A 57671-nucleotide genomic window follows, 5' to 3' on the forward strand; every position below is an offset into this window, starting at 1 on the left:
ACTCTCAAAAGGTAGTGATGGATTGACAGCGCTGCTCAGTCGCTTACGGGCCAACCCTAAAATACCTTTATTAATAGCGGCCGCGGCAGCCATTGCCATTATTACCGCACTGGCCCTGTGGGCGAAGAGTCCGGACTATCGGGTGTTGTACAGCAATCTGAACGATCGCGATGGCGGAGCCATTGTACAACAGTTGACTCAGATGAATATCCCCTACCGCTTCGCTGAAGGTGGCGGGGCATTATTAATTCCGGCCGATAAGGTGCATGAAACCCGCTTGCGTCTGGCACAATCGGGGTTACCCAAAGGCGGCGCGGTTGGATTCGAATTGCTCGATCAGGAAAAATTCGGCATCAGCCAGTTTAGCGAGCAGATTAACTACCAGCGGGCGCTGGAAGGTGAATTATCCCGTACCATTGAAACCCTGGGACCGGTGCAAAATGCCCGGGTCCATCTGGCCATGCCGAAACCTTCGCTGTTCGTGCGCGAGCAAAAGGCGCCCTCCGCATCCGTTACTCTGAATCTGTATCCGGGACGGGCGCTGGATGAGGGGCAAATCAATGCCATCGCCTATATGGTATCCGGCAGCGTGGCCGGCCTTCCGCCCGATAACGTCACCGTGGTGGACCAGAACGGCCGTTTGCTGACGCAATCCGACGGCACTGGCCGCGATCTGAACGCCGCGCAGTTGAAATACACCAATGAAGTGGAAAGCCGCTATCAGCGCCGTATTGAAGCCATCCTGTCGCCGATGGTCGGGACCGGCAACGTTCATGCACAGGTAACGGCTCAGTTGGATTTCGCCAGCCGGGAACAGACCGACGAGCAGTATCAGCCTAATCAGGCGCCGGAAAAAGCCGCGATTCGCTCGCAGCAACTCAGCCAAAGTGAACAACGCGGCGGGGCAAATTCTGGCGGCGTGCCCGGGGCGCTGTCCAACCAGCCCTCCCCCGCACCTGTCGCTCCGATTACCACGCCTGCGGCCAATGCAAACAATAATGCCGCTAATCAGGCCGGGCAACAAAATAACGCAACAACCGCCCAAACCGCTGCCACTAGCCTGCCCGGCAATACCCGCCGCGACGAAACCACCAACTATGAGGTAGATCGCACCATCCGCCACACCAAGCAGAGTGCCGGAACGGTACAGCGTCTATCCGTAGCGGTGGTGGTCAACTATCTGCCGGCAGGTGAAGAGGGTCAACCCGCCGCCCTAACCGACGCGCAGTTGAAACAGATCGAAGATCTGACCCGCGAAGCCATGGGGTTCAGCAGCGAACGCGGCGATTCAATCAACGTGGTCAATACGCCCTTTACCCAGTCAACCGAGGGCGGCAGCGAGCTTCCATTCTGGCAGCAGCAGGCCTTCTTCGATCTGCTGATTAATGCCGGCCGCTGGCTGCTGGTGCTGATTGTCGCCTGGATATTATGGCGCAAGCTGGTGCGTCCGCAGTTGCAGAAGAAAACGCAGCAACAAGAGGCGGCGCTGGCTGCCGCCACTATGGGTAAAGGCGGAAAAGATGATGTGGTCGTGAACCTGAGCACATCGGAAGTAGAACTGCAAAGAAAATCGCAACAGCGTGTCAGCGCCGAATTGCAAAGCCAGCGCATCCGCGATCTGGCCGAAAATGACCCGCGCGTTGTCGCCTTGGTAATACGTCAATGGATGGGTAGTGAACTATGAGTCTGACTGGAACGGAAAAAAGCGCCATCTTATTGATGACGATCGGCGAAGATCGTGCGGCGGATGTGTTTACTCACCTCTCTACGCGTGAAGTCCAGCATCTGAGCGCATCCATGGCCAATATGCGTCAGGTTTCCCATCAGCAACTGACAGAAGTGCTGAAAGAGTTCGAAGTGGATGCCGAACAGTACGCCGCGCTGAGCGTCAATGCGGGCGATTATCTGCGTTCCGTGCTGGTCAAGGCGTTAGGTGAAGAGCGCGCCTCCAGCCTGTTGGAAGACATACTGGAGAGCCGTGAAACCACCTCGGGTATGGAAACCCTTAACTTTATGGAACCGCAAAGCGCCGCCGATCTGATTCGTGATGAGCATCCGCAGATTATCGCCACCATTCTGGTGCATCTGAAGCGCGCGCAGGCCGCCGATATTCTGGCGTTGTTCGATGAGCGCCTGCGCAACGACGTTATGCTGCGTATCGCCACCTTTGGCGGGGTGCAGCCTGCCGCACTGGCCGAACTGACCGAAGTGCTGAACGGTTTGCTTGACGGGCAAAACCTCAAGCGCAGCAAGATGGGCGGTGTGCGCACCGCCGCTGAGATTATCAACCTGATGAAAGCGCAGCAGGAAGAAGCGGTTATTGAAGCGGTACGCGAATTCGACGGCGAGCTGGCACAAAAAATTATCGACGAAATGTTCCTGTTCGAGAATCTGGTCGACGTGGACGACCGCAGTATTCAGCGGCTATTGCAGGAAGTGGAATCCGAATCGCTGCTGTTGGCGCTGAAAGGCGCAGACGAACCGCTGCGCGAAAAATTCCTGCGCAATATGTCGCAACGGGCGGCCGAAATTTTGCGCGACGACCTAACCACCCGCGGGCCGGTGCGGATGTCGCAGGTGGAAACCGAACAGAAAGCCATTCTGCTTATCGTTCGCCGTCTGGCCGACAGCGGCGAGATAATTATCGGCGGCGGCGAGGATACCTATGTCTGATGCCCTGAACGATCAACCATGGCAACGCTGGACACTGGACGACTTCGCCGCGCCGCCAGTCTCGCCAGCGCCGGAATCGCCATCCAGCGACGCGGATGAGCGAACGGAGGCGGCGGACGCGGTTGTTCAACCCGTTGACGAACTGCAAATATTGCGTGACCGTGTTCAGCAGGAAGCTTATCAGACGGGTTTTAGTCAGGGACAAAAACAGGGGTACGATGCCGGTTATCAGGCTGGATTGACAGCCGGTCAACAACAGGGGTTACAGGATGCTCACCAGCAGCAACAGCCGCTGACCGAGCAGTTGCAGCAGATGGTCACCGAATTCCAGCAAACGCTTGACGCGCTGGACAGCGTTATTCCCGCCCGGCTGATGCAGTTGGCGCTGACGGCCGCCAAACAAATTCTGGGACAGCCTCCGGTCTGCGACGGCACCGCCCTGCTCAATCAGATTCAGCAGTTGATTCAGCAGGAACCCATGTTAAGCGGCAAGCCTCAGCTACGCGTGCACCCGGCCGATCTCGAACGTATCGAGCAGGCTCTCGGCCCAACGCTAAGCCTGCACGGTTGGCGTCTGCTGGCGGATAATCAGCTTCACCCCGGCGGATGCAAAGTCAGTGCCGAAGAGGGCGATCTCGACGCCAGCCTGGCGACCCGCTGGCAGGAGCTGTGCCACCTTGCGGCACCGGGAGAGCTATGATGACGCAACGCCTCGCTCGCTGGATCTCGTCGCTGGATGTGCTTGAAAAGCGCATTGCCGCTACGCCGTCCGTACGTCGCTACGGCCGCCTGACGCGAGCGACCGGGTTAGTCCTTGAAGCCACGGGGCTGCATCTGCCGTTGGGCGCGACCTGTTTTATCGAGCGGCAAAACGGTCATCAGACCGAAGAGGTTGAAAGCGAAGTAGTCGGCTTTAAAGGGCAGAGTCTGTTTCTGATGCCGCTGGAAGAAGTTGAAGGCATTACGCCAGGCGCGCGAGTCTATGCCCGGCAAAGCCTTGAGGGCACCCCACAGGGGAAACAATTGCCGTTGGGACCCGAACTGCTCGGCAGAGTGCTGGACGGCAGCGCTAAACCGCTGGACGGTTTTCCTGCCCCGGAAACAGGTTATCGCGCGCCGTTGCTTACCGCACCATTCAATCCCTTGCAGCGTACCGCGATTGAACATGTTCTGGACGTTGGAGTACGCGCCATCAACGCGTTGTTGACCGTCGGCCGCGGCCAGCGTATGGGGCTATTTGCCGGCTCCGGCGTGGGTAAGAGCGTGCTGTTGGGGATGATGGCCCGTTACACCCAGGCGGATGTTATCGTGGTGGGGCTTATCGGCGAACGCGGTCGGGAAGTGAAGGATTTTATTGAAAATATTCTCGGCAGCGAAGGGCTGGCTCGTTCAGTGGTCATTGCCGCGCCGGCGGATGTGTCTCCCCTGCTGCGCATGCAGGGCGCGGCCTATGCCACGCGCATTGCCGAAGATTTCCGCGATCGGGGCCAGCACGTCTTGTTGATTATGGACTCCCTGACCCGCTATGCCATGGCCCAGCGCGAAATCGCCTTGGCGATTGGCGAACCACCGGCGACCAAAGGCTATCCGCCCTCCGTTTTTGCCAAGCTCCCGGCGCTGGTGGAACGCGCGGGTAACGGTATACATGGCGGCGGCTCCATCACCGCATTTTATACTGTGCTGACCGAAGGGGACGACCAGCAGGATCCGATAGCCGATTCCGCTCGCGCCATTCTTGACGGACACATTGTTCTGTCTCGTCAGTTGGCAGAGTCCGGCCATTATCCGGCCATCGATATCGAAGCGTCGATCAGCCGCGCCATGACGTCGCTGATCGACGAGCGCCACTACGCCACGGTACGTCAGTTTAAGCAATTGTTATCCAGCTATCAGCGCAATCGCGACCTTATCAGCGTGGGAGCCTATGCCAGCGGCAGCGATCCGATGTTGGATCGGGCGATTCAACTGTATCCGCAGTTGGAGGCTTTTTTGCAGCAGGGCATGTTTGAACGCTGCGACTATGAAACGGCGCGGCAGAATCTGGATATGCTTTTCCAGACAGATAGGGGCGCATGATGAAAAGTGAATCGCCGATGGAAACATTACGCGATCTGGCGCAAAAAGATGCGGACGAAGCAGCCGTACTACTGGGTAAAGTTCGCCAGTCGCATCTTCAAGCGCAAAAACAGCTCGACATGTTGCTGCAATATGAGGACGATTATAGGCAGCAATTGCAAAATAATCTGGGAAGCGGCATCGCCTCTAGCAATTGGCATAATTATCAACAATTTATACAAACGCTTGAAAAAGCGATCGAGCAACATCGGCAACAGTTGACGCTATGGAATCAGCGCTTGCAGCAGGCGATTCAAGCCTGGCAGGCAAAACAGCAACGTCTGAACGCTTTTGTCACATTGCAGGAACGAGCCACGCAGAAGCTGGTGCGGCAGGAAAACCGTCGCGAACAAAAACTGATGGATGAGTTTGCACAACGTACCTCGTTGAGGAAATAATTTATGAATCTGTCCACTGTCACCATGATTACTACAAATGACAATCAACGTGTTGACCAAAACGTTGTGAATAGTGGTATTCCCGATTTTTCTGCACCAGAGCAAAGTTTCGATCGGGTTCTTGCGTCTACGCTGAACAATAGTCAGAAAACCGCGGTGAAGGAAGAAAAAACGTCGGATAAAAATCAGGCGGATAGCGCCGAGCCGCAGGGCGCGGAGGTTGCTCAGGCCAGCGGCAGCGCCGAACAGGCATTGACGGAAGTCGCCGCGGAAAATGTATCTTTCCATAAGAGCAAAAAATCAACGCAGGATGAGAACGTCGATGCCGCCAGCGCGGATGTCGCGCTTTCTTTCGTTGCTGCCGGTATGCAGAGTGAGAGTAAAATAGCTTTACCCACCGCTGACGGCTCTACGGCGGTAGCGGTCGGGCAGAGTCCGGCGACGGCGGATGAAGCGACCCAATTGCTGGTTTCGATGATCCAGGCTAGCCAGACGCCGGCGAGTACGTCGGTTCCGGCGGCCAGCGTCGCCGCGGAAGGTACTGAGCAGGCGGCAACCGCAGCGATACTGGCGCCCGTAACGCAGGCGAAAGCATCAGCCACGGCAGTGGATAACAGCGCCTTTCTGGCGGAAGATAATGCGCCCGATACGCTGCCATCGGCCACCACGGCCTCGCAATCCAAATCTTCGCTCTCCGGCCGTAGTCTATCCGAACATAACGAAGCCATCGCCGATGTAAAGAGCCGCACACAGGCTCTACAGCAAGAAACCTCGCTCAGAGCCGGGTCTGACGCCGCATCATTTACTTCGGCCGGTCAGCACGACGCGCAGCCCGCCGGCAATCAGTCGTTATCCACCGCGACCGTTGCCGTACAGCAACCGGTATCCGTAAGTGCGCAAGCACCGGCAATTCAGACCAGCGCATCAATAGCGCCAACGATAACCGCGCAGATCAACGCGCAGTTGGGCAGCGACGAATGGCAACAGGCCGTCAGCCAGCAGGTGATTATGTTTACCCGCAACGGTCAGCAAAATGCGGAACTGCGACTGCACCCGCAGGAACTGGGGGCATTGCAAATCAGTCTCAAGTTGGATGACAACCAGGCCCATCTGCATCTGGTATCGGCAAACAGCCAGGTAAGAGCGGCGATGGAGGCAGCCCTCCCCCATCTGCGCACCTCAATGGCGGAAAGCGGCATCAACTTAGGGCAAGCCAGTGTGGGCAGTGATGCCTCGCCAGGGTGGCAGCAGCAGGAACAGCAGCAATTCCAGAGTGGAAGCGCCGAGCAAAGCCTATTGAATGAAGGCATTGGGGCGCAGACAGTCGTTCAAACAGCATCGGTCGCCGATGTGGCCGCCCTCTCTGGCAGAGTAGATATTTTTGCCTGACCTGTGTGAGTAAACGCACAAGTTAACGCGATTTTCTTGGTCTATTCCCGCTATTGATGGCCGGAATTGACGGGATAATCATTGATATTACGCATTAATTCAGAGCGCTGCTATTCTGCACTGGATATCAATAGTCACAGGAATTATCTTTAGCTATGTCTGAAAATGCACTCCCGTCAGGACGTAAACGCTCTGTTTGGCTTATCGTTTTGCTTATTATCCTCTTTGCCGGCGGCACCGCGGCGGGCGTAAGCTGGTGGTTTTTACATCAGCAAAAATCTGCCGCCGCCGAGCAGGTAGCGCCTCCGCCGCCAGAGCCGGTTTTTATGCCGTTGGATACGTTTACGGTTAATCTGGTCAACCCAGACAACGACCCTGACCGGGTACTGTATGTCGGTTTTACCCTGCGTTTGCCGGATGAGGCGACGCGCAGTCAGTTAAATAACTATTTGCCCGAAGTACGCAGCAGACTACTGTTGCTGCTTTCCCGCCAGAATGCGATCGAGCTGGCTCAAGAGCAGGGGAAACAGAAACTGGTGGAGGACATTAAACAGGTTCTAAGTACACCACTGGTTCCTGGTCAACCGAATCTGATCGTTACTGATGTTCTGTTCACTGCTTTTATACTGCGATAAATATTATGGGCGATAGCATTCTTTCTCAGGCAGAAATTGACGCACTACTGAACGGTGACAGCGATGGCGGCGAAAAACCGGATGTCGCCTCCGGAACCGATGGGGATGTCAGGCCCTACGATCCCAATACGCAACGCCGCGTCGTGCGGGAACGTTTACAGGCGTTGGAAATTATTAACGAGCGTTTTGCCCGCCAGTTTCGCATGGGGTTGTTCAACCTGTTAAGACGAAGCCCGGATATTACCGTCGGGGCGATAAAGATCCAGCCTTATCATGAGTTTGCCCGTAACCTTCCGGTGCCGACCAACCTGAACCTGATTCACCTCAAGCCGCTGCGCGGTACGGCTCTATTTGTTTTTTCGCCAAGCCTGGTGTTTATCGCCGTCGATAACCTATTTGGCGGCGACGGCCGATTCCCTACCAAGGTCGAAGGTCGTGAATTTACCCATACGGAACAGCGTGTTGTGAAGCGTATGCTACGTCTGGCGCTGGAGGCTTATAGCGATGCCTGGAACGCCATCTATAAACTCGATATAGAGTACGTTCGCTCCGAAATGCAGGTAAAGTTCACCAATATCACCACCTCCCCTAACGATATTGTAGTAACCACGCCTTTTCACGTTGAAATTGGTTCGCTGACCGGCGAATTTAACATCTGTATTCCTTTCGCGATGATTGAGCCGCTGCGTGAATTGCTGGTGAATCCGCCGTTGGAAAACTCGCAGCGGGAAGACCAAAGCTGGCGGGAAACCCTGACCAAACAGGTACAACATTCAGAGCTGGAACTGATAGCCAATTTTGTCGATATTCCTTTACGCCTGTCGCGGGTACTCAAATTGCAGCCCGGCGACGTACTGCCGATTGATAAACCGGAAAGATTAATTGCCCACGTTGACGGCGTTCCAGTGCTGACCGGGCAATACGGCACGCTGAACGGGCAATATGCCTTGCGTGTGGAACATTTAATTAACCCCATATTGAATTCTCTGAATGATGAGGAACAGCCCCATGAGTGACAACAAGAACCCGTCCGAAGAAAAGGATTCAGTGGACGATCTGTGGGCTGATGCGTTTAACGAGCAACAAGCCGCAGAAAAAACCACCGCCAGTACCGACGGCGTTTTCAACGCACTGGATGTGCAGGACGGTATCGGTTCGCTGCATGACATCGATCTTATCCTGGATATTCCGGTCAAACTTACGGTCGAACTGGGCCGCACCAAGATGACGATTAAGGAGCTCCTGCGTTTATCCCAGGGGTCGGTCGTCGCCCTGGACGGATTGGCCGGCGAACCGCTGGACATCCTGATTAACGGATATCTGATCGCCCAGGGGGAAGTGGTGGTTGTAGCGGATAAATATGGCGTCCGTATTACGGATATCATTACTCCGACCGAACGTATGCGTCGCTTGAGCCGCTAATGCTGAACTCGCTTCCATCATCTTCCCAGACTGCACTGTCGACCGTCCCGGCCGAAGCTCCCTTGACCGGTGGTATGCTGCTGACGCAGGTCGGCGGCGTACTTGGCGGGATCCTGCTGTTCATTCTTTTGATTGCCTGGCTAATGCGTAAACTGGGTTTTGCCCCGCAGACCAAGTCCAATAAATTGCTCAAGGTGGTTTCGGCATGTCAGGTCGGTCAGCGGGAAAGAGTGGTGATTGTTGAAGTGGATGACAGTTGGCTGGTGTTAGGCGTGACCACGCAAAACGTTACCCTGCTGCACACGCTGCCCGCCCGGCCGCAGGATAGCGTCGAATCCGCTCAGGCAAAGCCAATGGAGTTTGCCCGGTTGTTGCAAAAAGTATTAAAGCGTCCGGAAAAGCCGGAATGAATATGATCCAACGTCTATCATCCCGTTTATTGAAAGCGTCCCGCGGGTTGGCCTACCCGGTCGCCGGCAGTTTACTGCTGCTGTCTCCCGCCGTTTTTGCCCAGTTGCCGGGATTAGTGAGCCAGCCGCTGCCGAATGGAGGGCAAAGCTGGACGTTACCGGTTCAGACTCTGGTTCTACTGACGTCGCTGACGTTTATTCCGGCTGCGCTGCTGATGATGACCAGCTTTACCCGTATCATCATAGTGCTCAGCCTGTTGCGTAATGCGCTGGGCACCCCTTCGGCGCCGCCGAATCAGATACTGCTGGGGCTGAGCCTTTTTCTGACGTTTTTCATTATGTCGCCGGTGCTGACCAAGATTTATCAAGACGCCTACCTTCCGTTTAGCCAGGACAGCATCAGTATGGAGGTAGCGATCGAACGCGGCGCCCAGCCGTTGCGCGAATTTATGCTGCGTCAAACGCGCGAAGCCGATTTAGCGCTATTTACCCGCCTGGCCAATATCCCGGCACCGGAAGGCCCGGAAGCCGTTCCCATGCGCGTATTGTTGCCGTCTTTCGTCACCAGTGAATTGAAAACCGCGTTTCAGATCGGTTTTACCGTATTTATTCCTTTTCTTATTATCGATCTGGTGGTTGCCAGCGTCCTGATGGCGCTGGGGATGATGATGGTGCCGCCGGCGACGGTATCGCTGCCGTTTAAACTGATGCTGTTCGTGCTTATTGACGGTTGGCAGCTCCTTCTGGGTTCCCTGGCTCAGAGTTTTTATAGTTGATCTAAAAATAGTGTGGGGAAAAGAGCATGACACCAGAATCGGTAATGGCTCTCGGCTATGAAGCGATGAAAATCGCCTTGTTGCTGGCTGCGCCGCTGTTGCTTTCCGCGCTGTTTAGCGGATTGATCGTCAGCCTGTTGCAGGCGGCAACGCAGATTAATGAAATGACGCTCTCTTTTATTCCCAAGATATTGTCCGTATTTGTCGCCATTCTTATCGCCGGACCCTGGATGCTCAGTCTGATCCTTGATTATATGAGAACGCTTTTCAGCAATCTGCCGACCCTTATCGGTTAGCCATGATTGAATTAAATAGCCAGTCGTACGCTGAATGGTTGGTGCAATATTTCTGGCCTTTCGTCAGACTGCTGGCGCTAGTGGCGACCGCGCCGATACTTAGCGAACGGGAGATCAACTTTCGGGTGAAAATTGGTCTGTCCCTGCTGATAACCTTTCTTATTGCTCCGCATATCGAATTTAATCCAACGCCTATTTTTTCCGCCGCAGGGTTCTGGCTACTCTTGCAGCAGATGCTTATCGGTATTACGTTGGGACTCACCATGCAGTTGGCGTTTGCTATTTTCCGCCATGCCGGTGAAGTGATTGGCCTGCAGATGGGGCTATCTTTCGCCACCTTCTTCGACCCTTCCGGCGGTCCGAATATGCCGGTATTAGCACGGTTCCTGAATCTGCTGGCAATGATGCTGTTTCTGACCTTTGACGGCCATTTATGGCTGATTTCTCTACTAGCCGATAGCTTTCACACGCTCCCCATCGGCGGCGGGCCGTTAAATGCCAACGTTTTTCTATCCATAGCCAGAGCCGGCGGCATCATTTTTATTAACGGACTCATGTTGGCTTTGCCCATCATCACGCTGCTGCTGGTGATTAATATGGCGCTCGGGATATTAAACCGGGTTTCACCGCAGTTATCCGTCTTTGTTATTGGTTTTCCCGTTACGCTGACCGTAGGGATATTAACCATCGGATTACTGCTTCCCCTGATTGCCCCTTTCGCCGAACATGTATTTGGCGAAATCTTCGATTTGCTGGCCAATATATTGTCAGATTTGCCATCCTAATGGATAAAAAAATGTGTGTCATCATTACGATGACACACATAAAAAATGTGCCCGGTTTGTAGCACATTTAAATTACGTAAACGCTTTATCCGTTAATCTGGAATAATGATAAATCTTTCATACCGGAGAAGGCTTGCAGCGCTGCCTGCAATGTCGTCTGTTGTAAAATAAAGGAAGAATAGGTGGCGATCGGGTCGGCCTCGACCAATGAACTCATTCGATCCGAGTATAAAATATCCCGCGAACTGCCGATGGTAGTCAGCGTGGTCAATTCGTTAACTTTACTTCCGACTTCCGCCTGCACAGTGAGCACATTATCCAGCGAATTTCCGAGTCCGCGATTGGCTTTGTCCATCAATGCGGTATAAGCCTCGGTGTCTGCGTCGGTGCTTTCGTTCAGCGACATACTCAGGGCTTCCAGCGCATAATCAATGGTATTGAAGATATTGCTTTCGCTGTCGGAACCATCAGGCTCGGTGGTAAAACCGGCCGCCAGCGTCATAAATACGCTGCTGCCGGTGTTGCCGATGGTTAGCGTACGGCTTGAATCCACTTTCAGGCTGATTGCCGTATCGCCTCCCACGTAGCTGACATTGCCATCGGCATCGGCGGTAAAAGGCGCGGTATTCGTTGCATAACCGGCAAAAACATAATTACCGTTGCTGTCCGTACTGTTGGCCAGAGATAGCAGTTGATCTTTATATCCCTGCAATTCGGTGGCCATTGACTGGCGATCCGCATCACTGTAAGTGGTATTCCCCGCTTTCACCACCAGCGTCTGAATACTTTGCACCACGTCAACAACCTGCTCCAGTATGGTACTTTCCAGATTCAAACTACTGCTTGCGCTGGTACGCGCCGCGGTATATTGGCTGCTGGCCGCCTGAGTCTGCGCCAGAATAACCGCCTGAGAGGCGGCTATCGGATCGTCTGATGGCGAATTGACACTTTTCCCTGACGCCATTTGTAAGGCGGTATTCTGAAACTTGCTATTGACCTCGTTGATATTATTAATCAACGTCTGGTAACTGTTCATGGTGCTAAGACGCATGGGATCGTCCTCTTGCTGAATTTATGCCGTATGCGGGCGAGAATCAGTTATTCACTGCCGACAGTAATGAATCAAAAATAGTACTTGCAGTAGACAGTACCTTCGCATTGGCCAGGTAATACTGCTGATAACGCGTCAAATCGATATATTCTTCATTCAGATCAATACCTGAAATAGACTGCTGTTTTTCAGTAAGCTGATCGACAATACTGGATTGCACCGTACGATTGGTTTCCGCGCTTTGCGCTTTGACGCCGATATCACTGACCAGGGAAGCGTAGGCATCGTTAAAGGTCGCATTGCCGCCAATCAGATTTTGATTTTGCAAATCCAGTAATGCCAATGCGTTGCTATTATCGCTTTCACCGCCGCCGCTACCGGCCGCAATCAACGCGACATCCGTTATGCTGACGGATAAACTGTTGACGACATCGCTGACGGTATTGACGACAAAACTGTCATCCGCCGCCGCGTCGCCGTTCACGGTGATCGTCAGTCCATCAAAGCTTAAGGTGGTATTGCCGTCAACGTCGGTGTCGCTGTCCACCGTTATACTGGCGTTATCGGACACGCGCGTCACCTTCCAGGCGGAGCCATCATAGCTCACTGAGTAATCACTGGCTTTCACCGCGCTGGTATCGGTATAAGCGGCGGAAAGCGTGGCGGTGCCGCTATTTTTGGTGCTGCCGGCTACCGCAGGCGAAGAGAAGCTGAAGAATTCGGTTCCCGCAGCGCCCTTTAAATCCACGCCGGCTTGGTGCTGGGTATTAAAACTGTCCGCCAGGGTCAACGCCACCAGCCCAAGCTGATCGCGCGCGCTGTCCAGTACGTCGCTGCGAAAGGATAATAGCCCGCTGATGCTGCCGCCGGTCAGCGTACCCTCATCTATTTCGACTGGATCGCCGATGCCGTTATCATAAGCAATGGTAATACGGGAGGTATCCGTACTGGAGGCAACCGCGGTCAACTGATAGGCGGTATCTCCCTGAACCAGCGTCTGCCCGTTGGAAAGGCTGACATTAATGACGTTGCTGTCCTGGGTACTGACCGTGACGCCAACCAGTTTATTCAGGTTATCAATTAACAGATCGCGTTGATCCAGCAAATCATTGGCAGAAGTACCGCTGCTGCCCAAACGGGTTATTTGCTGGTTGATATCGGCGATCTGTGAGGCGTAGTTATTGACCAAATCAATGTTTGTCGACAGTTGCTGATTAATCGAGCTATCCATTTCACGCAGATAGTTATCCGCGCTGACAAACTGGTTGACCAGGCTTTGTGCGCTGCTGATTACCGTTTGGCGCGCCGAAGTATCGCTGGCGTTTTCCGTCAGCGACTGTAGGCCGGAGAAGAAGGAGGACATAATGGTGGAAAGACTGTTTTCACTGTCGGACAACAGATTATCCACCTGGGAAATTTGCTCGTAATAGGCATTGATCGACTGATAACTAGCCGTCGATGAGCGCAGCTGCGCCACGACCAGCGCGTCGTATGCGCGATCGACCGTCAGGATCTTCACCCCGGTACCCACAGTACCATAGCTGGTCGTCGTTCCCGCGCTTTCCGCCAGGCTGACGCTCTGACGGTTATAACCGTCGGTATTGGCGTTGGCAATATTATTTGATGTGGTGCTTAACGCAAGATTTGCCGCCTTCAGGCCTGAAGATGCAATGTTAATCAAAGAGCTGGCCATTATATTTCCTTCTTCTGCCATCGGGAAAACCCGATAACGCTTCGTCTATTCTGTTTATCGGCGTCCGGGAACAAAACTTGAGGAGAACTCAGGTAAAGATGGTGATAAAAATTTAAAATAAGGTGTTTAAATCATGTGTATAAGCCTGCGCCGCTTTCTGGGCCGAACTGCGGATTTGTTCAATAATCTGCACCAGTTTGCGGCCATAGTTCGGATCCGTGGCATAACCTGCTTTCTGTAGCGCATAGGCCGCCTGTTCCGCACTATTCGCCTGCAACACCTCTTTGTAGCGGGAATTTTTCGTCAGCAGCGTAATGTAATCGTTCAACGCGTGCAGATAGGAATCGTATACTCTGAAATCCTGCTTCAGTTTATAAGACTGACCATCCTTGTATTCCGTGGTCATTACAGATGTTATCTCACCGTCCCAGTTGCCGCCGGCTTTTACCCCAAAAATATTGTGACTGGTTTTGCCGTCACTGGTGGTAATTTCTCGTTTACCCCATCCAGACTCCAGCATCGCCTGAGCCATAATCAGGTGATGAGGGATGCCGCTCTGCAAACTGGCTATCATCGCCGGCACCGACAGACGCTCGGCAAAAGACGCGCTGCCCGTTGCCGAATAACCAACGGCGTTATTTTCCTGCGCGGCGTTTTCCAACTGGCTGCGACGGATAAATTCACCGATAAGGGCCGGCGGCATGGTCGAACTCGCCAACCGCTCCGGTCCCAATGGCATCGGCGTTTTGCCCGCCTCTTCACCCGGCTCCGCAGCCGCTTGACGGCTCAATTGTTTGACCATCATGTCCGCCAGCCCCAAGCCTTTGGTCGACAAATTCTGGGCTATCTGCTGATCATACATGCTGGTAAACATACGCGTCTGGTCGCTGCTCAGCAGACCATCCTGAGGCAGAGTATTACGCATGCTCTTCAACATCATATTGACGAACAATCCTTCAACCTGCTGGGCTACTTTATGCAATGCCCCAGGCGTATTCTGCACAGCCTCGCGGCGCAATCCACTCACGGATTGTACATCGTAGGCCGCCGAGGCCTGCTCCATCAGGTTGCTAGGCGGTAACATTAAATGATCTCCACTTCCGCTTTCAGACAGCCTGCGCTATGCATTGCCTGGAGGATCGACATCAAATCCATTGGCGTGGCGCCCAACGCATTCATCGCCCGCACCACATTATTTAAATTGGCGCTGGCGTTAACGCGCTGCAAGGAGCCGCCCTCCTGCCGCACGGAGATTTCGGTCTGTTGCGTTACCACGGTCTGGCCGCCCGCGAAAGGCGTGTCCGGCTGGCTGACCGCTTGCTGATTATCTACCACAACGGACAGGTTGCCCTGCGCCACCGCGCAGGAGTCCAGCATGACATTCCGGTTCATAACTACTGAGCCGGTACGGGAATTAATGATGACTTTGGCATCAATTTCCCCGACATCCACGTGGATGTCCTGTATTTGTGCCAGAAAACGCACCTGCTGAGTATTGCTTTGCGGCAGTACGACCTCCACCGTGCGGCCATCCAGCGCTTGAGCGGTGCCCATGGTATTCTGGCGGTTGATAGCGTCGCTGATACGTTGTGCAAGACTAAAATTGTCCTGCTTCAATTGCAGACTGATCCGGTTCGAACTGCCAAAAGTGCTGGGAAGTTCTCTTTCGATAATCGCACCATTATTTATTCTGGCGCCGGAAAGTTGGTTAACCTTAACCTGACTGCCGCCGGATGAAGCGCCGGCGCCCCCTACCAGTAAGTTACCCTGAGCCAAGGCATAAACCTGGTTGTCAACGCCCTTCAATGGCGTCATCAGCAGGGTTCCCCCACGCAAGCTTTTAGCCGAGCCCAAAGAGGAAACCACCACGTCGATTTTTTGCCCGGCGCGAGCAAAAGGCGGATAGGTAGCGGTTACCATCACCGCCGCCACATTTTTCAGTTGCATATTGGTCCCGCTGGGGACGGTAATCCCTAGCTGAGAGAGCATGTTGGTCAGACTTTGCGTAGTAAACGGCGTCTGGGTGGTCTGATCGCCGGTTCCATCCAGGCCGACCACCAGGCCATAACCAATCAGCGGGTTATCCCGCACGCCCTGAATGTCAACCAAATCACGCAACCGTTCCGCCGTTGCGGATGAAGTCAGCGCCAGCGTAAAAAATGCGTACATAATCAGTTGACGATACATTGACATAATAAACCTCTTAGAACGGTGCAATGTTAAGGAAGAATCGTTGCAGCCATCCCATGTTCTGCGCTTCATTAATATAACCTTTCCCAACGTATTCGATTCTGGCATCGGCTACCTGGGTTGAGACAACTGAATTACTTCCTGTGATTGTTCTTGGATTCACTATGCCGGAAAAACGGATATATTCAGCGCCCTGGTTAATGGCAATCTGCTTTTCACCTATCACTTTCAAATTGCCATTAGTCAGAACATCGCTAACCGTCACGGTGATGGTGCCCGAGAAGGTATTCTGTGCGCTGGCCCCGCCGGTTCCCTCAAAATCGTTAGTGCCCGAGGCGGTCAGGTCTGCTTTGCCGTTACCCAGCAATCCGCTTAGTGCCGTCGGTACGACCGAAAACCCCACAGCGGTGGAACCATCGCGGCTGGCATTCGCCGATGAGCTTTTACTGGCGCTGACGTTTTCCTGTAGGGTAATCGTCAGGATATCGCCGACATTGCGCGGCCGACGATCTTCAAACAATGGCTGATAGCCATAGTTCATCGGCTGCACCGACTGGAAAATAGAACCGTTGGTGGCATACAGCTGGGCTGGCGCAGGCGACGCGCTGGTTTCACCCTCCACCAACGATTTATGCGGAATGTATGCACACCCGCTTAAAATCATCACCGCCAGCAACGGCCAGCTTAATCGCCTTTTCCGTAATAAAGGCTTTGAGGTCCAACAACACAACATGCTTAACCTTATGTTCTTTTTATGCCAGAGATTGATCAGAGCTGTGTTAAGCGTTGCAACATAGCATCGGAGGTCGACACGGCTTTACTGTTGATTTCATACGCGCGTTGAACCTGGATCATATCGACCAATTCCTCGGCAACGTTGACGTTCGAGGTTTCAACGTAGCCCTGGTACAGCAGCCCCGCACCATTTTGCCCCGGCGTGGATTCGGTAGGCGCGCCGGAACTCTCCGTTTCCTGATACAGATTTTCGCCCAGACTTTGCAACCCGGTAGGGTTAATGAAGGTACTGAGCGTCAGTTGCCCGACCTGACTGGCCGCGGTTTGTCCCTGTAGCGTCACGCTAACCACGCCGTCACGCGCCACCGTCATGGTTAAGGCGGTATCAGGAATGGTAATCGCTGGCTGTACCGAATAGCCGCTGGAGGTTACCAACTGACCGTTGGCATCCAGTTGGAAAGAACCATCGCGCGTATAGGCAGTCGTGCCATCCGGTAACTGGATCTGAAAAAACCCCTGCCCGTTGATGGCCACATCCTTGCTGTTTTCGGTTTGCTCCAAGTTACCCTGGCTGTGTAAACGCTCGGTCGTCACTGGACGGACGCCGGTACCCAGTTGTAAACCGGAGGGTAACGTAGTTTGTTCCGACGACTGAGCGCCAGGCTGACGAACGGTCTGATACAGCAGATCCTCAAATACCGCCCGCTGTCTTTTAAACCCATTGGTACTCACGTTCGCCAAGTTGTTGGAAATAACATCCATGTTGGTCTGTTGAGCATCAAGCCCGGTTTTGGCAATCCAGAGAGAGCGGATCATGGTGTTTCCTTAATAGATAAATTAACTCACGGATAGCAACTGGTTAGCGCGTTCAGCATTCTGATCCACGCTGCTGATGATCTTCATCTGCATTTCAAAACGACGAGAGTTGCCAATCATATCAACCAGGGCATCAACGGTGTTGACATTACTTCCTTCCAATACGCCGGGCATGACTCTAACCGCGTCATCGTCCGGCAACGCGTTGCCCGCCTGCTGACGCGCCGCATCGCTTAGATGGAAAAGGCCGTCATCGCCGCGCACCAATTGCCCAGGTTCCGAGCTCACCAGCTTAAGCGCCCCCACCTGGGCGATGGTATTGGGGTTGTCGCCGTCGCCCAACGCTGAAACCGTGCCATCCGCCGCGATAGTGATACTCGCCTGGGTGGGCACCGCCAGCAGGCCGCCATCGCCCACAACGGGATAGCCCTGAATCCGCAATTGTCCTTCAGCATCAACCTGAATGCCGCCGTTGCGCGTATAGGCTTCTTCGCCATTCGGTAACTGTACTGCCAGCCAGCCCTGATCTTGCAGCGCCACATCCAGAGAACGCCCGGTATAGTTCAGCGGCCCCTGAGACGTATCCGCCATTGGCGTTGAAGCTACCACCAGCGTCCGCGTTTGCAATGTCGGCCCTTCCACCGGCACCGCGCGCATCGCGGTCAACTGTGCCCGAAAGCCCGGTGTGGACGAATTAGCCAGATTATTGGCAATAACGGAGTGCTGCTCCAGCGTTTGGCTGGCCGCCCCCATAGCGGTGTAAATTGCGTGATCCATAAAGCCATCCTGTACGGTTTATTAGCGCAGGTTCACCAGGGTGTTCAGAATGGAGTCCTGGGTTTTAATCGTTTGCGCGTTCGACTGGTAGTTGCGTTGCGCAACGATCATATTCACCAGTTCGGAACTCAAATCGACGTTTGACGACTCCAGCGCACCGCTGGTAAGTGTCCCGAATACCCCGACGCCGGCGGTACCCACAATCGCCGCGCCTGAAGAGGAGGTCGATGACCAGACATTATCCCCTTCGGATTTCAGGCCCTGCGGATTGGCAAAGCTGGCCATAACGATCTGACCCAATAATTGAGTTTTCCCGTTGGAATAGGTGCCTGTGATGGTGCCATCGTTATTGATGGTGTAAGAAGAGAGGCTTCCGGCGGTATAACCATCCTGACTTGAACTGCTTATACTACTGGCGCTGGCGCTTTGCTGGGTAGTGCCGGTGAATGCCAGAGTGAAAGAATTATCCGCAGAGCCGTTAATACCATTGGTTTCAATAGTCAGTTCAGTGCCGCTGGTTAACACGCCACTGCTGTTAAAACCCAACGCCCCCAGAGTCTGGACTGTAGCCGTGGCGTCGCTGCTATCAATACCATAGACGTTCCAGGTGTTATCTGCCGTTTTAGCAAAATACAGGTTAATGTTGTGAGTATTTCCCTGGCTGTCATAGGAGGTCAGCGTACGTGAGTAGCTATAGGTACTGGAATCTGTCGCATCAAAGGCGCTGGTAATTATATCTTCGCTGGAGTTCAGGTTCAGTACCATTGACGCGCTGTTAGTTGCCTGAGCGGCGATGTCGCTGGAGGAGATATTGAGTACCGTAGGTTCGGCGCCGGTGTTAATCGCCGGCGGCGTACCTGTTGCCGCGTAGCCGGTCAGGTAATAGCCGCTACTGTTAATAAGATTGCGTTCGTTATCCAGCGACAGTTCGCCATTACGTGAGTAGTAAACCGAGCCATTTTCATCGGTCATGCGGAAAAAGCCGGTTCCGGCGATGGCCACATCCAGACCGCGATCGGTAGACTCAACCGTACCGTCGCTAAAGTCCTGATTGACGGAGGCTATCTTGACCCCCAAACCAACCTGGGAGGAAGCGAAAATATCGGCAAAGGATACCGACGCCGATTTAAAACCGGTTGTTTCCGAGTTGGCAATGTTGTTACCGATGACATCCAGGTTGCTGGACGCGGCATTTAAGCCACTAATCGCCTGTGAAAAACCCATAGCGGGGTACTCCTTGAATAAAGTAAGTTACGCCAAACGCCTGCGTTAGCCGCGTTCAACGTGGAGAAATAGACATTAAATAATCTGCTTCACATCGCTAAGCGATGCGGTTCCCGCCAGACCCAGATTAAGCGTGGCGCCGTCTGAACTGGTATTCACGCCATAAACCAGCGCATATTTCAGCGGCGTGGCTACTACGCTGCCTCCGGATGAAGACGTAGCGGTTACCGTATAGCTGTAGCTACCTTCGGCAACAGCGGCGCCGCTATCATCGGTGCCATCCCAACTGTATGTCTGCACCCCGGCGCTTTGCTCACCCAGGCTCACCGTGCGTACCGCATTGCCGCTCGAATCCTTAATGGTCACCGTTACGTTGCTGGCCGCGCTGTCCAGCTCGATACCAAAAGGCGTAATCGAACTGCTTTCACCCACCACTATGCTGTTGCCGGAAATAAGCACGCCATGACCGATCAGGGTTGAAGCCTGTAATGTCTGACTGGTATCCAGTTGTCCGGAAATGGAACCCAGCGTGGTATTGAGCTTCTCAATGCCGCTAAGCGTGCTGATTTGCGCCAACTGGCTGGTGAGTTCGGTGTTATCCATCGGATCGGTGGGATCCTGATTTTTTAATTGCGCCACCAGCAACGTCAGGAACTCGCTCTGGAGATCCGAACTGCTACTGGTCGTTGATGACGAGGTGGTGGTAACCGTACTGTTATCGGTCGACTCATTAACTGAAATAGCAATGCTCATGTCCCCTCCGTTACTGGCCTAATGTCAGCGTTTTTTGCATGAGTGTTTTTGTCGTGTTCAGGACTTCAACGTTAGCCTGATAACTCCTTGAGGCTGAAATGGAGTTAACCATTTCGGCGGTAACATCGACATTCGGCATACGAACATAACCCCGTTCGTCAGCCAGCGGATTGCCAGGTTGATAGACCAGTTTGTCCGGCGCCGGATCTTCAATTACGCCAGCCACCTGAACACCCCCGATCTCCTGACCGGCGGGAGCGGCCACCTTGAACACCACCTGTTTAGCCCGGTATGGCGTACCGTCGGCACTGGTGACGCTGTCGGCGTTGGCCAGGTTACTGGCGCTTACGTTCATGCGCTGGGACTGTGCCGTCAGCGCCGAGCCGGAAATTTCAAAAATATTGAGTAGTGACATAGGCGTTATTTATCCTGTAACACTGACGTCATGCCTTTAATCTGCCCGCTCAAAACGGTAAGGCTGGTTTGATAACGCAGGCTATTATCGGCAAAATTGGTTCTTTCCCGATCCATATCGACCGTATTACCATCCAATGCTGGCTGATCGGGTATCCGATACAACAAGTCCAACGATGGCGGCGACGACGTTTGCGCGGGGATGTGCCGGGATGATGTCACGGCGAGAGAAAGCTCCGAACCGGACGCCCGGCCTTGCTCAATGGCTTTAGTCAGTTCGGTGGAAAAATCGATATCGCGCGCCTGATAACCTGGCGTATCCGCATTGGCGATATTGCCGGCCAGAATCTCCTGCCGCTGCGCACGCAAATTCAGTGCTTCTTGTTGAAAGCGTAAAGCCGCATCAAGTTTGTCCAGCATCTCTCTACTTTCTCCCAGGGAATTTACATCGGCAGACACTATCCAGTGCAGATAGCATAAACGGGATAGAGATACCCCTATCGCTGGAATAAGCGGGAAATGAATGGCTAATTTCCCGATTGGAGGAAGTGGCGAAAAGGTACACTACCGACGGTGGAATAGATTCCCGGCAATGTAACGTTGCTGATTAAGGCTTTAAATCAATTGACGAGGGCAAATCATGGGGGGCAATCGACTGGTTTGGTTTAACGTCGCTTTGGCTCTGCTGGCGGTCGGGCCGGCCTTCGCCAGTGAGCCTTATCCAAAAGCATCATCTTCACAAACCTCATCGCCACAAACGCTGTCCTCGCAAATAGAAACATTTATCCGTCAGCAGATTACTATCCCCGTCGAACGTATCGATGTGAAGATAAAGACGCCGAACGCCGGCCTGCCTGACTGCGCCGCGCCGCAGTTTGCCCTCCCTTCGCGCAATAAAATATGGGGCAATCTGAGTATCAGAGTCACCTGTGGTTCTGATAGGTATTTCATACAGACCAGCGTTCAGGTAACGGGAGAGTATCTTGTGACCGCGCGCCCAATTCCCCCGAAACATAAAATTAGCGTTGAGGATATCAAACGGCAGCGAGGAAGGCTCGATACCCTCGCCACCATACCGGTAACCGAGCCCGGCCGGGTCCTGGGTTCCGTCAGCCAACGGATGATCGGCGCCGGACAACCGCTACAGGAAAGAATGTTCCGTCAGCCGTGGGCGGTCAAATCCGGGCAAACAGTACAGGTCATTGCCAGCGGGGACGGTTTTAACATCAGCAGTGAAGGTAAAGTAATGAACAATGCCGTATTGAATGATAAAGTCAGAGTCAGAATGAATTCTGGTCAGATAGTGAATGGCTCGGTGGAAGCTGACGGTACCGTTAAGGTTGCGTTATAAATAATTAAAGATTTTGCTCAGTTAGCCGATGAATTAGTCATAACCCGTTAGCTGTTTGCCATAACGACCCGAGAGGACATCATGAGTATCGATAGTACACGCCCGATATCAGGGGTAAAATCTGTTCAAAGCCAAGAGACAGAGTTACTCCCTCATGCCAAAAACAAGACCAGCCAGACACCGGTGCAGAGTACGGTCGCTACTGAAACGCAGGTCAATATCAGCAATGCCCAGACGCAACTGACTCAATCAAGCGAGTTCGATATCGATATCGAAAAAGTTGAAAGTCTGAAGCAGGCTATTCGCAACGGCGAACTAAAAATCGATACCGGTAAAATAGCGGACGCACTCATTGCCGAAGCGCAATCAGGAATAGACGGATTATGACCGCATCGGCTACGGACATGTTCGATATTCTGACCCGCATCCAGGATGCGCTGCGGCAGCTAGATGAGATACTAACCCAAGAACAGCAGGTGTTAAGCGCCGGTAATGTCAATGCCGCTTTTTTGCATCGTCTGACTGAAAATAAAAATGAACAGTTGTCTACACTCGATCATTTCGACAAGTTACGCATTCAAATGGAGCAAACGCTCTCCATTACCGCGCCTTACGATCGGCATCCCGAACTTAACGAGTCCTGGCTGGCTATCCAGAGTCAGACCCGTAATCTAAGCCAGAATAATCATCGCAATGGCCTTCTGCTTGAACAACATTTGAAACATACGCAAGACGCGCTTGGTTTTCTGGAAAAGAAAAGCCAGCAAAACCTCTACGGGCCGGACGGTCAGTCTCACCGGCAGGGAAGTAAACTAGGCAGGAAATTTGGCGTGTGAAGCGTCGTGGTTAATATTGATAAATGAGTATGGCAGATAGTTAATCCCGATCGCGGTAGTTAACCAATACCTGGTAGCTCAGCACTCTTACTGGTGGCCTAATCGCCCCTTTCCCCGGTAGCTGATATAAAAAGTACAGCGGATTATTAGCATCAATCCCCTGCAAAGCCTGAGTTCTGCCGCTCCCCCCATCCAACGGAACACAAAGACCCGGCGTGCATAATGCGACCCGCATTCCTGATGGCGGCAACGCCTGTAGTTTATAATTCCAATGAATGGAAGTTACCACACGGCCGGGAGGAAGCGCCCCCTGGGAGCGCATAACCGGAGATGAGGTAGCAATGCCACGCTGGCTTATCACGACGTTTGCACCGCTGCCTTCCCAGCTACCATCAGCCGCCAGCGCGGTCTGGATAAAAAACGGCAGTAATAGCAAAGCGAGTTTTTTCATTTCGTCGCACCAATTACCGACGTCATATGTATCTGGCGATTGTCGTTGATTTCCTGATTCGACAACACCACCAGTTGTGGGACATTACGGCGTAAAAAGCGCGCCAACAGCGGGCGCAGGGCATGATTGACCAATAAAACCGGCGGGGCATTGAGCGCTTCCTGTTGCTGCACGGCCTGCTTCGCTTGTTCCAACACCCGATCGGCCAAGCCAGGCTCTAATCCGCCGCCGTTTTGCAACGCTTGCAGCAGTATTTTTTCCAGACCGAAATCCAGGCCTATCACCTGTATTTCATCCTGCCCAGGGAACCATTGCTGGGTAATGGCGCGTCCTAAGGCAACACGAACAACCACCGTCAGCTCATTGGGATCTTTTTGTATCGCCGCGTGTTCTGATATGGTTTCAATAATTGTTCGCATATCTTTAATCGACACCCGCTCAGCCAGCAAATTCTGTAATATCTTATGCAATACGGTGAGCGTGACGACGCCAGGAATAAAATCCTCCGTCAGCTTTGGCATTTCTTTGGTAACCCGCTCCATCAATTGCATGGCTTCCTGACGACCAAATAGATCGCGGGCATGTACAGTAATCAGGTGATTAAGATGCGTGGCTACCACCGTGCTTGCCTCAACCACGGTGAATCCCTGAGCCTGAGCCTGCTCTTTCAATGCGCTTTCGATCCATACGGCAGGTAAACCAAAAGCCGGATCCTGAGTGACGTCCCCTGGCAGCTTGCCAATGGCATTACCTGGATTAATCGCCATCCAGCGACCGGGGTGCGCCTCGCCCTGCCCAATCTCAACGCCGTTCATCAAAATGCGATACCCGGCCGGCTGCAACTCCAGGTTATCCCGGATATGGACGACCGGCGGTAAGTACCCCATTTCCTGGGCGAACTTCTTACGAATACTGCGGATCCTGCCCAATAACTCGCCATTCTGCTGGGAGTCGACCATGGGAATCAACCGATACCCCACTTCCATACCCAGCGGGTCTTCCAGTTGCACATCCGCCCAGCTGGCTTCAATGATTGGCTGGTTTTCTTTAACCGCGGGTTCAGCGCTACCGGAGGGAGTATCCGCCACCTGTGCGCCTCTCATCCACCAGGCCAACGCCAACAGCGCTGTGGTAAACAGCAAAAATACAAAATTGGGCATACCGGGAACCAACCCGATCAGCCCCAGCACCGCCGCGCTCAATATCATCACCCGGGGATTATTAAACAATTGGGTGACCATCTGCTGCCCGACATCCTGATCGGTGCTGACGCGGGTAACAATCACCCCCGCGGCGGTCGAGATTACCAAGGCGGGAATTTGCGCCACCAGGCCATCGCCGATGGTGAGCAGCGTATAGCTCTCCGCCGCCTGCGCAAGCGGCATGTCATGCTGTAGTATCCCAACCATTAATCCGCCGACAATGTTAATGACCATAATCATCAACCCGGCGATGGCATCGCCACGCACAAACTTGCTCGCACCGTCCATCGAACCATAAAAGTCGGCTTCCTGAGTAACTTCGGAACGCCGTTTTTTCGCCTCGTCCTCGCCGATCAATCCGGCGTTGAGGTCGGCGTCGATCGCCATCTGCTTCCCTGGCATACCGTCCAATACAAAGCGCGCGCCCACTTCGGCGATACGCCCGGCACCTTTGGTGATCACCATAAAGTTGATCAGAACCAGAATGATGAATACCACGATACCGATGGCGAAATTACCGCCTACCAGAAAGTGCCCAAAGGATTCAACCACTTTCCCGGCGGCCGCCGTTCCGGTGTGCCCTTCCAGCAAAATAATACGCGTCGAAGCCACGTTCAGCGACAAACGCAGCAACGTGGAAAACAGCAGAATGGTCGGGAATGCGGCGAACTCCAACGTACGCTGGGTGAACATTGCCACCAGCAGTACCATAATCGATAAGGCAATATTGAAAGTAAACAGCAGATCCAGAATAAAAGGGGGCAGCGGCAGTACCATCATCGACAAAATCAACAGGATCAGTATCGGTCCCGCCAGAATCTGCCATTGGGTGCTTTTAAAATTACTGGGTAAACGCAGCAATGCGGCCAGATTAGCCATCAGTATCGTTCTCTCTCGCAAAGTCCAGGGCGTCTGGCACAGGTAAATGTTCAGGTTTGCGCGGTATCAATCCCCCTTCGCGCCGCCAGCGTCGGAGCTGATAGACCCACGCCAACACTTCGGCAACCGCAGAATATAATTCGGCAGGAATATGTTTTCCCACTTCGGAATGACGGTATAGCGCCCGAGCCAGCGGTGGTGCCTCAAGCACGGGGACTCGGTGTTCTACACCGATTTCACGGATACGCAAGGCAATCTCGCCCGCGCCTTTTGCCAACACTTTAGGCGCATTCATCTTCTTTTCATCGTATTTCAGCGCCACCGCATAGTGCGTCGGGTTGGTGACAATGACATCGGCCTTGGGCACATCAGACATCATTCTTCGCTGCGCCATGGCCCGCTGTTGCTGACGAATACGTCCTTTTACGTGCGGATCGCCTTCATGTTCCTTGTGCTCGTCACGTATTTCCTGCTTGGTCATGCGCAATTTTTTGATATGGCTCCAGATCTGCCAGAACACATCAAATGCTACCATGGGGATAAGCCCCATCAGAATAAACAGCCCGCATATGCTAATCAGATTAAGCGCATCGCCTAGCGCCGCTACCGGCGGTTCGCTAATCAGGTGCAGCATATGCGGCCAGTTATGCCAAAGAAACCAGCCGGTAATCCCACCGACCATGGATGATTTCAATATCCCTTTGAATAACTCGGCCAGCGCCTGGCTGGAAAAAATTCGCTTCAGCCCGGTTAGCGGGTTCAGTTTCTTCAAATCAACCTTAAGCGATTTAGTACTGAACAGAAGCCCGCCAAGCAGCATAGGCGCAGAAAGCGCGACCAACACCGCGCCCCCCATAATCGGCAGCAGCGCCATCACCGCATGTTTAAGCAGTCGCCCAAGCTGCCGCAGCATCTGCTTATCATCATTGATGATCGCGTGGTTGAAATACAGCCCGTCGGCAATCATCGCCGTCAGCTTTCTGGCCATCGCTTCTCCGCCCACCCACAGTATCGTCAGCCCGACGGTCAGCATCAAAATAGAAGTCAATTCACGGGAACGGGGGATCTGACCATCTTCACGCGCCTTCTCCTCTTTATGGGGAGTGGGGGATTCTGTTTTTTCCAGATCGCTATCTTCAGCCACTTCAGCGTTCCTGTTGTTACTACCTGGGATAGGGATTTGCTGCCTAGCATGACAAATATGGAAAAACTTTATGGCTGGAACAACGGGAGAAACTTACGTTTCTTTAGCGGATAGTAAAGGAGTCATTAGGGGAAGAAAACGGCTTAACTATTTACGGCCGGATAAAACGGCCATAAATAGCTAAAGATTATGCTTATGCATCTCAACTCGCGTGTGTGACGGTGTTATGCGACACACGCTGTTTTTAATCTCTGGAACTAGAACCCCAGGCTATCTAACAGATCATCGACCTGATCCTGATTAGAGACAACGCCCGCCGCGGTTTTATCCACCTGAGGACCGTTTAACAGACCGTCATTGGCGCGTTTGGGCGTAGCCGGTTTCTCCGGCATATTTTCCAGCAGCACCATCAGTAATTGTTTTTCAATTTCCTGAATAACATCCATCATGCGCTTGATGACCTGACCGGTAAGATCCTGGAAGTCTTGAGCCATCATGATTTCCAGCAGTTGCGCGTTGGTAAATGAGGTATGTTGCGGGACATCCTCAAGGTAGCTACGCGTATCGGTCACCAACTCGCGCGCATCGGCCAGCTCAATAGGATTTTCAAACCATTGATCCCAACGAGTCTTCAGCGATTTAGCATCAGCTTCCAGCTGATTCTGACGTGGCTGTGCGGCTTCAACACAGCTTAGTGCCCGCTCTGCCGCCTGGGCGGTCATTTGCACGACATAGTCAAGACGATCGCGGGCATCAGGGATAGCTTCCGCCGCTTCTGCAATCGCATTATCCAGTCCTAACTCCCGCAGGCTGTCACGCAGCATGCGAGTCAATTGACCAATACGAGAAATAATCTCGGTGGCCGAAGCGGTGTCGTTCACGGGCGGCATCGGATGTGACGTCATAAGATCCCCTTACATACCCAGTTTTTCGAAAATCTTACTCAGCTTCTCTTCCAGGGTAGCAGCAGTAAATGGTTTAACTACGTAACCACTAGCACCAGCCTGTGCTGCGGCGATAATATTTTCTTTCTTCGCTTCCGCGGTGACCATCAATACCGGGAGCTTTGAAAGCGCGCCGTCGGCACGAATGGTTTGCAGCAATTCCAAACCATCCATATTGGGCATATTCCAGTCAGAGATGACGAAATCAAAAGCACCGGCACGAAGCTTGTTCAGCGCGTCAGCACCGTCTTCCGCTTCTTCTACGTTATTAAAGCCCAGTTCCTTTAGCAGGTTGCGAACAATTCGGCGCATTGTCGAAAAATCATCTACTACTAAAAACCTGAGTTCTTTGTCGGCCATACCTACTCCTAAAATATTTATTGCTCACCGGGAGCTGCTTATATACGTAATGCCTGTCCGGCAGAGATTTGAGCCAGCATCCGCTGACTAACCTGGTGCAAATCCACCACTTCGTCGACGCCCCCCATAGCGATAGCTTCACGCGGCATACCAAATACCACGCAACTCGCCTCGTTTTGTGCCAGGGTATAGGCACCGGCCTGATGAAGTTCCAACAAACCGGCAGCTCCGTCGTTTCCCATTCCCGTAAGGATGACCCCTACGGCATTTCGTCCGGCATACTGCGCGACCGAACGAAATAATACGTCAACTGATGGACGGTGACGGTTAACCGGCGGACCATCATTTAAACGCACCTGATAATTCGCACCGCTGCGTGCCAATTCAAGATGCCGGGCTCCCGGAGCAATATACGCATGTCCTGGCAAAACACGCTCACCATCCTCAGCTTCCTTCACGGTAATCTGACATAGCTTATTCAGACGCTCAGCGAAAGATTTGGTAAATCCCGGCGGCATATGCTGAGTAATCAGCAATGCCGGGCTGGTCGGAGGCAGGGGCTGCAACACGTGGCGTATCGCCTCCGTTCCCCCTGTCGATGCGCCAATGGCGATCAATTTCTCACTGCTGAGCAATGGCGTATGTTGAATCATCGCCATCGGCTCATTGGTTTTGCTGCGCTGCGGCAATCGCGCCTTAGCGGCCATGCGGATTTTCTCAGCGATAAGTTCGCTGTACGCCAGCATGCCTTCACGAATACCTAATTGCGGTTTGGTCACAAAATCGATGGCGCCCAATTCCAAAGCGCGCAGTGTGATTTCAGAACCTTTCCCGGTCAGGGACGACACCATAACAACCGGCATCGGGCGCAGGCGCATTAATTTTTCCAGAAAATCCAATCCATCCATGCGCGGCATTTCGACATCCAGTGTTAATACCTGCGGATTGAATTTTTTAATCAAGTCGCGGGCGACCAGTGGATCCGGCGCCGTGGCAACCACTTCCATATCAGGGTGGCTGTTAATGATTTCAGTCATGATCTGACGCATAAGGGCAGAATCATCAACACACAACACTTTAATCTTGCTCATTATCTTTCCTTAGCCAGTCCATAAACAGTCTGCCCGCGCAGATAGAATTCCCGGCTGATCTGACTGAAATTCTCTGAATGACCGGCAAATAACAGCCCGCCCGGTTTAAGCAACGGAACAAATCGGCGTAAAATGCGTTCCTGTGTTTCTTTATCGAAATAAATCATAACATTACGACAAAAAATGGCATCAAACGGAGCAGGAATCGACCACTCGGGCGCCAACAGGTTTAATTGCTGGAAATGCACCATAGAGGCCAGTTCCGGGCGAACACGCACCAACCCGCTATGCGGGCCGGTGCCGCGCAAAAAGAAGCGCTGCATCTGCTGTGGGGAAAGCGAACGCAATTCCTCCTGCCGATATATGCCGGCCGTGGCTTTTTCCAGCACTTGCGTATCAATGTCGCTGGCCCATACCTGGCAGCCGCTGACGCGGTTACCCAAAACCTCGGCCAGCGTCATCGCCAGAGAATAAGGCTCTTCGCCGGTTGACGCCGCCGTACTCCAGACGGTATAGCCATTAGGGCGCTTACGTGCATGTTCCGCCAGTATCGGAAAGTGATGGGCTTCCCGAAAAAAAGCCGTCAGGTTGGTGGTTAGCGCATTCACAAAGGCCTGCCATTCAGCACTGTTGGGATCGGATTCCAGCAATGCCAGGTATTGGCCAAAATCAGTTATTCCAAGCAAACGCAAACGTCGCACCAGACGGTTGTAAACCATTTCTCTTTTATGATCGGCCAGCACGATGCCGGCCCGCTGATAAATTAACTGGCTGATGCGCCGGAAATGAACATCCGACAATGGCAACCGGTCTACCATCTGCGTCAGGATCGAGGCAGATTCAGGGCGATTTTGCGATGGTGAACTTTTCATATCAAACCGCTCGAATATCTAATTTTGCGATGGTGTTTTCCAATCTGAACTTTCCCTTACAGCTATAGCAGGTTTGTCTTTGTTATCATTTATCAGGTATTCATCTCTTGATGATGCGAGATTAAAAACTGACACTGTACTGGTGAGCATCCCGGCCTGTTCCGCTAGCGATCTGACCGCAGAAGATGCCTGTTCCACCAAAGCCGCATTTTGTTGGGTAACGCTATCCATCTCCGTGACAGCTTGAGCGACCTGCTCTATTCCCCGACTCTGTTCATCGGAAGCTGATGCGATTTCACCCATAATATCTGTAACCTGTGCCACAGATCGAACAATATCACTCATCGTGCTACCCGCCGATTCAACCAATTCAGAACCTTGCAGGACACGGCTGGCAGACTCATCAATCAGCCCTTTGATTTCTTTGGCCGCTTGCGCGCTGCGCTGCGCCAAACTCCGTACTTCACCCGCCACGACGGCAAAACCCCTTCCCTGTTCGCCTGCTCTGGCCGCTTCCACCGCCGCGTTTAATGCCAAAATATTGGTCTGAAAGGCAATGCCATCAATGACGCTGGTTATGTCGCTGATTTTTTGTGAGCTCAATGCGATATGCTGCATCGTTATCACGACATTATCCGTTATTTCACCGCCCTTACGCGCCGTAACCGAGGTCTGCTGCGCCAGTTTCGCCGCCTGGTGAGCATTATCGGCGTTCTGTTTCACTATCGACGTCAATTGCTCCATGCTGGCGGCGGTTTCTTCCAGAGCCGAGGCCTGCTCTTCCGTTCGGGAAGACAAATCATCATTGCCGGCGGATATCTCCTGCACGCCATGTAACATGGCGTCAGTTCCCTGTCTGACGGAATGAACCATCCCCGCCAGCGAAGCCTGCATTGTTTGCAAGGCGCTATACATAACGCCTATTTCGTTGCGTCCAAAGTCGGCAATTTTTTCAGCAAGATTGCCGTCAGCAATGCGCTCAAAATGCTCACGCATCATGTCCAACGGCTGTAATAACGCCTTTTTCAACCAAACTAATCCGAGCAGCGTAATCAGAATCGATAGCGTGACCACAATACCGAACGACCATTTAGAGTCGGAATAAGATTGTCGACTACTCTCTCCGGCCACTTTCAAATGCCCATTTACATATTCCAGATAGGCTGAAAAGTTAACTTCAAAGTTATCCTGAAAAGACTGTGTCGGCTGATCAAGAAACGGCTGCAATTGCCCGCTGTCCAAAAACATAATCAATTCAGCGAGGGCGGCATGAAGCTTCTCATAGCTCACCCTTACGTTATCCGTCAGTTCCACGCCCTTATCGGTTATTCTGGGAACGGCAAGATACTGTTTAAAATGTCCGTCCGCCTGAGCCAAATACGCTCTGGCGCTGGTCATCAGAACCGATACCTGCTCCTGAGCAACATTGCGGGCAGCACGTGTTGCCGCCCGGTTCAATGTATTACGCGTTTGCAGCAACGCGACCCAACTCATCGTCAATGCATCCCGCTGCTGGCTTCCCACATTTACCTGCGTGAAATTCCGGTAGTCCGCCCGAAACCCGTTAAACGAGAAACTACTTGATGCCAACTGTATAACGAAAAACACCATCAACAATAAAAACAAGCTGGTGGAAATACGGATCCGCCGAAACATTCAATATCCCTTAACTTTCCTATTAAGCCAAAAAACCTTTACGACAGATTGATATTGGTTAGGTTTAGAACGTTTCCCAATTCTCTGTCGAGTGGCCTTCTTTCGACTTTTTATCCGCATTCGTAGATGCCGCCAACAGCGCAGGTTTCTGACGACTTTCCGCTTGCGGCGCTTTATTCATGCTTGTATTCGCCTCTGAAAGGCGGAATACCGCCACAGCCTGGTTGAGAATACGAACCTGCTCTTCTAATGCGACGGCCGCAGAGGCAGACTCCTCAACCAACGCGGAGTTTTGCTGCGTTACGCTGTCCATTTCCGTGATAGCCTGGCTGACCTGATCGATCCCTTTACTTTGCTCGTCAGACGCGGAGGCAATTTCGCCCATAATGTCAGTAACCCGGGTTACCGCACTGACAATCTCCTCCATGGTTTCACCTGCACTTTCAACCAGCACAGAACCTTCATCGACACGGCTGACGGAATCTTCAATCAAACCTTTAATTTCTTTTGCAGCCTGTGCGCTACGCTGGGCCAGACTACGAACCTCGCCGGCGACAACTGCAAAGCCACGCCCTTGCTCCCCTGCCCGCGCCGCTTCGACGGCGGCATTCAGCGCCAGAATATTGGTCTGGAAAGCGATGCCGTCAATCACACTGGTAATATCGGCAATTTTTTGCGAGCTGCCGGCAATATTGTGCATCGTTTTGACCACATTATCGACGACCTTGCCGCCTCGCTGCGCGGTCTCTGAGGCGCTTAACGCCAGTTGGCTGGCCTGACGGGCATTCTCGGCATTCTGCTTCACCGTCGAGGTCAATTGTTCCATGCTGGCGGCCGTTTCTTCCAGCGCGGCGGCCTGCTGCTCGGTACGCGAAGAGAGATCGTTGTTGCCGGCGCTAATTTCGGTCGCGCCGGTATAAATCGCATCCGTTCCCTGACGCACCGCGCTTACCGTGGTAACCAATTCACTCTGCATATCCCGGATACTGCCCGCCAGTATCCCCATTTCATTTTTGCTGTGAAAATGGATAGCTTTCGTCAGGTCTCCCCTGGCGATATGCCGAATATGTTCAACAATATGATTTAATGGCGTAATCAATATGCGTTGGATACCCATCCAGGTAATTAACGCCAATAAAAAAACCAGCGCGATGATTGTGCCTAGTATCCACAGCGAGGAATGATAAGCGTCGTCGTTTTCAGCGATACCCGACTGATGCAGCTTCTCACTATCAGCCTGATAGGCGTAATAAGCCCGTTCAAAATTGTCCTGAAACCCCTGGGTAGGTTGTTCGACAAATTTTTCAAATTCATTGCTGCTGAGGAACTGAACCAGCTCTGACAGAGCCTGATACAGCGCCACATAATTTTCTTTCACCGCATTGGCTACCGCCGCATCCTGCTGCATGACAAGTGCCGTTTTCTCATAATTGGCAAAATGCGTACCGGCAGAATTCAACTGTGTTTTGGCCAGATTGAGTAATTCATCAAACGCAGCGCCCGCTCCCCGCCCTTCCGTGTCCAGCGCCACGCGAATACCTGCCCGGTTTAGCGTATTTCTCGTTTGCAGCAAATATGACCAGGTTGCATCTAATTCTGATTTTTTCTGATTAATAATCTGAGTCGAACTAAAAATATCTTTATCATCTTTTAGCGCACTGAAAAACAGTCCGCCAGATATAAGCTGAAGTGCGCCAAATAATACCAATATAAGTATCAAACTTGTAACAACTTTCATGCGAGTGAACATATCATATCCTTTGAGTAGAGCAACTACCGGTAGTATCGGCATTGTTCTGAATATCTTTATGATTTCTTAGATCGAAGGGGCTTGAAGGAGAGGTGCGGGCCACTTGTGAGCGACCCACACAAATAAGTGATAAATCAGACTTTCATTACACTGTCGACCAGTGCCATTTCTTCACTGCTGAGAAGTTTTTCAATATCAACCAGGATCAGCATCCTTTCACCTAATGAGCCCAACCCGGTCAAATATTCAGTTGACAAGGTAACGGCAAACTCAGGCGCTGGGCGGATCTGGTCGGCAGTTAAAGAAAGCACATCAGAGACGCCATCGACGACAATCCCGACAACACGCTGTCCGAGATTCAACACGATAACGACAGTGTTGTCGTCATAATCAACTTCTTGTTGAGCAAATTTAATACGCAAATCAACAATAGGCACAATTACGCCACGCAGGTTGGTGACGCCTTTAATGAAAGTCGGCGTATTGGCGATCCGGGTTACCTGATCGTAACCACGAATTTCCTGTACCTTTAAGATATCAACACCGTATTCTTCATCGCCCAGCGTAAAAATTAAGAACTCCTGTCCTACAGTTTCACCGGCTAATTTCGCGACGTTTGCAAGTCCAGTCATGTTTTCCACCCTTTATTCAACTAGCTATTTTATTTTCAAGCAGCGGTTTCAACCACACGCTTTTCACGATTAAGCGCCTGTAACGCCGATACATCCACAATCAACGCAACACTACCGTCACCTAAAATAGTAGCGGCGGAAACACCTGGCACCTTGCGATAATTACTTTCCAGATTTTTAACGACAACCTGATGCTGTCCGATCAACTGATCCACCAGCAATGCATAACGGCGGCCCGCACTTTGCAGGATCACCACGATACCCTGAGTCGCATCGGTCTTAGCGCCATCAACATCAAAAATATGAAACAGTTCGACTAATGGCAAATACTCGCCACGTACTTGTAAAACCCGTTCGCCGCCGGCCAATGGATAGATATCTTCCGCCTGTGGCTGCAATGATTCCATAACCGCATTAAGCGGCAGAATAAAGACTTCGTTATTTACTTTGACAGACATCCCATCAAGAATAGCCAGTGTTAACGGCAGCAGAATCCGGATAGTCGTTCCTTTCCCGGCCTGGAAATGGATTTCAACGTGCCCGCCCATTTCCTGAATATTACGTTTCACCACATCCATACCCACGCCACGCCCGGAAACGTCGGTCACTTTTTCCGCAGTCGAAAAACCGGGAGCGAAGATCAGCATGCCGATTTCCTCATCAGACATGCCGTCGCTCACGGTCAGCCCTTGTGAAATCGCCTTGGCCAAAATCCTTTCCCGGTTCAGCCCGGCGCCGTCATCCACCACTTCAATGCAGATATTACCGCCTTGGTGTTCGGCGGACAGCGTCAGATTACCGACTTCAGACTTACCGGCGGCAATACGCTTCTCTGGTGATTCGATGCCGTGATCGAGACTATTGCGCACCAGGTGGGTAAGAGGATCGATAATACGTTCGATCAGGCTCTTGTCTAATTCAGTGGAACTGCCAAGCAGCGTCAGCTCTACCTGCTTGTCCAACTTGGCCGCGAGATCGCGGACTAGGCGCGGGAACCGGCTGAAAACATACTCCATCGGCATCATACGAATAGACATGACCGACTCTTGTAAATCGCGGGCATTACGTTCCAGTTGCCCCATGCTATTCAGCAAGTCGCCGTGTACAACCGGGTCCAGTTCACTTGACTGCTGTGCCAACATGGATTGGGTAATGACTAATTCGCCGACCAGGTTAATGAGCTGATCAACCTTCTCTACCGCCACGCGGATACTGGTATCACCCGTTTTACTGCGGTTCTTCGCCGCATCGTGGACGACATGCGGTTTTGCAACGGCAGGTGCGGCGGCAGTTTTAGCCGCCGGCGCGGCAGGCGCGGCCTCGGCCACTGGCTCTTTGATCGCCGGTTGAGCGTCTGCAACAGCCGCTTCCGGCTGGCTGGCTGCTCCGGGATTAAAGCTGATCTGCTCAGGCTCCAACACAAAACACAAAACCGCGCTGATATCTTCTTCACTGGCGGAAGTCTCTAAAGTGACTTCCACGCTGCTATCGGTCTGGTGCGTGTCTTTCACCGTGCCCAGATTACCAAGCTCCTCCAGCATTTGGGGAATTTCCTGCGACTTGAGGCCGGTAAGCGCAATACGTATCTCGCCCTGCCCTGCCGACGCTGGCGTTTTAGGAGCAGCGCTATTCTGCTCCGCCGCACCAGGAGCGGGAGCGGCCTGAGTCGCGGCGGCATCTGCCTGAGACTCTAAAGCCAGTTGGCGCAGAGCCTGACAGATATACTCAAAGCTCTCGGCATTGGGCTCCTGTGCGGTTTTATAAGCGTCCAACTGATCCTGCATAATATCTTTTGTTTCCAAAAACAGGTTGATGATATCGGTGCTAAGACGCATTTCACCACGTCGCGCACCATCAAGTAGATTTTCTAAAAGATGGGTTGTTTCCTGTAAAACAGTAAAGCCAAATGTTCCGGCCCCCCCCTTTATTGAGTGAGCGGCGCGGAAAATGGCATTCATTTGTTCCGTATCGGGTTCCAGGGGATCGAGCAACAATAAGTGCTGTTCCATATCCGCCAGTAATTCGTCTGCTTCATCAAAGAATGTTTGATAGAAAGCGCTCATATCCATGCTCACGTGGTCACCTCTGCTGTGAATCGCGGCTTATTATTGAGAAGGCGTCGCCTGACTGTCCGGCGCAGCAGGCAACTCAGTAGTTGGCTGTTGACGCTCCGGAGCAGGAACTCCATTAACGGGTTGCGGCGGAGTTTCACCACTCCCATCCATATTATTACTATTGTCGGCAGATGGAGCGGTAGGTTTAGGATTTTCCAACTCCATATTTTGTAAATTGTCCGCGTTATCGATATCTACTGCGTTGCGCTCCGCATTTTCGTGTTCAATATTCCTTTGCGCCTGCCTATTGAGCACCAACAGACTGATTCGACGATTGATAGCATCACTGCCGCCGCTCGCCTGCTTCAGGCCCATCGTCGCCGCCATACCGACCACCCGAAGCACTTTACCGTCAGCCAACCCTCCGATGAGAAGCTCACGACGGGAAGCATTCGCGCGGTCGGCTGATAATTCCCAGTTGCTGTAGCCACGCTCGCCGCTGGCGTACTGCACATCGTCGGTATGACCGGAGATACTCAATTTATTCGGAATATCATTTAAGATAGGCGCGATCGCACGCAGAATGTCACGCATATAAGGTTCCACCTGCGCACTGCCCGTTTTAAACATCGGGCGATTCTGGCTATCAATAATCTGTATACGCAGCCCTTCATCCACCATCTCGATCAACAAATGCGGACGTAAAGCGCGTAACCTTGGGTCTGCTTCAATAAGCTGATCTAATCTTTCTCGCAGCCTGTTCAAACGGATTTCGTCTAATCGCCCTTCCAGCGTATCCATTTTCACGGTCTTTTTAACCTCGCCCTCCTGCTGTGTCGGATCATCGCCACCGCCGGGGATCACGCTGGAACTCTCACTGACCTTAGAACCGGTGGTTAAGGCTATTTTTAGCGGAGTTCGGAAATATTCCGCAATCTGGGCAAGCTGCATTGGCGTAGAAATCGCAATCAGCCACATCACCAGGAACAATGCCATCATCGCCGTCATAAAGTCAGCATACGCAATTTTCCAGGAGCCGCCGTGGTGAGCGGCGTGCCCGGACTTACGTTTTTTACGAATAATGGGGTGCTGGTGTTTCATGCGTCATTTTCCGCTGCCTGCTGAGCGGGAGCTTTCACCCGACGGATATGTTCTTCCAGTTCGATAAAGGAAGGTCGTTCAGTCGAATACAACGTCTTACGACCAAACTCTACCGCAATTTGCGGTGCATAACCGTTAAGGCTGGAAAGCAAGGTAACTTTAATACATTGTAAAACCTTTACTTTTTCAGAGTTTTTCTGACGAAGCAACGTTGCCAATGGAGAAACGAATCCATAGGCCAGCAAAATGCCCAGGAAAGTCCCCACCATTGCGTGGGCGATCATCATTCCGAGTTCAGCGGCGGGACGATCGACATACGCCAGAGAATGAACAACTCCCATTACCGCGGCAACAATACCGAACGCCGGTAATGCATCGCCGACCATCGCCAGACTGTTGGCCGGAACATCGCTTTCATGTTCGACCGTTTCGATTTCTTCATCCATCAGCGTTTCAATTTCAAACGCGTTCATATTGCCGCTCACCATCAAGCGCAGATAGTCGGTAATAAACTCAACAATATTATTGTCTGCCAAGATGCGGGGATAGCTTGAAAAAATTTCGCTTTCTCGTGGATTATCAATATCAAACTCTAAGGAGAGCATACCCTGTTGGCGGGACTTGGCCATCAGGCGAAAAAGCAACGCCATGAGATCCATATACAACGCTTTATTGTATTTGGATCCTTTGACCAGAAGCGGCAAGGCCCTCATGGTTGCTTTTATCGCTTTGCCATTATTGCCGACGATAAAAGCCCCCAGGGCCGCACCGGCGATAATCAATACCTCAGCAGGTTGATAAAGCGCGCCCAGGGCCCCACCGACCATGAGATAACCGCCAAGTATCGAGCCCACAATCACGATATAACCCAATATAACCAGCACAAGAATTCCTTAATGTAAAAAGGTGGGCGGAAAATGAGATAAAACGCAGCGGTTTGAAGCCAGGAATTACTTGAGGAGAAATCTATCACTGTCCTCAATAACAAACAGTGATAGATTCACAAATCGCTACCAAGCTCAGACTGCGTGTTTTACCTGTTCATCCAGCAGTTGAGGTATTATATCGGCAAGATTTTGCGAAAGTTTACGTCTTTTTACCGCCCTGGAAGGGGGCTGGCATAAGCTACAGACAAAACTGTTTTTTGGCTGGTGTGCGTGAGTGATAAACATACCGTTACAGCAGTGACATGCTGAGAGTTGCAGCATCCCGCTATCAACAAATCGAACCAGAGTCCAGGCCCGCGTTAACGCCAGCAAGGGCGTATCATTATGCGGTGAACATTGCTCTAAATACAGCCGATAAGCCTTAATGACCGCCTCGACACCGCTGCATTGCCCATTTTTCAGCAAAAAACTATAAGCGTTATAGAACATGGATGAATGAATATTCTGTTCCCAGGTCATAAACCAATCCGTTGAAAAAGGCAGCATTCCCTTTGGCGGAGGACTTCCTCTAAGTTCTTTATATAGCTTAATCAGGCGCCCGCGGCTTAGTTGTGTTTCACTTTCCAGCATCTGCAAACGCGCACCCAGAGAAATGAGTTCCATTGCTAACTGGATGTCTTTCGCTTCCTGAACAATACTTTTCTCCGCCATCACTATGCCCTTTTCTTAGGCAGATTTTCTTCTTTCGAAGTTAACTGTTGTAATAAATGACTCGACAACAAAATACCCGTATGAATTTGCTGTAAATCATCCACACGTGATTCTTGAGTCAAGAGCTTGATGGTATTGTGATCGTTAAAACGGAAATGACATATCAGTTGGTTGGTTTCAGCCAATTTGACCATCTGCGGCAAAGTCAGCTGCATCAGCATATCCGCCATCGCTTCATCAATGCCCAGACGAAACATCGCAGAGGCTTTTTCATCATTAATTAAGCGTTGTGCCAGTAACAAATAAGACAGATTAATGTCATAAATGTGTTTGAGTAATTCAGAGGTACCCATATTTCCCATCCCGACAGGCTATGTTTAGAACATAAGTTAGGTGATAGACCATATCGCCCAGTTCAAAAATCACTCTCCATTGATGGCATAAAAAACTATCAGCGCCAAATGCAGTTACTCTTTTCAATGCAGGATAGTAAGTACTTCCGCCAACTCTCATCATGCATCCATTACGCATCGAATCCATTCGTCTTCCAGCTCTTCAAAGCCCTTCAAGGTCTCTGTTACAACCAGAGCATAGGATTAATCCTAAAACAGAGCAACTGTACCGCCTTATCCGTAGCACATACAACGCGACTGAAGAATGATTTTAGTGATTATGTGATAGCGATCACAAAAATGAAAGCACTACGCGTGATTTTTCATCTAGCAAGCGTTCTGAATTACTCATTTTTCACACAAAAATTAGCATTAAGCGTTACAAAAAAGCATCATTTATGGTGAAAAAAAACTCTTTATACGCTATCTGAATGATAAATAAGAAAAAAATAGAATTTACGACCGCACAGCGAATTGACATCGAGATAACTGCTTGTGCTTTTTACTAAAAACGTTCATTTCCTTACGAAATGAAGCAGTCTCACCCCCTCGCTTACTCGTCACCCCGCCGATCCTTTTGATGGTTGATGCGCGACGCCCCAGCAGAAAGTCGCAATGCATGCAGGAGCCACGTTTCCCTCCTTACGCTCATGCATTACGATTCTCTATTTCTTCATATCCGGAAAAATAAAAAACGACAGAAACTGTTGTAATATAGAAAGCCGGCCTGACAATTTACCAATTTTGATTACTGAAAATAGATTATTCAGATAATAGAAACTAACGACAAATGTTTCGATTAGATTTAGGAAAAAACAATAAACGATGCTGCTCTACCAGACGATAAAGTTAATGTAATCGCATATAATCGAAAGTCGTTTAATTTCTCCATCATGATAGATATAAAATTTAATCGATTCGTCACCGGAAACACCTGACATGAAATTATAAACGCATTAACCTTATCGCACCCCGAATATTGAGTTCATACAAGGACTGACAAAAAGGAAACCACACCCGTGTTTATATTTAATTTATTGCACTACAGCCAACCGGGAGCAGTCTAATCCCAAAGTAGCAGTTGCTTCACGTTACTAATTTCCTTTCATCAAACATTTACCAATATTTAGGATTTAACAACAATCGATTTTATTTTCGCTTAAAGAGTTAAAAACGTGACATAGATCGCACTGAACCTTATTAAGGTTTATCCAAATTTGCCGATTATCTTTTACATTAGGCATCAGGTTAACAGAGTGTCGTCAACACAGACTTTTAAACTGAAATGCCAATGCTGCGAGCCAGCAGCAGCGTAAATTATAATGACTTCTTCTGACAATGAGCGGATAGATATGACAATAAATTCAAGACCTGAGCAGCAGGGTAAAACTGGCTTGTTAAGCAATTTACGGCTAGTCCCTTTATTCGTCATTATTCTCGGGGGTATCATGCTGTTGTTTGCCTTATCGATAGGCGCGTCCAGTTATTTTTTGCAAAACAGCAACCGTTCGCTGGCAAATGTGATACACGAAAGCGATGTTCGTGCGGAAATCTCGGATAGCACCAACCATTTGCGAACTGCGCGTCTGTTGTTGATTCATGCGGCGGCGGCGGCCCGCATTGGCGATACCGCCGTCTTTAGCGAGAATTTAAAGCTGGCTATGTCGCGAATTGAACGCTCCAAACAGGCATTTGACTTTTATGAGCAGCGTGCGGAAAAAAGTGAACGCGAGGCCGCTTTTGACGTAGAACTGCGTAACGCCTATGAGGCTTATGTCAACCAGGGGATCATGCCGCTTATCGATTCAGCCAAAGAAGGATTATTCGAGGAAGTGTTATCGCATGAATCGGAAGAAACCCGCAGGTTGGATCTGGCGTATAACATCCCGCTGGCTCAGGCTCTTGACTATCGGGTGCAACGCGCTCAATCGCTTAATGAAGCCGCGCAAGAAAATGCCCTACGCGGCTATTCGCTGATGGGCGCCAGCTTCGCTATTTCCATCGCATTAACATTAGTGACGTTTTTGCTTCTCCAACGCGCATTAATTAAACCGATGAACCAGTTAGTCGGCCGTATCCAACGTATAGCACAAGGAGAGCTCACCCAAAAATCTGAAAAATATGGTAAAAATGAAATCGGCTTGTTGGGGCAAAACGTGCAACAGATGCAGTTTTCGTTGGTTAACACGGTAACAACCGTACGCGAAAGCGCAGACTCAATCTATCAAGGTTCTACTGAGATCTCATCCGGCAATATCGATCTTTCCTCCCGGACAGAGCAGCAGGCTTCGGCGCTGGAGGAAACCGCCGCCAGCATGGAACAGTTGACCGCCACGGTGAAACAGAACTCTGAGAATGCGCATCACGCGAGTCAACTTGCCGCCAATGCCTCAGATAAAGCGAAAAAAGGCGGGGATATTGTCGCCAACGTCGTTAATACAATGAATAATATTTCAGGCAGTTCCAGAAAAATATCTGAAATTACCAGCGTAATTAACAGCATCGCCTTCCAGACAAACATTCTGGCATTAAATGCGGCGGTTGAAGCCGCCAGAGCCGGCGAACAAGGCAGAGGTTTTGCCGTGGTTGCCAGTGAAGTTCGCAGTCTGGCGCAGCGCAGCGCGCAAGCGGCAAAAGAGATAGAAACATTGATCTCGGAATCAGTGGATTTGGTTAATAACGGATCGGTGCTGGTTGATAACGCCGGTCAAACCATGAAAGAGATCGTTGATGCAGTAACTAACGTAACAGATATCATGGGAGAAATTGCCACCGCCTCTGATGAACAGAGTCGTGGTATCACTCAGGTCGGTCAGGCTATTTCTGAAATGGACAGCGTAACCCAGCAGAACGCGGCTTTAGTACAAGAAGCCAGCGCCGCGGCGGCTTCTCTGGAAGAGCAGGCCGCGCTGTTGACCCGTGCCGTGGCGACATTTATTCTGTCCGAGCATCAGTCAAAAACGAACACCGCCGCCCCTGCATCCCGGGCGGCCATATCAACACAATCCCCCTCCTCACTGGCATTGCCCCAGCAAAAAAAACCATCGGGTAAAGAACATTGGGAAACCTTTTAACATAGCGGACTAACGCCCGTAGCAGGTATTGACCACGTCAATACCTGCTACACATCACTCCCTGAAGAATGCTTAAGTTCCACAAACGTCCCGTCTTTACTCTCAACTTCATTAAAGAACCAAACGCCGGCAGGATAGTCTTCAAGCGAGACTAAATACATCGTTCCTTCCTGAAACTCTTCAACGGCCAGGATAACCCCTTCTCTCCGCTCCCTTCCATCGGTTTTAACTGTGACTAAGTCATTAACTTTCATAAAATTTCTCAAAAATCTCTCTGACCCAAAGGAACATTATCAGCATTGCTGAACGTGATATCCAATAAATTTCAAGATACGAAGGAGACAGCCGGCTCGCCTGCAACTTGAAAGATGAAAGGTATATAATGATATAACATGTAGATAACTGTTAGCTTATCTTTACAGGTTCGGACGATATATCAAACAATTGCCCTAATAGCTTCCATTATCCAGAATAAGCGAATAAATTCCCATCTTAAAACTCCCGACACATCGCAGATAGAGATCAAAATTTGAACAACCCATTGAATGCTAAGAGACAGATAGAGAACGAAACAGCAAGTTACCACCACGCTGTGCTGTCAGAATGGAAACTGTTGATAACCATAACCTCGCCTGAAGCCTTTCATCTGCTGCAAACACTTGCTGATAAGAAGTCCTCGCTCCTGGCAGATGAATTCTATTCACACATGCTGGCAGATAACGAAGCGGCCCTATTTCTTTCAAATCAGCAAGTCCATAACAAACTTCATGGTTCAATGCATAAATGGGTAGCCGCTATCCTATCTAATACGGGTGAACACCTGAGCGAGTTAATTGCGCATCAGAAAGAAATCGGGAAAATTCATGCCCGTATTAGTATTCCCATCGAGTTAGTTGCGCGCGGTGCGCGGTGTTTAAAATGGAAACTCTACGAATATATATCCCAAGAAACTGACGACAAGACATTATGTTTTGAAGTGATGCGTTTTGCGTCAATTTCTATGGATATCGCGATAGAAATAATGAGCGAGACCTACTCCCAATCCCATGATAGAGAGGCAAGAAATGAAGAGTCTTACCGCTTATTCTCAATTTTGGGCAATGCCGACATAGAGCGTGAGCGTCAAAACGCGGCGTTATTAAACTGGGAGAACGCATTTATTTTTAGTGTAGCTACCGGCGCCCCGTTGGCGAGTATTCAAACGTTAGAGGATTCTGAGTTTGGTTTATGGTTTAACCATAAAGGGAGATCCTGCTTCAATAATACTCATGAAGTAAATGCCATTAGTGAAATGATCGTTGAGATTGATAAATACGTTGGTAACTTTACTCATACATCGCCGCTGGCACAAATCGACTACTCGCCATTACTTAAATCAGTAAGAAATAAAATTTATAAAATAAATACATTAATGGGGTATTTATTTGATGAAGTTCAAAAATTAGAGAGTGGAAAAGACACGCTGACATTTTTACTGAATCGCCGCTTCCTGTCGACAATTCTGCGGCACGAAACCTCACTAGCTATGCATACAAACGTCCCGCTCACGGTGGCCATGATTGATATTGACCATTTTAAATTCATCAACGATACCTATGGTCACGTGATAGGCGACACCGTATTAAAAAGCATTGCCGACATTCTTTATGAAAATACCAGGAACAGCGATTATGTTTTCCGCTATGGTGGAGAAGAGTTCATGTTGGTCCTGGTCGCAACCTCAAAAGAAGCGGCCTATATACTTATCGATCGTCTCAGAAAAGAAATTCAGGATCACGAAATCCGCCTTCAGAGTGGTGAAATAGTAACGGTAACCATAAGCGCAGGGATCGCCGTTTATAACGGACATCCTGACTATCAATGTTTAGTCAAATCAGCGGATGATGCGCTCTATCAGGCCAAAACTCGCGGCAGAAACCGGATTGAATACGCGCACGGATAAAACAGCGACTCACATTACAGATAAAAGCGGGCGCAGTACCCGCTCGGATGCCGGCGAACGCATCCAGCCAGGCAAACGAAACACTGGCGTACATTCGATAAATAAGCATGATCATTAACAACACGACACGTGTAAAATCCTTTATAGTTCTATCCAGCGTCCCACACCAAGGAGGATAAGTCATTGCAGCGGCAATTTGTGTCATCGTCAAGAATTCGTTCGATTGGATACGATCCTGAAAAACGTATTCTTGAAATAGAATTCCATAACAAAGATATCTATCAATACATTAGCGTTCCTGAACGCATTTACGGGAAATTTGTTTCCGAATCTGTTGTATCCAAAGGCCGCTTCTTTGATGGCGTAATAAAAGACAAATATCTGTGCCGAAAAATAAAATAACGGTCGGATACAGTAGGGAAATAAGGGTTAAGGATCTGCCTTTCGTCAACCAGCAGCCATAGCGCTGCCCTGCTTTAGCGCCCAGTTTTCGACGGCGCCGCCGTCGATGAGCATCTTTTAAAAGAAAGGGCGCTCCAGATAATTGGCATACGGACAGTCCGCTGCATGTTGCAGGCCGTCACGCACTGCCATCAAATGTTAGATCGTTTCATCAATGGCTCTGGCCTTTGCTGCCGGTTTGCTCGTCAGTTATATACGGCGGTGTTAACGGTGAACGTATGTACGGTTACGCAGTGTCAAGACTCATACCACATTTGGCGTGGTCTGTATTTTGCGGCGTTAGTAACCAGTTGGCTGATGGGGTAAGAAAGACTGCCCGTATAGATGAGTGCAGCCACTTAAACCGCAGACGACGCGCTATTTCCGAGCGGATAAGCACGTTTCCCCAGCTTGCTTTTTATTTACTCGCTTTTTTTCAATCTGTTATATGAACACCTAACCACTACGCCTTCGATCGTTTTCACCGATCGATACGATCTAATCGATCTATGAAAACGATTATCTTTTGATCATAATCGCGGATAAGATATTTCTGAAATTAAACATAACAACATGTTTCGATTACGTTTTTATTCTCATCACGGGAAGGGACTTGTGCGCTCATTACCACCTGGGAGGAAACCAGCATGTTGGGAAAGACGTAACCGATTCAGCGAGAAACTATAGAGAAATATTTTTATATACCGGGAAACAGGTATATAAAAAGCATTCAGGTTAATTTTAATGAATATGATTTTCTTAAACGATGCGTTATTGATATCTCAGGGCGTCCATCGGGCATGCTATTGCCATCCATTAATGCAGGACAAATGTATAAAAGTACATTTAAATGGCGAATATAATCGCGAAACCATTAGAGAAATTAAATATTATCAGCGGATAGCGAATAAAGTATTTACAGTTCCTGTAATATCGCACTATCATGGTATAGTTAAAACCAATCTTGGAACAGGTTATGTTTTTGATCTTATCAAAGACTATACTGGAGACGTATCAAAAACGTTGGAGCACTACATCATCGACAGTTTACTCTATAAAAAACATAAGGCGGATATCGAACTGGCCTATCATCGTATGGCTCTATGGGCGAAAAAATACGCCATTGTCACGATGACGTTGAAACCTTACAATATTATATATCGTTTAAAGAATCAGAATGATGGCGACCTGATTATTATCGATAACCTAGGATGTGCGAATTTATTTCCTTTGGTGTATTACTCGGACTTTTTCGCCAGACAGCAGTTATCCAGAAGGTTTTTTAATTTTGAAAAAATGCTGAGCCATCAATATGGAATAATGCTTCCATGCAGCAGTAATGAAATTCACATTACTCCATAAATAATTTAGGTTCTAAATGAATTTTTTTACAAAAACTGGCTTAGTTGAATAAACTGGAAAACAATAAAAAATGAATTCCCCTTCTATTCAGAAAAAATACTCATGGTCTGCTATGTTATGGCTTTTAGTATTTTTCTTGTATTTCTCATGCACGCTGCAACTGGTTATTCTGTTTTCCGGACACAGCGGATTTAACGGATTAAGGGATGCGTTGCTGTATAGTCTGTTATGGTTCATTCCGGTATTTTTCTTTCCACGTCAGACGCGCCTTATTACCGCAGTGCTCGGTATTATCCTGTGGGCAACAGCCTGTGTCGCGCTGGGATATTATCTAATATATGGGCAGGAGTTCTCACAAAGCGTACTGTTCGTGATATTTGAGTCCAATAGTACAGAAGCCGGGGAATACGCCAGCCAGTATCTCAGTATCAGGCTGATTGCCGTGATTCTGCTGTATACCGCCATCGCCGTCTATCTGTGGACTCACATACGCCCGATCTGGTTGCCTATGCGCTATCGCCTCGTTTCCACGTTCGTCATTCTCACGGTGCTGTTTGGCGTCCCAATCTATAAAAAAATAATAAAGCAAAATCTGCCGGGTGAAGAAGCCGTCGCCTATCTGGCCGGACGCATGGGCACCACCGCGCCGTGGCAATTTGTCGGCAGCTATCTGGAATACCGAAATCAACTCGCCAGTATGGAATCCATGCTGCGACAGAACGCTGCTTTACCGCCACTGCCGAATCTGAAAGATGCCAATGGCGATATTCCCCGCACGCTGGTGCTGGTCATTGGCGAATCCACTACCCGTACCCGCATGAGCCTGTACGGCTATCCCCGTCCCACGACGCCCCGCCTCGATGCATTGCGCAAAACCGATCCCAATCTGGTTGTATTCAATGACGTGGTAGCGCCGCGACCTTACACCATCGAGTTATTGCAGCAGGCGCTGACCTTTGCCGACCAACAGCAGCCGGATCGTTATCTTACTCAGCCATCATTAATGAACATGATGAAACAGGCCGGGTATAAAACGTTCTGGATCACCAATCAGCAAACCATCACCAAACGCAATACCATGCTGACGGTCTTCTCACAGCAGACGGACCGGCAATTTTATCTGAATAACCAGCGCACGCAGAGTTCCCGGCAGTATGACGACGCCGTGCTGACACCGTTTGACGAAGTGCTGCGCGATCCGGCGCAGAAGAAATTTATCGTGGTGCATCTGCTGGGCACACATATGAAATACCTGTACCGCTACCCGGAAAGCTATCAACGCTTCAATGACCGCAAAGGCATACCCGCCGGGTTAAGCGATCAACAGGCGGAGACTTACAACAGCTATGACAATGCCGTACTGTATAACGATTTTGTCGTCGGCAGCCTGATCGAAACCTTTGCCCGCCATCAGCCCAACGGCTTTCTGCTTTATTTCTCCGACCACGGCGAGGATGTGTATGAAACCCCGCCGCATAACGTGCTGGGCCGCAACGAGAGCGCGCCGACCCGCGCCATGTACACCGTTCCGTTTATTTTGTGGCTGTCGCCCGAATGGCAAAAAAGCCATCCCCGCCAATACACTACATATACAGACCGGAAATACAGCAGCGCCCATCTCATTCATACCTGGGCAGATTTAGCGGGGCTGAGTCATGATTTCTACGAACCGGGCAAAAGTCTGGTCAGCGCGGACTTCAGGCCGACAGCACGCTGGATCGGTAATCCATATGAGAAAATCGGATTGAAGGATTTTGATGCGTTGCCTTGAGTTATGGATGTACCTAAAACTGAGTGATAACACTCTGCCTACTCATTAATAACAAAACACGATTATTATCGCCAAAAGTATATTATTTACCGGTGGTTAGCCGCGTGGTATCAGTCTTTGCAGCGTGAGCGTGAGAGAGAAATACAGGCCCAAAATATCATTGAACAGGTGGCTGCCATCCGGTTGCAACAACCCCGGTTGGGTACGCGTAAATTGCATTACTTGTTACGACAGCAAGCAGAGCCTGCATTGCAGGTTGGCCGCGATCGCCTGTTCCAGATACTGCGTTGCTCGCGATTACTGGTGATGCCTAAACGGGCTTATCACAAAACGACGAATAGCCATCATCGCTTTCATCGTCACCCTAATTTATTGAAGTCAGGAGAAAATCAGATTGTTGCTAGCCACCCGGAACAGGTATGGGTCGCAGATATCGCGAACCTTCCACTGCGTAAGGGAACGGCGTATGTGAGTCTGGTAATAGACGCCTGGTCGAGAAAAATAGTGGGATATCATGTACATGAAAGCTTACATACCCACTACTTGGCCAACGCGCTCAAGATGGCACTCGTTAACAGACGCACGGCATCTCCGCTGGTACACCATTCGGATAGGGATATCCAATACTGTTCAACAGAGTATCAGACGCTACATGAACGTCATGGCGTCATCTGCTCGATGACGGATGGATATGACTATTATCAGAATGCGCTGGCGGAACGGGTAAACGGGATATTAAAAATGGAATATCTACTCGTTAAGCCGGAAGAGATTGGGTAAGCAAGAAAGATGGCCAGGGAGTCGTTAGAAATCTACAACACACGGCGACCGCATCTGTCGTTAAAATACAAAACACCCGATGAAGTTCATCGGGCTTTAAGGCTGAAAAGTGTCAACCTATATCAGAACCAGTCACTAAAATCGGTGCTGCCAATCTGCTGCCACTTGCCATTTTCCAGGCACAAAAAAACCGCCTGTTTGGCGGCTAACGACATTGCACAAAGTGCTTGTTTTAATTGAGTTTTTATCGATGGTGCCCGGGGTGGGACTTGAACCCACACAGCGCGTACGCCGAGGGATTTTAAATCCCTTGTGTCTACCGATTCCACCACCCGGGCTTGGATATTGGAGGCGCGTCCCGGAGTCGAACCGAGGTAGGCGGATTTGCAATCCGCTGCATGGCCACTCTGCCAACGCGCCTTACCTTTAAATCTTTCCCAGCATTAATCGCTGAAAATATTGGAGCGGGAAACGAGACTCGAACTCGCGACCCCGACCTTGGCAAGGTCGTGCTCTACCAACTGAGCTATTCCCGCGGTCATACGAACATGCTGATTTTTTTACTAACTTTCAGCAAATCAGCGCTGCTGTTGATGCGGTGCATTCTACTGACCTGACGTGATGAGTCAACAGAATTATCGCCCAAAGGCGTTCGTTTGCTGGTTTTTACAGCGGGCTATCCCTGCCCGCTGCCCTTCGGGCCGTCGCAAGCGACGTTTAAAAACTCTCCCGGCGTTTTTATACCGCGGGCTATCCCTGCCCGCTGCCTTCCGAGCCATCGCAAGCGACGTTTAAAAACTCTCCCGGCGCTTTCCTTCACTCAAGGTTGAAGCAAATCATGTCGTGCGGCATTCAAGTATTGAAACATTGACCAGAACGTCAACACGGCGGCAATGTATAAAGCGATCACCCCGGCGCCTTCTACAAAACGTTCCGGACGCCACAATAAAGCCACCAATGCCAGCATTTGCGCCGTGGTTTTTACTTTCCCAATCCAGGAAACAGCCACGCTGCTGCGTTTACCTATCTCCGCCATCCATTCACGCAATGCGGAAATGATAATTTCACGTGCAATCATCGTTGCAGCAGGCAACGTAATCCACCAGGAATGATAGTGCTCCGCCACCAAAACCAATGCGACGGCAACCATCACTTTATCTGCGACGGGATCGAGAAACGCCCCGAATCGCGTAGTTTGCTTCCAGCGGCGGGCCAGGAAGCCATCAAACCAGTCTGTAACCGCTGCAAAAACAAAAATCAACGCACACACCAGGGGTGCCCAGACGAATGGAAGATAAAACGCCAGCACAAAAAACGGGATTAAAGCAACACGAAACAAAGTCAGCAACGTCGGTATATTAAATTGCATAGCGCTTAGGTAACTATTTGGCTGGAGTGGATATTACGAGTATGTTGCTACATTGTCCCTAGTGTTTCAATGCATGGAAGATTTTTTCTGCCAATGCATGTGAAATACCCGGCACATTTGCAATTTCCTCAATGCTGGCGTTCATCAAAGGCTGCAACCCGCCCATGTATTTCAGCAGGGTCTGTCGGCGTTTAGGGCCGACACCTTCAATGAGCTCTAGTGTACTGGTATTTTTAACTTTTGCTCTTTTCTTACGGTGCCCGCCAATCGCGTGATCGTGTGAGTCATCACGAATATGCTGAATAACGTGCAAAGCAGGAGAATCTGACGGTAAAGCAATACCCTCGCCCGTTGCCTCAAAAAACAGCGTCTCCAGGCCGGCTTTGCGGTCACTGCCTTTAGCCACCCCCAGCAACAGAGGCTTATTCTTATCCCAGGGAACCTCTAACGAGTCAAATACGGCTTTTGCCTGACCAAGCTGCCCTTTACCGCCATCAATAACGATTACATCAGGGATTTTTCTGTCGTCCAACGCCTTACCGTAACGACGTTTAAGAACCTGAGTCATCGCGGCATAATCATCACCGGGCGTAATCCCACTGATATTATAGCGCCGATATTCCGAACGTAACGGACCATTCGCATCGAATACCACACAGGATGCCACAGTCTGCTCTCCCATAGTATGACTGATGTCAAAACACTCCATGCGATTAATTTCCGGCAGTTGCAAAACCTTTGCCAACGCAGACAAGCGCTGGTGTATGGTTGACTGTTGCGATAACTTCGTCACCAGCGCCGTTGCCGCATTCGTGCGGGCAAGTTTCAGATAACGAGCGCGATCGCCACGCGGTTTAGTCTGAATCTGCACTTTTCGTCCGGCGACTTCCGTCAAAGATTCAGTTAGCAGATCTTTATCCGGCAACGTGAAATCGAGCAGAATCTCTGCGGGTAAGGTTCGAGCCAAACTTCCCTGCAAGTAAAATTGCCCCACGAATGTTTGTACAACTTCACCCAGTTCGGTTCCGCCGGGAACTTTCGGAAAATAGCTGCGGCTGCCCAATACTTTTCCCTGTCGGATGAACAACACGTGTACACAGGCCATTCCGGCGTCAAAAGCCACGCCGATGACATCCAAATCTTCTCCAGTGCCTGAAACAAACTGCTTTTCCGTGACTCGTCGAACAGCCTGAATCTGATCGCGGATACGGGCGGCTTCTTCAAAATTCAGCGCAGAACTCGCCGCTTCCATTCGCGAGATAAGCTGATTAAGCACCTGCTGATCTTTACCGGACAAAAACAAACGTACATAGTCAACCTGCAACCGGTAGTCTTCTTCACTTACCAGCCCGCTGACGCAGGGCCCAAGACAGCGACCAATTTGATATTGCAGACAAGGACGTGAGCGGTTGCGATACACGCTATTTTCACATTGCCGAACCGGAAAAAGCTTTTGCAACAGAATCAGCGTTTCACGTACGGCGTTACCGTTCGGAAATGGCCCGAAATATTCACCTTTTGCGTGTTTGGCTCCACGATGAACAGCAAGGCGGGGGTGTCGATCGGCGCTCAGAAAAATCATGGGATAAGATTTATCATCACGCAGTAAGACGTTATAGCGTGGCTGATAAAGCTTAATATAGTTATGTTCCAGCAGTAAGGCTTCGGTCTCAGTATGGGTGATCGTCACATCGATCTGTCTGATACTTTTTACCAGAGCTTCTGTTTTACGGCTGGCGACGTTGCGGCGGAAATAGCTGGACAGCCGTTTTTTTAAATCTTTCGCTTTACCGACATAGATTACCGTATTCGCGGCATCATACATGCGGTAGACCCCTGGCTGGCTGGTTACCGTCTTTAGAAATGCCGGGGCATCGAAACTTTCACTCACTACTTAACAATGTCTCCGCATTAAAGAGGCCGTGGCGAATTGCCAGGTGCGTTAACTCCACGTCACCATGAATGTTCAGTTTACTGAACATCCGATAGCGATAGCTGTTCACCGTTTTAGGACTAAGATTGAGCTGATCTGAAATTTCAGTCACCTTTTGTCCTTTGGTGATCATCATCATAATTTGCAATTCACGCTCAGACAAACACTCCAGCGGCGTCTCTGCCTGCGGCTCTAACTGACTCAATGCCATTTGCTGCGCAATATCGGAGGCAATATACCGTTTACCTGCATGCACGGCGCGGATGGCACAGATAACTTCCTGCGGGGCAGCGGCTTTACTGACGTATCCGGCGGCACCCGCCTGCATTACTTTAGCAGGTAAAGGATTCTCCGTATAAATAGTTAGCATGATAACCTTTATATCAGGAGAAAAACGCAGTATTTTACGCGTTGCCTCAAGACCGCCAATCCCCGGCATATTCATGTCCATTAAGACAACATCAACATCATTGCTGCGGCACCACCTGACGGCGTCCTCACCACATGATGCCTCGCCAACGACTTTGAGACCTTTGATATCGTCAAGAATGCGCCGTATCCCTGCCCGCACCAGTTCATGGTCATCAACAAGAAAAACGCTAATCAAAGAATAATTCTCCAAAAAAGGGAGTAACACTTACATAACGAGTTGCTTGCAGGTGATACTACGCTGGTTTCAAAAGATAACGAATACAGAATTTATATGAATTATGTATTTTTAAATATGCGATGTAGTAATAAACGCTCGCTACCAGAGCACAATGATAACAATATATCATTAACTCCGGGATGCATATTGATCACATTCTTAACATTTCAGATTATGGCTTTCAAAACGCTGACCCCATATCACCAGTCATCCGCGCATCGTAAAAACACAACGACAATCAGTAACATTATGTTTCTATGTCAATCAAAGATAGCTATTGTAACCATATGTTATATCAGTGCTTTTCATCCACTATGCGTATATTTTATAAAAAATATAGTAAGAAAAAGCGTCCAGGCTGAAAGCCTTATGTATTCAGTCAAACATTTCTAAGCACTGCCCACTATATAAACCTGGGCAATTAAATACAATTAAAATAAAGTTAAATGCGTAAAAAACAGCCACTACATAGTGATTGCTCATTAATAATAGCCGTGAGGAATACACATTATGCTATACTCGCGGCAATCTGACGATGCTGGCAGCGGCTCTTTCGCCCCCTGTAGGCTGACTAAAACACATTTTATGCTGTTTCTTGTTAAGGAGAAAACATGAGCAACGTAGATTTTTCCACCGCCGCGACCGTAGAAACGCTGGCACACGAAGTAACTTGTTTAAAAGCAACCATCACGCTGTTATTAAAAGCCATCGGCCAGGCTGATGCAGGCAAAGTCATCATCAATATGGAAAAATATATCGCTCAACTGGAAGACCCTGAGCAGGCTGAAGCCTTTAGCACCACCGTCAAACAAATCAAACACGCATATCGGCAGTAATCTGTTTCCCGTCAGCCACAAGTCTCTTGATGTCGCTGGCGGTGCCTTTCTTTGGAGGTGAAGCTCTTCGTATGAGGACTCATGTTCGATATGACGCTTCATGCCCGCAGAAAGCGCTTCTTTGTATACCGTTCCTATGTCCATTCTGTGTTTTCGCTCGCTGATACTTTGCAATTAGTGCTAAATGTTACTGTTACTTTATGGTTACTAAAAATAACAGTAATTAAAAAACAGATAAACTTTTATTAAAATAAGGAGAAATAAAGGTTATTCACTCCTGACACTTAATTAGCAAAGGCATCTTATTGTTTGATAATTATTTTATCCGGATGGCATTTATTTAATGTGCGCATTAAGAAACTCAATACAGAAAGCAGAATAACGACATCGAAGAGGTGTTACAGGACAAGCAACGATAGGATAGATTAAGAAATGATGTAACTCATTGAAATGTTGGTGGGTCGTCGGGGGTTCGAACCCCGGACCAATTGATTAAGAGTCAACTGCTCTACCGACTGAGCTAACGACCCAACGGCATGGATTATTCTCTTCTTGGCGGCAACTGTCAAATAGTTCACATTGATTTTTTCTTACTTTTCCACACGCCAAAATTACATTGTGAGCCATACGTAATTTTGCTAACCTGTGCGCCGCGCAATTTAGTCCTTTCATATTACAATATGCCATTTATTCGGGGCAAAAAACACACAGAATCATTTCGTGCAATTATTCGCCATATTTATACCAGCCACTCCCTATAATCAGTGCGACAGATAGGCTATCTTATCCATACCCATTTTTGTTATGAGAGAGCCGTTCAAGATCTCAAAACAACATCACATATAAAAAGGAAATTGTATTAAATGGTAGATCAATCAAAAGAGGTGACGGACCTTGCCGATTCTGGAGGCGAAGGGCTACGGCGAAACCTGACCAATCGCCATATTCAGCTCATCGCTATTGGGGGCGCCATTGGTACCGGGTTGTTCATGGGGTCGGGAAAGACCATCAGCCTGGCGGGGCCGTCGATCATCTTCGTTTATATGATCATCGGTTTCATGCTGTATTTCGTTATGCGAGCAATGGGCGAGTTACTGCTCTCCAACCTAAACTATAAGTCCTTCAGTGATTTTGCCGCCGACCTGCTCGGCCCCTGGGCAGGATTTTTTACCGGTTGGACATACTGGTTTTGTTGGGTCGTTACCGGTATTGCCGACGTAGTGGCGATCAGCGCTTACGCGCAGTTCTGGTTTCCCGACCTATCACAATGGATATCATCATTACTCTGCGTTCTATTATTGCTCACGCTTAATCTGGCGTCAGTAAAGCTGTTCGGCGAAATGGAATTCTGGTTTGCGATGATCAAAATTGTGGCCATTGTCGCCTTGATTGTTATCGGCGTGGCGCTCGTCATGATGGCCTTCCCTTCGCCATCAGGTTCTGTCGCATCGTTTAATAACTTATGGAACGATGGCGGTATGTTCCCTAAAGGCATTGGAGGATTTTTTGCCGGATTCCAAATAGCCGTATTCGCTTTCGTCGGCATTGAACTGGTTGGCACAACAGCTGCAGAAACGAAGAATCCAAGAGTCGTGCTTCCCCGGGCTATCAACGCGATACCGATCCGCATCATCATGTTCTACGTTTTTGCGTTGGCCATGATCATGTCAGTTACGCCGTGGCGCGATATTGCAGCCGACCGCAGTCCCTTTGTTGAAATGTTTGTACTGGTCGGGCTGCCCGCCGCGGCCAGCGTGATTAATTTTGTAGTGCTGACTTCCGCGGCATCGTCAGCCAACAGCGGCGTTTTCTCCACCAGCCGGATGTTGTTTGGGTTAGCCAAACAGGGAGATGCGCCGAAACATTTCAGTATGTTGTCTAAACGCGCAGTTCCTTCCACAGGATTACTGTTTTCCTGTATCTGCCTGTTGTTTGGTGTCGTGTTGATTTATCTCATCCCGAATGTGATGACGGTATTTACTCTGGTAACGACGGTTTCGGCCATTTTGTTCATGTTCATCTGGAGCATTATTCTCTGCTCTTACCTGGTGTACCGTAGAAAAAGGCCTCAATCGCATGCCGGCTCGCAATATAAAATGCCTTGGGGTATTGCTATGTGCTGGGTTTGTCTGGCGTTTTTTGCCTTTGTGATCGTTCTGTTAACTCTACAGCCCGATACCCTGCAAGCACTGACGGTAACGCCATTGTGGTTTATTATCCTGGCGATAGCCTATCGGGTTATTCGGAAGAAAAAACAGCTGGCTTGAGATAAATAAGAATAGTTTGGACTCACTAAAGACGCTGGTTAAAAATCAGCGTCTTTATTTCTTTGACATTTGAAGATAAAGACAAAAACATTAATTTCATAAACCGAATTACAGCAAGCTTTATAAACGAACATTAAACGAAATCATTAATTAGCCTAGTTTTCATAACAATATGGAAAATTAATCACGTATAGAGATGCTCGTGATGCGATTAATATTTCTAGTTAATAATTCGGCTGCTAAACAAAAATCCTCGCCCTTGCTCTGCGTAGCCTCTGCTAATACGCCTTGTACCTTCTTGGTTAACTCATTAATTTTCTCGTCATCTAGCATTGAAACAATGGCAACCACCAACATTTCTAACGATTCGATTTTGGCATGAAGTTCTTTTTCCCCGACCTCTTTTTCTGCCAGTCTTATCAAGAGTTGATAGAGAAGACTATTCATATGAACCCCTTACTCAAAAATATTAACTGTTGTATATCCCGACAGGCACCAACAGTACGTTAGTGTATGGGATTTAAAAACATTGTGAGGATTAATGTAACACCTAAACCAACCTTACTACCAGTATATATCACAACTTTGATATCAACACATTCAACGGGGAGGCGATAAAATGAAATCGCAGATAAAGTAGGTAAGCGAAGTCATATTTAAAAAAGCATTTTATTTTATATATGCAGAAGATTTCAGGAAGCGGGAAGCGAGCAACTGACGAGACGAATGTTGTGGAGAAAGCAAGCGTTTTCAGGAGAATCAACCGTTTGCCACATTGAGAGACAGCGGATATAGCCAGCCATCACGAAATGGCTGGCTACTAAAATCTATACGTTTACCGACTGCCTGACCCCATTCACTGCACTTTTGGCCTGTTCGCATTGGTATAAAATGGTTTGCGCATGCGAATAAAGGATTTTCCCTGCTTCTGTGGGAGTAACTCCACGTCTGCTACGTACCAGCAACTGTTTTTCAAGCTCACTTTCCAGCGTAGCGACCTGCTGACTCAGCGCCGGTTGCGCAATGTGCAACAACTCAGCAGCCTGGGTCAGGCTACCGATATCAACGATTTTCACAAAATATTTGAGCCGTCTAAGATTCATTTCTGCCTCCTGAGTAGTTACCCCAAAGAAGGTTGCAATAACCGCGCCATATTGTGAACGTAAGACGTTGGAAACCTGATACCTGCTTGATAAGTTACGGGTAAAATAAGGAAAAGAAATGGTTCACCGGCTAAGGCAGACCAGTTGAAAGGGAATGATATCGATTTTTCTTTGTCTGGATGTGCACCACGCTAATGCAACTACTGCTATTTCAAGGTGCAAGCGCCGATGTAAAAGCACCGGAGCCGCGTCAAATCATCATGCAACTTGCGCAGTGATTTCAATATGTTGATTATTACTTCAGCAATCAATTGCTATAAAGCATAACAGCCTTTGACAAGGTGAAATGCTCCCGCTATTATCCCCCGCAGTTAACCGATTCCTCTGTAGTTCAGTCGGTAGAACGGCGGACTGTTAATCCGTATGTCACTGGTTCGAGTCCAGTCAGAGGAGCCATTTACTAGTTCTGTTGATGTCTACTGACGTTTACAAATCATTAAAAGAAGAGTGAAAACCTTCCTTCTACATTCCAACAATATCCACTGAAATCTACCTATATCATCCGGTATTTTTAAGTCCATCGGAAAATCGGGAAGATTGTGTTCGCATTGTTGCTGCTATCCTTTGTGACCGGAACCCAAAATCCAGCTCTGACCTTTAATCAGGAGCTATGATCGTGGCACTTTCCGATACCGCTGTCCGCCGGGCCAAAGCAATCGGCAACGCCTATACCCTTTCCGATATGCTCACGACACGATCGCAGTCGCATTGGCCCGACACGGCTTGTTCTGAAGTAGTCCTTGTGTTACGGCCCGCTTTGGGGCCGTCTTTATAACTATTCTTTGCACCTTAGACCGCTTTCTTAAACGCCAGGCAACCAAAATTTACTCGATCATGTCCAGTAAATGATTTCATTATCGTTTTTCAAATCTCCGAGAAAGCTATTCAATACGATTCTGTCACTGGTGCTGGGGGTCACACTATGGACATACGCTCCATTGAGCATTGCAACATCCCCTGTCTCTACAGGAATATCAATATAATCAAAATTGCTCAGATAGTCCTGTGGATAAGGATAACCGACACCTTCCACCCCAAACTTCTCCGCTAGCTCAGAACTATGCTTCAAATCAAAGACGCGGAGCATTCCACTTCCACTTTGGCAACGCGCGTAGAAGTTGACGGCTACCAGAGTGGTGATGTGTTGAGTTTCCCAGCCTTCATTCCTTGAGCAGAAAACCTGCGATACGTCGTCATGAGGCCGCAGAAGAAACTGTGA

55 protein-coding genes, 5 tRNA genes and 2 pseudogenes (2 of these 62 cut by a window edge) are annotated in these 57671 nt (G+C 49.9%); 25 read left to right on the top strand and 37 right to left on the bottom strand.

Annotated features, from left to right (window positions below; genetic code table 11):
* The 13 genes from fliF to fliR all read left to right on the top strand — a co-directional run.
* Positions 1-1684, top strand: the 3' portion of a protein-coding gene (fliF, locus tag HOY33_RS02655; protein ID WP_172288283.1) for a flagellar basal-body MS-ring/collar protein FliF. 23 nt of this gene lie to the left of the window's left edge; only the last 1684 of its 1707 coding nucleotides appear in the window; its start codon lies off the left edge, out of view; it ends in the stop codon at positions 1682-1684.
* On the top strand, positions 1681-2673 hold the full coding sequence (fliG, locus tag HOY33_RS02660) for a flagellar motor switch protein FliG (RefSeq protein WP_172288285.1): 993 nt from the start codon (positions 1681-1683) through the stop codon (positions 2671-2673). The genes fliF and fliG overlap by 4 nt, the downstream gene beginning before the upstream one ends.
* Positions 2666-3373 carry a flagellar assembly protein FliH gene (gene fliH / locus HOY33_RS02665; protein ID WP_172288287.1) on the top strand — a complete coding sequence of 236 codons (708 nt, stop codon included), beginning with the start codon at positions 2666-2668 and terminating at the stop codon, positions 3371-3373. Before fliG ends, fliH begins: the two co-directional genes overlap by 8 nt.
* Positions 3373-4749: a flagellar protein export ATPase FliI gene (gene fliI / locus HOY33_RS02670; RefSeq protein ID WP_172288816.1), complete on the top strand. Its 1377-nt coding sequence runs from the start codon at positions 3373-3375 to the stop codon at positions 4747-4749. Before fliH ends, fliI begins: the two co-directional genes overlap by 1 nt.
* Positions 4749-5186, top strand: coding sequence for a flagellar export protein FliJ (gene fliJ / locus HOY33_RS02675; RefSeq protein WP_172288818.1), 438 nt, complete (start codon positions 4749-4751; stop codon positions 5184-5186). The genes fliI and fliJ overlap by 1 nt, the downstream gene beginning before the upstream one ends.
* A 3-nt stretch (positions 5187-5189) precedes the next feature.
* On the top strand, positions 5190-6575 hold the full coding sequence (locus tag HOY33_RS02680) for a flagellar hook-length control protein FliK (protein WP_253906909.1): 1386 nt from the start codon (positions 5190-5192) through the stop codon (positions 6573-6575).
* A gap of 155 nt (positions 6576-6730) precedes the next feature.
* Positions 6731-7210, top strand: a complete 480-nt coding sequence (gene fliL / locus HOY33_RS02685) for a flagellar basal body-associated protein FliL (RefSeq protein WP_172288289.1) — start codon at positions 6731-6733, stop codon at positions 7208-7210.
* 5 nt (positions 7211-7215) lie between these two features.
* A complete protein-coding gene (gene fliM, locus HOY33_RS02690; RefSeq protein WP_172288291.1) occupies positions 7216-8226 on the top strand; it encodes a flagellar motor switch protein FliM in 1011 nt (336 codons plus the stop codon).
* Entirely contained in the window at positions 8219-8632 is a 414-nt protein-coding gene (gene fliN / locus HOY33_RS02695; RefSeq protein ID WP_172288293.1) for a flagellar motor switch protein FliN, read from the top strand. Before fliM ends, fliN begins: the two co-directional genes overlap by 8 nt.
* Complete coding sequence (gene fliO / locus HOY33_RS02700) at positions 8632-9042, top strand: flagellar biosynthetic protein FliO (RefSeq protein ID WP_253906910.1); 411 nt, start codon at positions 8632-8634, stop codon at positions 9040-9042. The genes fliN and fliO overlap by 1 nt, the downstream gene beginning before the upstream one ends.
* Positions 9043-9044: 2 nt before the next feature.
* The gene (gene fliP, locus HOY33_RS02705; protein ID WP_172288295.1) at positions 9045-9818 is read left to right on the top strand and encodes a flagellar type III secretion system pore protein FliP; all 774 of its coding nucleotides are present in this window, start codon (positions 9045-9047) and stop codon (positions 9816-9818) included.
* Positions 9819-9844: 26 nt separating this feature from the next.
* Positions 9845-10114: a flagellar biosynthesis protein FliQ gene (fliQ, locus tag HOY33_RS02710; RefSeq protein WP_172288297.1), complete on the top strand. Its 270-nt coding sequence runs from the start codon at positions 9845-9847 to the stop codon at positions 10112-10114.
* 2 nt (positions 10115-10116) lie between these two features.
* Positions 10117-10899 carry a flagellar biosynthetic protein FliR gene (gene fliR, locus HOY33_RS02715; protein WP_172288299.1) on the top strand — a complete coding sequence of 261 codons (783 nt, stop codon included), beginning with the start codon at positions 10117-10119 and terminating at the stop codon, positions 10897-10899.
* An 85-nt stretch (positions 10900-10984) separates the two neighbouring features.
* Here fliR and flgL read toward each other — a convergent pair whose 3' ends face one another.
* The 11 genes from flgL to flgB form a co-directional block, all read right to left on the bottom strand.
* Positions 10985-11950, bottom strand: a complete 966-nt coding sequence (gene flgL, locus HOY33_RS02720) for a flagellar hook-associated protein FlgL (protein WP_172288301.1) — start codon at positions 11948-11950, stop codon at positions 10985-10987.
* A 43-nt stretch (positions 11951-11993) separates the two neighbouring features.
* On the bottom strand, positions 11994-13643 hold the full coding sequence (gene flgK / locus HOY33_RS02725) for a flagellar hook-associated protein FlgK (protein WP_172288303.1): 1650 nt from the start codon (positions 13641-13643) through the stop codon (positions 11994-11996).
* A 112-nt stretch (positions 13644-13755) separates the two neighbouring features.
* A complete protein-coding gene (gene flgJ, locus HOY33_RS02730) occupies positions 13756-14727 on the bottom strand; it encodes a flagellar assembly peptidoglycan hydrolase FlgJ (RefSeq protein ID WP_172288305.1) in 972 nt (323 codons plus the stop codon).
* Positions 14727-15836 (bottom strand): flagellar basal body P-ring protein FlgI, encoded by a 1110-nt coding sequence (locus HOY33_RS02735; RefSeq protein ID WP_370541580.1) that lies wholly within the window; start codon positions 15834-15836, stop codon positions 14727-14729. The genes flgJ and HOY33_RS02735 overlap by 1 nt, the downstream gene beginning before the upstream one ends.
* A gap of 10 nt (positions 15837-15846) precedes the next feature.
* A complete protein-coding gene (locus tag HOY33_RS02740; protein WP_172288307.1) occupies positions 15847-16566 on the bottom strand; it encodes a flagellar basal body L-ring protein FlgH in 720 nt (239 codons plus the stop codon).
* A gap of 35 nt (positions 16567-16601) precedes the next feature.
* Positions 16602-17384, bottom strand: coding sequence for a flagellar basal-body rod protein FlgG (gene flgG, locus HOY33_RS02745; RefSeq protein WP_172288309.1), 783 nt, complete (start codon positions 17382-17384; stop codon positions 16602-16604).
* A 21-nt stretch (positions 17385-17405) separates the two neighbouring features.
* Positions 17406-18161, bottom strand: a complete 756-nt coding sequence (locus HOY33_RS02750) for a flagellar basal body rod protein FlgF (protein WP_172288311.1) — start codon at positions 18159-18161, stop codon at positions 17406-17408.
* 21 nt (positions 18162-18182) lie between these two features.
* Positions 18183-19385 carry a flagellar hook protein FlgE gene (gene flgE / locus HOY33_RS02755; protein WP_172288313.1) on the bottom strand — a complete coding sequence of 401 codons (1203 nt, stop codon included), beginning with the start codon at positions 19383-19385 and terminating at the stop codon, positions 18183-18185.
* Between the two features lie 75 nt (positions 19386-19460).
* Positions 19461-20138 carry a flagellar hook assembly protein FlgD gene (gene flgD / locus HOY33_RS02760; RefSeq protein ID WP_172288315.1) on the bottom strand — a complete coding sequence of 226 codons (678 nt, stop codon included), beginning with the start codon at positions 20136-20138 and terminating at the stop codon, positions 19461-19463.
* 10 nt (positions 20139-20148) lie between these two features.
* The gene (gene flgC / locus HOY33_RS02765; protein WP_172288317.1) at positions 20149-20553 is read right to left on the bottom strand and encodes a flagellar basal body rod protein FlgC; all 405 of its coding nucleotides are present in this window, start codon (positions 20551-20553) and stop codon (positions 20149-20151) included.
* Positions 20554-20558: 5 nt separating this feature from the next.
* Positions 20559-20972, bottom strand: coding sequence for a flagellar basal body rod protein FlgB (gene flgB, locus HOY33_RS02770; RefSeq protein ID WP_172288319.1), 414 nt, complete (start codon positions 20970-20972; stop codon positions 20559-20561).
* A 220-nt stretch (positions 20973-21192) separates the two neighbouring features.
* Between flgB and flgA the strand changes: the two genes are divergently transcribed.
* The 3 genes from flgA to HOY33_RS02785 all read left to right on the top strand — a co-directional run bounded on the left by flgA (position 21193) and on the right by HOY33_RS02785 (position 22739).
* Positions 21193-21903, top strand: a complete 711-nt coding sequence (gene flgA / locus HOY33_RS02775; protein WP_172288321.1) for a flagellar basal body P-ring formation chaperone FlgA — start codon at positions 21193-21195, stop codon at positions 21901-21903.
* An 81-nt stretch (positions 21904-21984) separates the two neighbouring features.
* A complete protein-coding gene (gene flgM / locus HOY33_RS02780; RefSeq protein ID WP_172288323.1) occupies positions 21985-22290 on the top strand; it encodes a flagellar biosynthesis anti-sigma factor FlgM in 306 nt (101 codons plus the stop codon).
* Entirely contained in the window at positions 22287-22739 is a 453-nt protein-coding gene (locus HOY33_RS02785; protein WP_172288325.1) for a flagella synthesis protein FlgN, read from the top strand. The genes flgM and HOY33_RS02785 overlap by 4 nt, the downstream gene beginning before the upstream one ends.
* A gap of 40 nt (positions 22740-22779) precedes the next feature.
* Here the strand turns inward: HOY33_RS02785 and HOY33_RS02790 are convergent, their stop codons facing one another.
* The 15 genes from HOY33_RS02790 to flhD all read right to left on the bottom strand — a co-directional run bounded on the left by HOY33_RS02790 (position 22780) and on the right by flhD (position 38826).
* Positions 22780-23190, bottom strand: a complete 411-nt coding sequence (locus HOY33_RS02790) for a flagellar protein FlhE (RefSeq protein ID WP_172288327.1) — start codon at positions 23188-23190, stop codon at positions 22780-22782.
* Positions 23187-25271, bottom strand: a complete 2085-nt coding sequence (gene flhA / locus HOY33_RS02795) for a flagellar biosynthesis protein FlhA (RefSeq protein ID WP_172288329.1) — start codon at positions 25269-25271, stop codon at positions 23187-23189. Before flhA ends, HOY33_RS02790 begins: the two co-directional genes overlap by 4 nt.
* Entirely contained in the window at positions 25264-26415 is a 1152-nt protein-coding gene (flhB, locus tag HOY33_RS02800; RefSeq protein WP_172288331.1) for a flagellar biosynthesis protein FlhB, read from the bottom strand. Before flhB ends, flhA begins: the two co-directional genes overlap by 8 nt.
* A 257-nt stretch (positions 26416-26672) precedes the next feature.
* On the bottom strand, positions 26673-27320 hold the full coding sequence (cheZ, locus tag HOY33_RS02805) for a protein phosphatase CheZ (protein ID WP_172288333.1): 648 nt from the start codon (positions 27318-27320) through the stop codon (positions 26673-26675).
* A 9-nt stretch (positions 27321-27329) separates the two neighbouring features.
* Positions 27330-27719, bottom strand: coding sequence for a chemotaxis response regulator CheY (cheY, locus tag HOY33_RS02810; protein ID WP_009113347.1), 390 nt, complete (start codon positions 27717-27719; stop codon positions 27330-27332).
* 38 nt (positions 27720-27757) lie between these two features.
* A complete protein-coding gene (locus HOY33_RS02815; RefSeq protein ID WP_172288335.1) occupies positions 27758-28810 on the bottom strand; it encodes a chemotaxis response regulator protein-glutamate methylesterase in 1053 nt (350 codons plus the stop codon).
* Positions 28810-29682 (bottom strand): protein-glutamate O-methyltransferase CheR, encoded by an 873-nt coding sequence (cheR, locus tag HOY33_RS02820; RefSeq protein WP_172288337.1) that lies wholly within the window; start codon positions 29680-29682, stop codon positions 28810-28812. Before cheR ends, HOY33_RS02815 begins: the two co-directional genes overlap by 1 nt.
* An 18-nt stretch (positions 29683-29700) precedes the next feature.
* Positions 29701-31338, bottom strand: coding sequence for a methyl-accepting chemotaxis protein (locus HOY33_RS02825; protein ID WP_172288339.1), 1638 nt, complete (start codon positions 31336-31338; stop codon positions 29701-29703).
* Between the two features lie 64 nt (positions 31339-31402).
* Positions 31403-33088 carry a methyl-accepting chemotaxis protein gene (locus HOY33_RS02830; RefSeq protein ID WP_172288341.1) on the bottom strand — a complete coding sequence of 562 codons (1686 nt, stop codon included), beginning with the start codon at positions 33086-33088 and terminating at the stop codon, positions 31403-31405.
* 134 nt (positions 33089-33222) lie between these two features.
* Positions 33223-33720, bottom strand: a complete 498-nt coding sequence (gene cheW / locus HOY33_RS02835) for a chemotaxis protein CheW (RefSeq protein WP_172288343.1) — start codon at positions 33718-33720, stop codon at positions 33223-33225.
* Between the two features lie 35 nt (positions 33721-33755).
* A complete protein-coding gene (cheA, locus tag HOY33_RS02840) occupies positions 33756-35783 on the bottom strand; it encodes a chemotaxis protein CheA (RefSeq protein ID WP_172288826.1) in 2028 nt (675 codons plus the stop codon).
* Between the two features lie 42 nt (positions 35784-35825).
* Positions 35826-36875 (bottom strand): flagellar motor protein MotB, encoded by a 1050-nt coding sequence (gene motB / locus HOY33_RS02845; protein WP_172288345.1) that lies wholly within the window; start codon positions 36873-36875, stop codon positions 35826-35828.
* Positions 36872-37759 (bottom strand): flagellar motor stator protein MotA, encoded by an 888-nt coding sequence (gene motA, locus HOY33_RS02850; protein ID WP_172288347.1) that lies wholly within the window; start codon positions 37757-37759, stop codon positions 36872-36874. The genes motB and motA overlap by 4 nt, the downstream gene beginning before the upstream one ends.
* A gap of 135 nt (positions 37760-37894) precedes the next feature.
* Positions 37895-38473 carry a flagellar transcriptional regulator FlhC gene (flhC, locus tag HOY33_RS02855; RefSeq protein ID WP_172288349.1) on the bottom strand — a complete coding sequence of 193 codons (579 nt, stop codon included), beginning with the start codon at positions 38471-38473 and terminating at the stop codon, positions 37895-37897.
* A gap of 2 nt (positions 38474-38475) precedes the next feature.
* Positions 38476-38826: a flagellar transcriptional regulator FlhD gene (gene flhD, locus HOY33_RS02860; protein ID WP_109053302.1), complete on the bottom strand. Its 351-nt coding sequence runs from the start codon at positions 38824-38826 to the stop codon at positions 38476-38478.
* Positions 38827-40217: 1391 nt separating this feature from the next.
* Between flhD and HOY33_RS02865 the strand changes: the two genes are divergently transcribed.
* Positions 40218-41939 (top strand): methyl-accepting chemotaxis protein, encoded by a 1722-nt coding sequence (locus HOY33_RS02865; RefSeq protein WP_172288351.1) that lies wholly within the window; start codon positions 40218-40220, stop codon positions 41937-41939.
* A gap of 47 nt (positions 41940-41986) precedes the next feature.
* On the opposite strand, the gene dsrB is transcribed toward HOY33_RS02865, so the two are convergent.
* Positions 41987-42193 (bottom strand): protein DsrB, encoded by a 207-nt coding sequence (gene dsrB, locus HOY33_RS02870; RefSeq protein WP_172288353.1) that lies wholly within the window; start codon positions 42191-42193, stop codon positions 41987-41989.
* A 275-nt stretch (positions 42194-42468) separates the two neighbouring features.
* Here dsrB and HOY33_RS02875 point away from each other — a divergent pair, with 275 nt between their 5' ends.
* The 5 genes and pseudogenes from HOY33_RS02875 to HOY33_RS02895 form a co-directional block, all read left to right on the top strand.
* Entirely contained in the window at positions 42469-43881 is a 1413-nt protein-coding gene (locus tag HOY33_RS02875) for a diguanylate cyclase (RefSeq protein WP_233356283.1), read from the top strand.
* Between the two features lie 183 nt (positions 43882-44064).
* The gene (locus HOY33_RS02880; protein WP_172288355.1) at positions 44065-44283 is read left to right on the top strand and encodes a KTSC domain-containing protein; all 219 of its coding nucleotides are present in this window, start codon (positions 44065-44067) and stop codon (positions 44281-44283) included.
* Between the two features lie 783 nt (positions 44284-45066).
* The gene (locus HOY33_RS02885) at positions 45067-45684 is read left to right on the top strand and encodes a YrbL family protein (protein WP_172288357.1); all 618 of its coding nucleotides are present in this window, start codon (positions 45067-45069) and stop codon (positions 45682-45684) included.
* A gap of 70 nt (positions 45685-45754) precedes the next feature.
* Entirely contained in the window at positions 45755-47455 is a 1701-nt protein-coding gene (gene cptA / locus HOY33_RS02890; RefSeq protein ID WP_172288359.1) for a phosphoethanolamine transferase CptA, read from the top strand.
* 102 nt (positions 47456-47557) lie between these two features.
* A pseudogene (locus HOY33_RS02895) lies at positions 47558-48331 on the top strand (IS3 family transposase); the annotation flags it as partial.
* 155 nt (positions 48332-48486) lie between these two features.
* On the opposite strand, the gene HOY33_RS02900 reads toward HOY33_RS02895, so the two are convergent.
* From HOY33_RS02900 to uvrY, 6 genes are all read right to left on the bottom strand, one after another.
* A tRNA-Leu gene (locus HOY33_RS02900) sits at positions 48487-48573 on the bottom strand.
* Positions 48574-48581: 8 nt separating this feature from the next.
* Positions 48582-48655: transfer RNA gene (locus tag HOY33_RS02905), tRNA-Cys, on the bottom strand.
* Between the two features lie 40 nt (positions 48656-48695).
* Positions 48696-48771 (bottom strand) — tRNA-Gly (locus HOY33_RS02910).
* Positions 48772-49055: 284 nt separating this feature from the next.
* Positions 49056-49604, bottom strand: a complete 549-nt coding sequence (pgsA, locus tag HOY33_RS02915; RefSeq protein ID WP_172288361.1) for a CDP-diacylglycerol--glycerol-3-phosphate 3-phosphatidyltransferase — start codon at positions 49602-49604, stop codon at positions 49056-49058.
* Between the two features lie 58 nt (positions 49605-49662).
* Positions 49663-51495 (bottom strand): excinuclease ABC subunit UvrC, encoded by a 1833-nt coding sequence (uvrC, locus tag HOY33_RS02920; protein WP_172288363.1) that lies wholly within the window; start codon positions 51493-51495, stop codon positions 49663-49665.
* Positions 51488-52144: a UvrY/SirA/GacA family response regulator transcription factor gene (gene uvrY, locus HOY33_RS02925; protein ID WP_172288365.1), complete on the bottom strand. Its 657-nt coding sequence runs from the start codon at positions 52142-52144 to the stop codon at positions 51488-51490. The genes uvrC and uvrY overlap by 8 nt, the downstream gene beginning before the upstream one ends.
* Positions 52145-52797: 653 nt before the next feature.
* On the opposite strand from uvrY, the gene HOY33_RS02930 reads away from it, so the two are divergent.
* The gene (locus HOY33_RS02930; protein ID WP_172288367.1) at positions 52798-53022 is read left to right on the top strand and encodes a DUF2594 family protein; all 225 of its coding nucleotides are present in this window, start codon (positions 52798-52800) and stop codon (positions 53020-53022) included.
* A gap of 454 nt (positions 53023-53476) precedes the next feature.
* On the opposite strand, the gene HOY33_RS02935 is transcribed toward HOY33_RS02930, so the two are convergent.
* A tRNA-Lys gene (locus HOY33_RS02935) sits at positions 53477-53552 on the bottom strand.
* A 333-nt stretch (positions 53553-53885) separates the two neighbouring features.
* On the opposite strand from HOY33_RS02935, the gene cycA reads away from it, so the two are divergent.
* A complete protein-coding gene (cycA, locus tag HOY33_RS02940) occupies positions 53886-55289 on the top strand; it encodes a D-serine/D-alanine/glycine transporter (protein WP_172288369.1) in 1404 nt (467 codons plus the stop codon).
* 180 nt (positions 55290-55469) lie between these two features.
* On the opposite strand, the gene HOY33_RS02945 is transcribed toward cycA, so the two are convergent.
* Positions 55470-55736 carry a sigma-S stabilization anti-adapter protein IraP gene (locus HOY33_RS02945; RefSeq protein ID WP_172288371.1) on the bottom strand — a complete coding sequence of 89 codons (267 nt, stop codon included), beginning with the start codon at positions 55734-55736 and terminating at the stop codon, positions 55470-55472.
* 389 nt (positions 55737-56125) lie between these two features.
* Positions 56126-56392 (bottom strand): annotated as a pseudogene (locus tag HOY33_RS02950) (LysR family transcriptional regulator); the annotation flags it as partial.
* 380 nt (positions 56393-56772) lie between these two features.
* On the opposite strand from HOY33_RS02950, the gene HOY33_RS02955 reads away from it, so the two are divergent.
* Positions 56773-56848: transfer RNA gene (locus HOY33_RS02955), tRNA-Asn, on the top strand.
* A 436-nt stretch (positions 56849-57284) separates the two neighbouring features.
* On the opposite strand, the gene HOY33_RS02960 is transcribed toward HOY33_RS02955, so the two are convergent.
* A protein-coding gene (locus HOY33_RS02960) for a hypothetical protein (RefSeq protein WP_172288373.1) crosses the window boundary here: on the bottom strand, positions 57285-57671 show its 3' end. The gene runs 417 nt beyond the window's last position; only the last 387 of its 804 coding nucleotides appear in the window; the start codon falls outside the window, past its right edge — the gene reads right to left on this strand; it ends in the stop codon at positions 57285-57287.

It is taken from the genome of Brenneria sp. hezel4-2-4, assembly GCF_013155275.1.
GTDB lineage: Bacteria > Pseudomonadota > Gammaproteobacteria > Enterobacterales > Enterobacteriaceae > Brenneria.

What these genes read in the sequence shown, in the direction of transcription:
- HOY33_RS02750 (WP_172288311.1), bottom strand. Translation starts at nt 18,161, where the DNA reads ATGGATCACGCAATTTACACCGCTATGGGGGCGGCCAGCCAAACGCTG.
- HOY33_RS02740 (WP_172288307.1), bottom strand. Translation starts at nt 16,566, where the DNA reads ATGTTGTGTTGTTGGACCTCAAAGCCTTTATTACGGAAAAGGCGATTA.
- flgB (WP_172288319.1), bottom strand. Translation starts at nt 20,972, where the DNA reads ATGCTGGACAAACTTGATGCGGCTTTACGCTTTCAACAAGAAGCACTG.
- HOY33_RS02680 (WP_253906909.1), top strand. Translation starts at nt 5,190, where the DNA reads ATGAATCTGTCCACTGTCACCATGATTACTACAAATGACAATCAACGT.
- cheA (WP_172288826.1), bottom strand. Translation starts at nt 35,783, where the DNA reads ATGAGCGCTTTCTATCAAACATTCTTTGATGAAGCAGACGAATTACTG.
- flgL (WP_172288301.1), bottom strand. Translation starts at nt 11,950, where the DNA reads ATGCGTCTTAGCACCATGAACAGTTACCAGACGTTGATTAATAATATC.
- cptA (WP_172288359.1), top strand. Translation starts at nt 45,755, where the DNA reads ATGAATTCCCCTTCTATTCAGAAAAAATACTCATGGTCTGCTATGTTA.
- fliI (WP_172288816.1), top strand. Translation starts at nt 3,373, where the DNA reads ATGACGCAACGCCTCGCTCGCTGGATCTCGTCGCTGGATGTGCTTGAA.
- flgJ (WP_172288305.1), bottom strand. Translation starts at nt 14,727, where the DNA reads ATGTTACCGCCTAGCAACCTGATGGAGCAGGCCTCGGCGGCCTACGAT.
- fliM (WP_172288291.1), top strand. Translation starts at nt 7,216, where the DNA reads ATGGGCGATAGCATTCTTTCTCAGGCAGAAATTGACGCACTACTGAAC.
- HOY33_RS02945 (WP_172288371.1), bottom strand. Translation starts at nt 55,736, where the DNA reads ATGAATAGTCTTCTCTATCAACTCTTGATAAGACTGGCAGAAAAAGAG.
- motB (WP_172288345.1), bottom strand. Translation starts at nt 36,875, where the DNA reads ATGAAACACCAGCACCCCATTATTCGTAAAAAACGTAAGTCCGGGCAC.
- fliO (WP_253906910.1), top strand. Translation starts at nt 8,632, where the DNA reads ATGCTGAACTCGCTTCCATCATCTTCCCAGACTGCACTGTCGACCGTC.
- HOY33_RS02825 (WP_172288339.1), bottom strand. Translation starts at nt 31,338, where the DNA reads ATGTTTCGGCGGATCCGTATTTCCACCAGCTTGTTTTTATTGTTGATG.
- flgA (WP_172288321.1), top strand. Translation starts at nt 21,193, where the DNA reads ATGGGGGGCAATCGACTGGTTTGGTTTAACGTCGCTTTGGCTCTGCTG.
- flhC (WP_172288349.1), bottom strand. Translation starts at nt 38,473, where the DNA reads ATGGCGGAGAAAAGTATTGTTCAGGAAGCGAAAGACATCCAGTTAGCA.
- HOY33_RS02865 (WP_172288351.1), top strand. Translation starts at nt 40,218, where the DNA reads ATGACAATAAATTCAAGACCTGAGCAGCAGGGTAAAACTGGCTTGTTA.
- dsrB (WP_172288353.1), bottom strand. Translation starts at nt 42,193, where the DNA reads ATGAAAGTTAATGACTTAGTCACAGTTAAAACCGATGGAAGGGAGCGG.
- fliG (WP_172288285.1), top strand. Translation starts at nt 1,681, where the DNA reads ATGAGTCTGACTGGAACGGAAAAAAGCGCCATCTTATTGATGACGATC.
- HOY33_RS02830 (WP_172288341.1), bottom strand. Translation starts at nt 33,088, where the DNA reads ATGTTCACTCGCATGAAAGTTGTTACAAGTTTGATACTTATATTGGTA.
- cycA (WP_172288369.1), top strand. Translation starts at nt 53,886, where the DNA reads ATGGTAGATCAATCAAAAGAGGTGACGGACCTTGCCGATTCTGGAGGC.
- cheZ (WP_172288333.1), bottom strand. Translation starts at nt 27,320, where the DNA reads ATGACGTCACATCCGATGCCGCCCGTGAACGACACCGCTTCGGCCACC.
- flgK (WP_172288303.1), bottom strand. Translation starts at nt 13,643, where the DNA reads ATGGCCAGCTCTTTGATTAACATTGCATCTTCAGGCCTGAAGGCGGCA.
- fliH (WP_172288287.1), top strand. Translation starts at nt 2,666, where the DNA reads ATGTCTGATGCCCTGAACGATCAACCATGGCAACGCTGGACACTGGAC.
- flgG (WP_172288309.1), bottom strand. Translation starts at nt 17,384, where the DNA reads ATGATCCGCTCTCTCTGGATTGCCAAAACCGGGCTTGATGCTCAACAG.
- flgD (WP_172288315.1), bottom strand. Translation starts at nt 20,138, where the DNA reads ATGAGCATTGCTATTTCAGTTAATGAGTCGACCGATAACAGTACGGTT.
- HOY33_RS02790 (WP_172288327.1), bottom strand. Translation starts at nt 23,190, where the DNA reads ATGAAAAAACTCGCTTTGCTATTACTGCCGTTTTTTATCCAGACCGCG.
- HOY33_RS02785 (WP_172288325.1), top strand. Translation starts at nt 22,287, where the DNA reads ATGACCGCATCGGCTACGGACATGTTCGATATTCTGACCCGCATCCAG.
- fliR (WP_172288299.1), top strand. Translation starts at nt 10,117, where the DNA reads ATGATTGAATTAAATAGCCAGTCGTACGCTGAATGGTTGGTGCAATAT.
- HOY33_RS02735 (WP_370541580.1), bottom strand. Translation starts at nt 15,836, where the DNA reads ATGTCAATGTATCGTCAACTGATTATGTACGCATTTTTTACGCTGGCG.
- fliN (WP_172288293.1), top strand. Translation starts at nt 8,219, where the DNA reads ATGAGTGACAACAAGAACCCGTCCGAAGAAAAGGATTCAGTGGACGAT.
- HOY33_RS02815 (WP_172288335.1), bottom strand. Translation starts at nt 28,810, where the DNA reads ATGAGCAAGATTAAAGTGTTGTGTGTTGATGATTCTGCCCTTATGCGT.
- fliL (WP_172288289.1), top strand. Translation starts at nt 6,731, where the DNA reads ATGTCTGAAAATGCACTCCCGTCAGGACGTAAACGCTCTGTTTGGCTT.
- HOY33_RS02930 (WP_172288367.1), top strand. Translation starts at nt 52,798, where the DNA reads ATGAGCAACGTAGATTTTTCCACCGCCGCGACCGTAGAAACGCTGGCA.
- cheR (WP_172288337.1), bottom strand. Translation starts at nt 29,682, where the DNA reads ATGAAAAGTTCACCATCGCAAAATCGCCCTGAATCTGCCTCGATCCTG.
- fliP (WP_172288295.1), top strand. Translation starts at nt 9,045, where the DNA reads ATGATCCAACGTCTATCATCCCGTTTATTGAAAGCGTCCCGCGGGTTG.
- fliJ (WP_172288818.1), top strand. Translation starts at nt 4,749, where the DNA reads ATGAAAAGTGAATCGCCGATGGAAACATTACGCGATCTGGCGCAAAAA.
- fliQ (WP_172288297.1), top strand. Translation starts at nt 9,845, where the DNA reads ATGACACCAGAATCGGTAATGGCTCTCGGCTATGAAGCGATGAAAATC.
- cheY (WP_009113347.1), bottom strand. Translation starts at nt 27,719, where the DNA reads ATGGCCGACAAAGAACTCAGGTTTTTAGTAGTAGATGATTTTTCGACA.
- flgM (WP_172288323.1), top strand. Translation starts at nt 21,985, where the DNA reads ATGAGTATCGATAGTACACGCCCGATATCAGGGGTAAAATCTGTTCAA.
- pgsA (WP_172288361.1), bottom strand. Translation starts at nt 49,604, where the DNA reads ATGCAATTTAATATACCGACGTTGCTGACTTTGTTTCGTGTTGCTTTA.
- flgE (WP_172288313.1), bottom strand. Translation starts at nt 19,385, where the DNA reads ATGGGTTTTTCACAGGCGATTAGTGGCTTAAATGCCGCGTCCAGCAAC.
- HOY33_RS02885 (WP_172288357.1), top strand. Translation starts at nt 45,067, where the DNA reads ATGAATATGATTTTCTTAAACGATGCGTTATTGATATCTCAGGGCGTC.
- flhD (WP_109053302.1), bottom strand. Translation starts at nt 38,826, where the DNA reads ATGGGTACCTCTGAATTACTCAAACACATTTATGACATTAATCTGTCT.
- cheW (WP_172288343.1), bottom strand. Translation starts at nt 33,720, where the DNA reads ATGACTGGACTTGCAAACGTCGCGAAATTAGCCGGTGAAACTGTAGGA.
- flhA (WP_172288329.1), bottom strand. Translation starts at nt 25,271, where the DNA reads ATGGCTAATCTGGCCGCATTGCTGCGTTTACCCAGTAATTTTAAAAGC.
- flgC (WP_172288317.1), bottom strand. Translation starts at nt 20,553, where the DNA reads ATGTCACTACTCAATATTTTTGAAATTTCCGGCTCGGCGCTGACGGCA.